Below are 54,417 nucleotides of genomic sequence, written 5' to 3'. Positions count from 1 at the left end.
GGCCGCACATCCGGGTTCTCCCTTTCGGATCTTGAAAGGGCTAGCCCCGTTCCCCGTTCGGCTCCAGGAAGGCCGCTGCCGTGAACATCTCGACGCCGACCTTGATCGCATGCTCGTCGGCGTCGAAGTCGCCCTGGTGGAGGTCGCGCACGGTGCGCTCGCCGGGGCGCCGTACACCGAGCCGGGCCATGGCGCCCGGCACATGCTCCAGATACCAGGAGTAGTCCTCGCCGCCGAGGCTCTGCTCGGTGCTCTCGACGGCGTCCCGGCCGCGCCGCGCGACCATCGCCCGGCGCAGCAGCTCGGTGGACTCCCGGTCGTTCACCACCGGCGGCACTCCGCGCACATAGGTGATCTCGGACTTGGCCCGGTGCAGGGTGGCGATCTCGTCGATGGCGGCGTGCACGATGTCGGGGGCCGTCCGCCAGGCGTCCAGGTCGAGGCAGCGCACCGTGCCGGACAGCTCGGCGTGCTGCGGGATCACGTTCGGCGCGTGGCCCGACTCGATCCGGCCCCAGGTCAGGACGAGGCCGACGCGGGCGTCGACACGGCGGCCGATCAGCGCGGGCACGTCGACGGCGACGCGCGCGACGGCGGTCACCAGGTCGGTGGTCAGATGCGGCCGGGCGGTGTGCCCGCCGGGCCCGTCCAGGGCGATCTCCAGCCGGTCGCACGCGCTCGTGATCGGCCCGTGCCGCAGCCCGATCTTCCCGGCGTCGACGCGGGGGTCGCAGTGCACGGCGAGGATCCGGCCGACCCCCTTGAGCACTCCGTCCTCGATGGCGTCCAGGGCGCCGCCGGGCAGCACCTCCTCGGCGGGCTGGAAGAGCAGCCGCACCGGCCGGGGCAGCAGGCCCTTGGCGTGCAGGTCGGCGAGGACCAGCCCGGTGCCGAGTACGACGGTCGTGTGCACGTCGTGCCCGCACGCGTGCGCCCGATCGGGCACGGTCGACCGGTACGAGCAGTCGGTCTTGGTGTCCGGGATGGGCAGGGCGTCGATGTCCGCGCGCAGCGCGAGCAGCGGTACGGTCGGCCGCTCACCCTCGGCCAGCCCGATGTCACACACGAGTCCGGTTCCCTTGGCGAGCACCCGGGGCCGAAGCCCCGCCTGCTCCAGCCGCTCCTTGATCGCAGCGGTCGTACGGAACTCCTGATTGCCCAGCTCAGGGTGCATGTGCAAGTCGCGACGGAAGGCTACGAGTTCGGCGTGCAGGGCTTCGCTCAGCACGCCGGGGAGCACATCCCCCGCGAGGCCGGCCTCGGACTCTAGGGACATCAATTGCTTCACCCTCTGAAGGGTAGGACGCCCGGCTGGTCAACTACCCCTCGATCAACAAAAGTTCAGCCCGTTAGGGGAAGAAAATCTGACCGGCGGACGCATGGCGGCGGACTCTGGTGGGTAAAATCATTGTTTCTCCATCCACGGATACCATGCCTCGCCACAGTCTCGCTCGACTTGTCCAGGTACCGGACCCCGCCGCGGCCCCTGAACCGGCCCCGCCCCGCGCCCCCGGCCGGTAGGGTCCGCAGCCGTGACCGACGCGACCGAGAACTTCCCCACCGACCGGACCGAGCCCTTCCTGCGGACGACCCGCACCTCCTACGACGCGATCGCCAAGGAGTACGCGGCCCGGTTCCCGGCCGGCGGCCGGCATCCGCTCGACGACGCCCTGATCTCCGCCTTCGCCGATCTGGTCACCGCACACGGCACGGCCCCGGTGGCCGACCTGGGCAGCGGCCCCGGCCATGTCACCGCGCTCCTGCACGAGCTGGGCGTCCCGTCCTTCGGTGTCGACCTCTCCCCCGCCATGGTGGCCCTGGCCCGCGAGACGTACCCCCAACTCCGTTTCCATGTCGGCTCGATGACGTCCCTGGACCTGCCCGACGCCACCCTGGGCGGCATCCTCGCCCTGTACTCGACGATCCACGTGCCCGACGCCCACCTGCCGACGGCCTGCGCGGAGTTCCACCGCACCCTGCTGCCCGGCGGCCACGCCCTCCTCGCCTTCCAGACCGCCGAGGAGCCCGGCCACCTCCACCTGCCCGAACGCTTCGGCCACGAGATCGACCTCGACTACTACTGGCGCACTCCGGAGCAGGTCATCGAACGGCTGGCGGAGGCAGGCCTGGAACTGATCGCGGGGGTGCGCCGCGAACCGACCGGGGAGGAGACCCGGGCGCGGGCGTTCGTACTGGTCCGTAAGGCGTAGCCGACGCCGACGGCCGACGCCGACGGCCGAGGCCGGGAGGCACGAGATCACATCCGGTGGCAGATGACCATCCAGCCGACACCGAAGGAGCCCAGCAGCCCGGCCCAGACCAGCTCCGAGGGGTCGCCGAGCAGGATGCCGTGCACGACCATGGTGAACGGGATGGTCAGCCACAGCCACCCGAAGTTCCCGAACGCGATCAGGCCGGCCGGACGCCCGCTCACCACCGCCCACAAGGCAAGCCCCAGGAACAGCCAGGCCCCGCTCAGCCGCCAGGCCATCGAGTCCGAGGAGGGCGGGGAGTAGCTCTCGGTGTGGCCGTCCACCGTCATACGCACCACCGCGCCATGCCAGATCCGCAGGTCAGCGAGGTCGCCGCGGTGCGCCCCGGCGTATGTGCCCCCTTCGACGCCGAGCCACTGCGTGTGGTCCGGACGCCGTACGCGAAGCTCGTAGTCGGTGGTGCAGGACTGGAGGCCGTTGCTGTCCGTGGTGCAGGACTCGCTGGTGCGCCGGTCGACGATCGCGCCGGTCGTCGACTCCAGGCAGTCGTGGTGCGCGGCCCCCTGACAGACGGCCGCATGCCGGAAGGCCGAGACATCGCCGTACTGCCCCGCCGCCCACCGCACACAGAGGCCGATCCCACTTACCGCCACCAGAAGCACCAGCACCCGTAACCACAACCACAACGGCTCACGCCAGAAAGTCATCGCCGCGTCCCCCGAGCTTCCTCACCGGATTTGGTCGCTCTGAGTAATATGACGCTCACGGGCCCCGCCCGGTTGCAGGCCGGCTCATGCGGCCCCCAGCTCACACCACACGTACTTCCCCCGATCCCCGAACCGGGCCGTCGGCTGCCACCCCCAGTACTCCGCACAGGCCTTCACCAGCCCCAGCCCCCGCCCGTCCTCCATTTCCGTGACCTGCTCCAGCGGGCGGGGAGGGTCCGGCGGAGCCGGGTCGCTGTCCCACGCCCCGATCCAGACCATGCCCTCCGGGGTACGGCGGACCTCAGCGCGGCGGGTCCCTTCGTGTGGCGTACGGCGTTCGAGACCAGCTCTGTGGCCAGGAGTTCGGCGGTGTCGACCAGGCCCATCAACCCGTGCAGGGTGAGGATCAGGCGCAGGGTGCGGCGGCACACCGTGACGGCTCTGAGGTCGTTGGGGATGTAGAGGGTGTAGTCCCAGGTTTCGATTTCGGGCATGCGTCATCAACTCCGTTGCGATGGGGGGACTTGGGAGCACGGTGGCATTGCCGCAGCCGTCATGACAGGGCGGAGCGGTGCGCTTCCGCTGCGTGTGCGTTGCATCACTGACAGTAGGGGGAATTATTTAGATCCCGCAAGTCGATCGCGTAACCTGACCCTCGAACGAGTCGCACCGCCAGGCGTGTTGAGAGGACCAGTCGATGGCAAAGAGAACCGAGCCAACGGCACGTCAGATGCGCTTGGCGGTCGAACTGCGCACGCTCCGCGACACGGCAGGCCTCGCCTCACGGGAAGCGGCAGCGCTGCTTGGGGTGACCGCTCCCCAGATCAGCCAGATCGAGTCCGGCCTGGCCGGTGTGAGCGAGAAACGCCTGCGTCGCTTGGCCGCGAACTACTCATGCGCTGATGAAGGGCTGATCGACGCGCTGGTCGCCATGGCGACCGATCGCACACGGGGCTGGTGGGAGCAGTACCGGGAACTGCTACCCGCCCCGTTCCTCGATCTCTCCGAGCTGGAGCACCATGCCACGTTCCTTCGTGACGCACAGTTCCTGTACATCCCCGGCCTGCTCCAAACGGAGGACTACGCCCGCGCCGTATTCGCGTACCGGATCCCGGAACTACACGACGAGGAGCTTGACTTGCGCGTACGGCACCGGATGCAGCGCAAGGTGGTCCGCGACGCCACCCCATACGAGGCCGTCATCCACGAAGCGGCGCTGCGCATCATGGTCTGCGATCGCGCCGCCTCTAGAGTCCAGCTGGCGGACATCCTTGAAGTCTCCGAGGCGGACAATGTCACGGTGCGTGTCATCCCCTTCACCGTAGAGGGGTTCGCAGGCGCTGCGAGCGCCATGATGTACGCGGGCGGAGCGGTGCCAAAGCTGGACACCGTCGTACGCGACGCGCCCAACGGCGCGGTCTACATCGGTTCCGAAGGCCAACTCAGTGCCCTGCGCGCCCTCTTCAGTAGGCTGGAAGCCACGGCACTGAGCCCCGAAAGATCCCGAGACTTGATCCACCGCGTGGCGAAGGAACTGTGATGCCCACCCCTGACAGCTGGCAGAAGTCGTCCTACTCAAGCTTCGGCGACGGAGACTCCTGCGTGGAAATCGCCCCCCGTCCCACCCACATAGCCATCCGCGACTCCAAGGACCCCGCCCTCGGCACCCTTACCTTCCCCGCCGAAGCCTTCACCCCCTTCGTCCAGGCCATCCGAACCGGCGCCTGTTAGGCCTCCCGCCTCGCCCGGAACCACCCCGCTCAGTCGAGGGACGCCAACGCCCTCGTAACGAGCGCACGTGCCGTGGCTCCCCGTTCGGCGCTTCGTGAGAGCCGCTCAAAAGCCCGGCCGTACAGCTCTACCTGGCTCGGCTGCGTGAGCGCGGAAGCGGCATCCAGCGAGTCCGCGTGCACCCTGACGTCGTCGAAGATCGTGAAGGTCGGCATCGGCCACATGGTGCGCTGCGCCGAGAAGGGGACGATACCGACGGCAACGTTATGGAGATCCATGACCCCGAGCAGATGGCCAAGCTGGCCGGCCATGGTCTCGGGGCTGCACAGCCGGTACCGCAACACCGACTCCTCCAGTACGAACGAGAACCGCCGGGTGCCATTGCTCAGCACCGCGTTGCGTCTCATGCGGGCGGCTACGGCGTCACTCACGTCGTCCGGGGTTCCCCGGAAGTCCGCGATGGACGACAAGAGGGCGGTTGCGTATCCGGGAGTCTGGAGGAACCCGGGGATGACGTCGGAGACGTAGACGCGGAACATCTTGGTTCGTTGGTACAGGTCGACTACGGACTCCTGCAGCAGACGGAGACCGCTTCGCTGGAGTCTCCTCCACTGCACATGGGCATCGGCGGACTGCCTGTTCGCCGCGATCAAGTCGGGGGCCTGGTCCTGAGCGGCGCAGGCCCGGCACCACGCTTTGATGTCCGCTTCAGAGGGAGGGGTCTTGGCGTTCTCGATCCGGGACGACTTCGACTCTGACCAACCGCATCTGAAAGCCAGCTCCCGCCCGGTGATCCCGGCATCCTTCCGAATCTCGCGCAGACGGCCGGCGAGGTCTTCGCGCGCCTTCTGGACGCTTGGAGAAGGGTGCGGGGGCATGGAGCCGGCTTTCGTCAGATCTTGTACAGGTGGTGCGGTATCGCTCGCTCCCAGACTGCCTCGAAGGCAGTCGAGCACAGCTTCACCGTCTCCGGGTCTGCCGTGATCTCATCCTCGACCACCACTCCGTCACCTGAGAAGTGGTGCACCCGGAGCAGTGCGCCGTCGAAGAGCCAGAAGTCATTTCCGGGAAGGGCAATGTTTGTGGCTTGTCGTCGTGGCAGCCACCGAACCTCCTCACCCGCTGTGACGTTGGCGTGCGTGACGTAGTGCTCCCAGCGGATGTACTCCGACACGGGCTCGGAGACCACCCGCGCCCGGCGGACCGATACGCCGCGGGCCGCAGCGTCCGTGATCAACTGGTAGAAGGGATGCCACCAGACCTCACGATCCCCCCAGTTGATCCGCTCGCCCCGCTTCCACGCCTCGAACCGGTCCGTCGAGGCGTAGGAGTCGCGTAGTTCCAGGTGGACGGCAGACCGCTCACACCGGCCAAGCAGCTCAGCGAAGCCGGGCACGCTCGACGGCATCACATGCCTCCCTGATCATCGGGATCATCCGGGCCGGGATCCTGACGATAGCTTCGCTGTCAGGCACCGGGCCGTTGGCGGGGCTGTTCACCTCGCACTCCGCCTGAGTCTGGATGCTTGGTTTCCACCCCTGCAACAGGATCTCCTGAGCTTCCGCGTCCGCCCACACGGTGGGGCAGTGGTCAAGGTCGGTGTCGGGGTCGATCCCGACGAACTCTACGGCCATGGCTCGCTCCTTGTTCTAGGCGCTTGCTCTGACTTGCATCATCTTCTTGAGCTGCCAAGACACCGTCAATATCGCTATCAGCCAGAGCAATTGGCGTGCAAGTCCATGCAAGTTCATAGAGTCGCGGACGAAGCAACTCCTAACGTCGTCGCATGCAGCCGAGGCAAGGCTGAGTCCGGCAACGTGCCAGCCGCTGAAGTACGCCTCATTCCCCAGGAACTCCCGCCCTTCGCGGGCGGCGGCGGCCAGTCGTGACCGCGATCAGTTGAACAGGAGGGTGCAGTGATGCAGAACCGAATCGACCTGTACGCGCTGGACATCGACGGGGCCTCGTTCGTGAAGGCGTGCGGCGGCCCATGCACGGAAGGATGCGTGACTCTGGCCCGGATCGGCGAAGGCGCCTGGGCCCTCGGCGACAGCAAGCGGCCGGAGATGCAGCCGCTGCGGTTCACCACGGAGGAACTGGACGCCGCCGGTATCGACCCGGCGCGGTTCGACCTGTCCGTCTGACCATCCCGGCTCCTCCCGACCGGTCCCGGACTCCCGAGCGGAGCCGGGACCGGCTCCCTCTCGACCGCCAACAGTGAACGAGACGACTGGTGCACCATCACGGCTACCTGTGGACCGGCCCGAAGGAGCGCTTCGACCAGGAAGCCCTGCGGCGGCCCCCTCATCCTGAGCCGCCACCGGCAGGAAGCAAACCGGAATTGATCCAGCGCTACCGCGAAGTGGCCGCAGAGTTCCCCACGTCGGACCTGCCGCCCCTGGAGGCCGCGTACTGGCTCATCAAGCCACGTTCGCTGGTCCGCGGCACTTGGCACGAGTCGAAGGAAGCGGGAGCCTGGCTCGGAGAACAACTGGCCGAGTACGCGTACCGATTCACGTCGGAGACAGACCGCGACACCGCCCGCCTGGCCCGACTTGTGACCGCCGCCGCCGCACGACTGCGCTCAGGCGCCGATGTGTCGTACGGCTTCTACCTCGAACATCCCTCATATCTATCCGTAGCGGTGGTGGCATGCTCTCCAAACCGTTCGCACGCTGAACTGGGCTGCCCAGCCGAGGTCAGTTCGTGTCGATGAGGCAACCGCTCGCCTACATTCACACGCGCCACCTACGTACCAGCTTGCAGACTCGATGCGAAATCGGCAGGCTATTCGACCTCAATCAGGTCGATGCGATATTCACGGCGCACGTCCTCTGCAAGACGCTTCCCGCCAGCCTTCACCATGCCACGAGCCCACCAGAATTTTTCTGGGATCCCAGGGAAAGTAATCTTCAGCGTCGTGCGGATAACCCTGCTCGCAATCATCAACAAACCTTGACCAGCGCCCCAGGAGTTCCTCCGGGGCACGGCGACGGCGGCTACGCAGCGCCCGTCCGCCGCTTCACCGACCAGTAACCAACACGCCGATCACGACCGGACCGGGCACCTTGCGAGGAGCCCGGTCCGGCTCGGGCCACCGGCACCAACACAACGGCTTGCCCAGTTGGACCGAAGGGGATGTGACGCCCCCGTCCGATACGCCACATTGGGTGGCATGGAGAAGAACGAGCGTCAGCGATTTCTCGGCGAGGTCCACGCCGAACGGGACCGGCTGCTGCCGCTCCGCGCGGAGGCGACGCGGACCACGATCGAAATGGTGAGGACGAGCGGGACGCAGGTCGGCGAACCCGACCTCGTGCCCTATCTGAACCTGGCCTACCTGCTGGCGGTCAAGCGGACGCGCAGTGAGGACGAACTGCTCGCCTTCGCCCTGTCGTTGGCGAACTGGGCGGTCGCGGCGGTCGCCGACCTCGCCAAGTACACCGACCGGACGGTGGAGCAGGTCATCGACGTGTACGAGACCGCGATCATGGCCGCGGCGGATGCCGGTGAAGAACCGGTCTGATGCTCTGAGCAGGTCGGCTACGCCGGGCTCACCGCGGCCAGCCGGTGCACGTCCCGTGCCGTGCCCGTCACCCCGGACAGGAAGCCCTGCGCGCGTGGCGAGGCGTTGTCCGTGAGCCAGGACGGGTCGATGTCGCACACCGCCACCCGTACCCCCGTGCCGACCAGCGCCAGCGGCAGGGTGTGCACGACCGTCGACGGGAAGCTCAGGACCGTACGGCCGATCGGGCCGCGGCGGGCGATCAGTTCCAGGGGCAGGTCCGGGCGGACGATCTCCAGGCCCGTTTCCGCCGCCAGCCGGTGGAGCTTTTCCGCGCTCTCCCTGCGGTGTGCGAAATAGCGTGTCGCGCCGTGCGCCCCGGCGAGGGTGCGGACCGCCTCCAGATAGCGGTCGCCGTCCACAACTCCCGTTTCCACCAAGGATGTTCCCACCATGTCCGCGCTCTTGGTGATGCGCGGCGGGCCGAACCGGGCGCGGGTCCAGGAGAAGTCGTTGGCCGTGACCGTCACCCCGTCCGGGGTCTCCGTCACCGGCATGGAGGAGAAGACCTCGACCCGGCGGCGGGCGCTCGGCGTGAGGCGGCGGCGGGCCGAGGAGGAGACCGGGGCGAAGAGCAGGTCCCGCGGCCCCGGGCGGCCGCCCTTGCGGTGCCAGCGGACCAGCCGTTCACCCCGGGCGAGTTGGGTGACGAACTCCATCGTCGCCGTGCCGTCGTCCACGACCACCAGGTCGCGGGCGCGGGTGATGGTCAGCAGAAGCTGCACGTAGCGGGAGAACGGGTCCCCCATGACGACGCGGTCGGCCCGGCGGAGCGGTCCCGCCAGGCCGCCGATCGTCGAGAAGGGTGCGGTCGTACCGCCCCGCGCCTCCTCCCAGCGCACCCGGTACCCCTCGTCCCGGGCCAGGTCCACCATGCGGCGCAGCTGGCCCCGGGTCATGGGGTCGGTCGGGGACAGGACGACGACCGTGAGGTCCGCGCCGGCCGGTGGCGGATCGCCGGCCACCGTCCGCCGCACCTGCGCCGGCACGGACGGAAGCGGGTCCGGGGCCGGGCCGCGCAGGCCGTGCAGATGCGCCCACTCCAGTACGTTCAGCAGCTGGACCGGGCTCTCCACGAAGGCGAGCGTGCGGGGAGGGTGGCCGGCCTGGCCGGCGCGGGGGCTCATCGGTGTACGACCGTCCCGTCGTAAGGGGATCAAGAGGCCAGTGCTCAGACCGTGACCGGCTCGCCCGCCGCCGCCGCGATCTCCGCCTCGGCGACCGCGCCTGCGACGCGGCGCAGCTTCTTCATCGGGCCCAGCTCGGAGTCGTAGACCTTCTTGACGCCGTCGCCGAGGGAGGCCTCGATCGTGCGGATGTCGCGGACGAGGCGGGTCAGGCCCTGCGGCTCGACGGAGGCGGCCTGGTCGGAGCCCCACATCGCGCGGTCCAGGGTGATGTGGCGCTCGACGAAGGCGGCGCCGAGCGCGACCGCGGCCAGCGTGGTCTGCAGGCCGGTCTCGTGGCCGGAGTAGCCGATCGGGACGTTCGGGTACTCCTTCTCCAGCGTGTTGATCACGCGGAGGTTCAGCTCCTCGGCCTTCGCGGGGTAGGTCGACGTGGCGTGGCACATGAGGATGTTGTCGCTGCCCAGCACCTCGACCGCGTGGCGGATCTGCTTCGGGGTCGACATGCCGGTGGACAGGATGACCGCGCGGCCGGTGGCACGCAGGGCGCGCAGCAGCTCGTCGTCGGTCAGGGAGGCGGAGGCCACCTTGTGGGCGGGCAGGTCGAACTTCTCCAGGAAGGCGACGGCCTCGGTGTCCCACGGGGAGGCGAACCAGGCGATCCCCTTCTCCTTGCAGTACTCGTCGATCTGGCGGTACTCGTCCTCACCGAACTCCACACGGTGGCGGTAGTCGATGTAGGTCATCCGGCCCCAGGGGGTGTCGCGCTCGATGTCCCACTGGTCGCGCGGGGTGCAGATCTCCGGGGTGCGCTTTTGGAACTTGACGGCGTCGCAGCCGGCCTCGGCGGCCACGTCGATCAGCTTGAAGGCGTTCTCCAGCTCACCGTTGTGGTTGATGCCGATCTCGCCGCAGATGTAGACGGGGCGGCCGGGGCCGACCTCGCGCGAACCGAAGGAACGGATGCGGGAGTTGCTGCTCATGGGGGAGATTTCCTTACTTGGGGAGGGAATCGAGAGAGGGGCCGAGGATCCAGCTGGCGATCTCTCGGATCGCGCCGTCACCGCCGGGGACAGTGGTGACCGCGCGTGCGGCGCCGCGTACGACGTCGTGGGCGCTCGCGACCGCCACGGGCCAGCCGGCGAGGGCGAAGCACGGCAGGTCGTTGACGTCGTTGCCGACGTAGAGCACGCGCTCCGGCGCGATGCCCTGCTCCTCGCACCACTGCTTGAGCGCGAGGTCCTTGCGGTCGATGCCGTGCAGCACGGGAAGCCTCAGCTTCCGGGCGCGGGCGGCGACCACAGGGTTCTGTTCCGAGGACAGGATCAGCATCTTCAGGCCGCTCCTGCGCAGGGCCGCGATGCCGAGTCCGTCGCCGCGGTGCACGGAGACGAACTCCCGTCCGTCGGAGTCGATCAGCACCCGGTCGTCGGTCTGGGTGCCGTCGAAGTCGAGTACGACCGCGTCGATGTCGTCGGCGGTCGGCAGCGAACCGATGGGGGTCCCCCCGCTCGAGCGAAGCCGAGAGTGGGGGAGGTCCGCGTCGAACAGCGGGGCCAGCGCCCTCGCCCGCGCCAGGTCGTGCGGGTCGTCGATCTCCAGGACCCGGGCGGGGTCGGTGCGGACGAGTTCCGTACGGCCGAAGAAGCGGTGCTGGTGCTTGCGGAAGCCGACCGCGTCCATCGCGTAGGCGGCGCCGGTCTCCAGGAAGTCCTGGGGGCGGTCCTGGCGGCGGGGGCGGAAGGACTTGTCGTGGTTGACCCCCGCCCCGCCCTCGGTCTCGGCTTCGGCCTCGCGCCAGATGAAGCCGTGGAACGGGGCCACGGTCACCGCCGTGTCCGCGCCGTTCTCGGCGACCGCGCCGGCCACCCCGTCGATGTCCTCGCGGACGATGAACGGGCTGGTGCACTGCACGAGCAGGACCACGTCGACGGCGGCGCCGTGCAGCGCCTCATGGGCGTCCATGGCGTGCAGGACCGCGGCCTCGGAGGTCGCCGTGTCCCCGGCGATGGCGGCCGGGCGCAGCACGACCTCGGCGCCGGCCTCGCGCGCGGCGGCGGCGATGGCCTGGTCGTCGGTGGAGACGACGACGTCGGTCACCAGCCGGGTCGCCCGGCACTCGCGCACCGCGCGGGCCACCAGCGGGACGCCGCCGACGGGCGCGAGGTTCTTCGCGGGCACGCCCTTGGAGCCGCCGCGCGCGGGGATCACCGCGAGCACCCGGCGCACCATCGCGCCGTGGCCCGCTTCCGGGTTGGACATGGGGTCTCCTTGGAAGGTCACAGCTCCCCCATCCGCCTGATCACCGGGGCGACCCGCTGCACGCCGTGGCGGTAGGCGCCACGCGCGGCGCGGCGCACGATCTGGCGGACCGGTCCGGGCTCCTTGTCGGCGGCGGGCGCACCGGGCAGCGGGACGCCGTCGGGGCCGAGGTGGTGCCGGGCGAGGATGCCGGGCAGATAGCCGGGCGCGGTCTCGGGGGTGTAGTAGGGGTTCAGGGGCGGCAGGCCGCCCGGGCGGTCCAGCAGCTTGGCGATGCGTTCGCGCGCGATGTCGAAGGCCGTGTCATACGTCCCGTCGGCGGCGACGCCCTGCCGGGACACCCACTCCTCGTCCGCCGCCGGCCGGTGCCCGGCGTCGAGCTGGTCCCAGGAGGCGAGGCAGCCGGAGCCGAGGAAGTGGTGGTTGCCGAGCACCTCGCGCACGCCCAGGTCGGTCAGGACGACCGTGGGGACACGGCGGTGCAGGGCCTCCAGGGCGGCCGTGGAGCTGACCGTGACCAGCAGGTCGGTGCGGTCCAGCACCTCGCCCATGTGGCCGTACACCAGCCGGAAGTTGGCGGGCAGCTCCTTGCCCTGCGCCAGCTTCTGGTACGGCAGCTCCTCGATGTGGGTGGTGTGTTCGCCCGGCTTGGAGCGCAGCTTCAGCAGCACCTCGCGCTCGGGGTGCCTGCGGGCGTGCTGGATGAGCCGGTTCAGCAGGTACGTACGGTCCTTGCGGCTGTCCGGGACGGACGGCTGGGCCGCGAACACCACGGTGTACGGGTCGTGTTCACCGGTGTACGGCGCCCCGCCGAGGAAGGGCAGCGCGACCTCGGTGACCGAGGAGGCGTCGGCGCCCACGCCCTCGTACACGGCCCGGAACCGGCCCGCGTCGTGCCGGGAGTTGGCGAGGACGAGGTCCGCGCCGTGCCGCAGCAGCAGCCCGTCGGCGAGCTTCTCGTAGACGACACCGACGTAACCGGTGACGACGACGGGACGCCTGCCGGCGCCGGCCCAGGCGGCGCGCAGCCCGTGCAGCATGGCCTGGACGCCGCCACCGACGAGCGCGAGGATGAGGACGTCGTACCGGTCTTCGGTGGTTTTGCCCATGGAACGCAGGAACTCGACGCCGGTGACCTCACGCAGGGAGTCGGCCCGGACGCCGACCTCCTTCAGCTGGCGGGCTGTCGGCGTGGCGCGTCCGCGCAGGAGGTAGCCGTCGAGCCGGATCTCGGCATCCATAGGAGCGAGGCGCTGCGCGGTGAGGGCGCCCCACTTCCACCGGGTGTCGGAGTCGGCGAGGACGGCGACCCGCAGGGACTTCGTAGCACTGGCTGGCACGCCGAAGACGCTAGAAAGCCATTCCGAGGTTCCGCCCAACCCGAATGCAACAAACGGTTAACAGCACATCGCCGAATGGCGAATCGGGCCGCGAGGGCGCGGTAAAAGAGCCCGGTTCACAGCTTCGCCACGTGCCGTTCACCCAGCATCAAGCAGACGGTCAAGACGAATGACGGGCTTCGGCCTAACGTCCCTGACGTGGTCAAGCTCTCCGTCATCGTGCCGTTCTACAACGTGCAGCAATATGCGCCCGACACGCTCAGGAGCCTTGCGGCGAACGCGCGTGAGGACTTCGAATTCATTCTCGTCGACGACTGCTCCCGCGACGGGACACCAGAGATCCTCGCGCGCGCGGAACGCGAGCTGCCCGGGGCCGTGTTCGTCCGGCACGAGCGGAACGGCGGGCTGGCGACCGCGCGCAACACCGGTATCGACCGGGCGCGCGGCGAGTACCTCACCTTCCTGGACGGCGACGACTGGCTCGCCCCCGGCTACTTCCCGCAAGCGGTGTCGGCCTTGGAGGAACTGGGCTGCGACTTCATCCGCACCGACCATGTGCAGTGCACCGCGCGCTCGCGCCAGGTGTTCCGGGTGCCGGTCGGGCGGCGCGGTGTGGTGCTGGACCCGCGGGAGGCGATCCTGCCCGCCGACCGCTCGACGTCCGTGGACTACGCCTACGCGTGGGCGGGCGTCTACCACCGGCGGCTGGTGGACAAGGGCCTGCTGCACTTCACCGACGGGCTGCGCACGGCGGAGGACCGGCCGTGGATCTGGAAACTGCACCGGGAGGCGGATTCCTTCGCCGCGGTGACCTTGTTGGGCGTTTTCTACCGTCGCGGCGTCGCCTCTTCGCTCACTCAGATCGGTGATGTCCGGCAACTCGATTTCATTCGCGCGTTCGATCAGGTCATCGCGGAAACCGCCCAGGACCGGGACGCGGACGAGCTGTTGCCGAAGGCGGTCCGCACTTATTGCGCCATCATTTCCCATCATCTGGGATCCATCGAAAGGTTCGAGCCCGCGGTGGCGAAGAAACTGAAATCCATGAGTGCCGCGGCCCTGCGGCGCATGCCGCAGGACGTGCTGGACGAGGCGCTGGACTCCATGGACCTCCAGCGCGCCGGCAAGCTGCGCCGGCTGCGCCGCCGTCCCGCCACCGCGGGGGCCGCCGCGTGACCACCCAGATCTTCCAGGCGTCGACCCTGTACGGCACGGCCACGCTCGCCGCCGCCCTGGACTCCGGCTGCTTCGGCCCGGCCGACCGGCGGATCCTGCTGGTCTGCAACAACGCGGCGGCGCCCGAGACCACTCCCGCGCTGGACGAGGCGCCCGGCTTCGAGAAGCTGCGTGACCGCTTCGACGAGGTGATCTCGTACAACGCGACCATCTTCCCGTTCCATCCGGGCGGCTGGGCGCCCCGCGTGGACGACATGCCGCTGTGGGAACGCTTTCTGCGGCACGAGTGGCAACTGGGCGACGACGACGTGGAGTTGGTCGTCGAGTCGATCCAGGTCAACCCCTCCCTGGCGCTCGGGCAGATCTTCACCGGCGCCCCGGTGACGGTCTACGCGGACGGCCTGATGAGCTACGGCCCCACCCGCAACAAGATCGACCCGCTGGTCGGCACCCGGGTGGACCGGGTGCTGCACCTGGACCTGGTGCCGGGCCTGAAGCCGCTGCTGCTCACCGAGTTCGACGTGCCGGGCGAGATCGTGCCCACGGCCGCCTTCACCAAGGTGCTCGCCGCACTCGCGCCCTCCGGCGCCGAGCTGCCGGAGGTCGAGGAGCCCGCGCTGCTGCTCGGCCAGTATCTGTCGGCGCTGGACATCCTCACCGCCGAGCAGGAGGAGAAGCTCCATGTGCGGATGCTGAGGGGCGCGGCCGCGCTCGGCCACACCAAGGTGGTGTTCAAGCCGCACCCGTCGGCCCCGGCCGGCTTCACCCGCTCCCTGGAGCAGGAGGCCGAGAGGCTGAAGGTCGAGCTGACCGTGGTGGACACGCCGGTCCTCGCCGAGGTGCTGTACCAGCGGATGCGTCCCGCGCTGGTCGTCGGCTGCTTCTCCACCGCCCTGCTCACGGCGAAGGCGCTGTACGGCCTGCCCGTCGCCCGAATCGGCACCGAACTGCTGCTGGAGCAGCTGACGCCGTACGAGAACAGCAACCGGGTCCCGGTGACCATCGTCGACGCGCTGCTGCCCGCCCTCGGCGACGGTGCCGCGGTGGCCGGGCAGCGTGCCGGGATGGATGTCGAGGTGCTCGGTGCGCTGATCCGCGCGGTGGGCTTCGCGATGCAGCCGAAGATCTACCCGATGCTGCGCGCGCAGACCGAGACCTGGCTCGCCAGGAACCTGAACGCGCAGACCATGCGCTACTTCAAGCGCCGGCGCCTGTCCTCGCTGGCCCTGCCCGGCGGGGTGCCCGCCCAGCTGGCGTTCATCCCGCGCAACGCGACGGTCCGCCGGGTGGCCCGCAAGGCACGCAGCCTGCGCGACTCCGTACGCCGCTGAGGCGGGAGCCCGTACGGCGCCGAGGCGGGCGGGCCCGGCATCGGGCCTGCTCGTCCTCGTTCACCTGGATGTCACCTCAACTATGCAGACATTTCAGGTAGTTTCATATAAAATATCTAGAGGATAGGCCGATTGTTCGGGTAAACGTCGAACATCATGGCTGCCTCATCCCCCGCCCTCGCCACCGTTCCGGCTCCGCCCGCTCCCGGAACGGCCCCCGCCCCCAGGCCCCAGAACCGTCTGCTCGCCCTGGACGGCCTACGGCTCGTCGCCGCGCTGATGGTCTGCCTCTACCACTACGCAGGCCGCGGCGGCACCGTCTCCGCGTCCTGGCACGGAAACCCGGACCACATCTTCCCGACCCTGTCCCGGGCGGCCGTCTACGGCAACTTCGGCGTGCAGTTCTTCTTCGTCATCAGCGGTTTCGTGATCTGCATGAGCAGTTGGGGCCGCACCCTCGGCGACTTCTTCCGCTCCCGGGTCGCGCGCCTCTACCCCGCCTACTGGGTGGCCCTGGTCCTGGTCACGGGGGCGTCCCTCGCCCTGCCCGCCGTGGTCCACGCGGTCCGGCTGGACGAGTTCCTGGTCAATCTGACGATGCTGCAGCAGCCGATGGGCACGACCCGCGTCCTCGGTGTGTGCTGGACGCTCTGGGTCGAGGTCCGCTTCTACGTCCTGTTCGCGCTGCTCGTCGTCCTGCGCGGGGTGACCTACCGCCGGACGGTGCTGTTCGCCTGCGTCTGGACGCTGGCGGCCGTCCTGTGCCACTCGTCCCGCGACGACCTGCTGAACCAGGTCGTCATGCCCGAGTGCGCCCCCTTCTTCATCGGCGGTCTGGCGCTGTACCTGATCCACCGCTTCGGCAGCGACCTGCTCGCGTGGGGCATCGTCGCGATGTCCTGGCTGCTGGCGCAGCGGGAGGCCACCCTCGGCCTGTGGGGCCCGCACCCGCACCGCAACCCGTACGTCGTCATCCTGATCGTCACGCTCGCCTTCGCGGCCGTCGCCGCCGTGGCGCTGGGCTGGGCCCAGTGGGCCTCCTGGCGGCACCTGGTCACGGCCGGCGCGCTGACGTACCCCTTCTATCTGGTCCACGAGCACCTGGGCTGGTTCGTCATCCGGGTGCTGCACCGGGGTCTCGGCCTGCCCGCGTGGCCGACGCTCGTCGTGACCGTGCTCGGCATGCTGGTGCTGGCGTGGCTGATCCACCGGTATGCGGAGAAACCGTTCGGACCGCGCCTGAAGAGGGCGCTGAAGGTGCGGAAGTTGGACAGCCGTTCATCCGGTCTTGGGTTTTGAGGCGGAGGCTCGGGCAGGTTCAGGAAACTCACAGACAGCCATATCGAGGGAGTGCCTCCCGCATGGTCACCACCCAGGAAACGAAGCGCCCGCCCCGCCGCCTCGACGATGTCCCCGGCTGGTTCCCGGTGCTCGACCAACTGCTCTTCGACTGGTTCCTGAACCGGCAGGAATCCGCCGGGATGCGAGGTGATCTGCTGGAGGTCGGCGTCTACATGGGCAAGAGCGCGATCTTCATAGGGCGGCACCAGCAGCCCGCCGAGCGGTACACCGTGTGCGACCTGTTCGAGGGCGAGGCGCCCGACGACGCCAACCGGGCCGAGTCGACGAAGTCCTACAGCGCGCTGACCCGCCGCGTCTTCGAGGACAACTACCGCTCCTTCCACGACGAGTTGCCCCGGGTGCTCCAGGGACCCAGCTCCGTGGTGCCCGCCGAGGTCGAGCCCCGCTCCTGCCGGTTCGTGCACATCGACGCCTCGCATCTGTACGAGCATGTGCACGGCGACATCGGGGCGGCCCGCGATCTGCTGCTCCCGGACGGCATCGTCGTCCTGGACGACTTCCGCTCCGAGCACACCCCCGGAGTCTCCATAGCCACCTGGGAGGCCGTGCTCAACCGCAGCCTGCGCCCCATCTGCCTGAGCACCCAGAAGCTGTACGGCACCTGGGGCGATCCGGAGCCGGTCCAGGAGGAGCTGCTGGCGATGGCCCGGGACCGGTCCGACTGCCACCTGAGCGTCCAGGAGGCCGCCGGGCACCGGATCGTCCGGCTGAAGTCGAAGGGCATGCAGGCGCCGGAGTTCCCGCCCTCCAGGCACGCGGAGGCTCCCCCGGAGCCCACGCCGACCCCGCAGGAGGCCCCGGCCCCCGCCCCGGCCCCGGCTCCCGCCCCGTCCACGACCCGGCCCGCGCCACGCCGCACCACGAGCCGAGCCCGCCGGGTCGCCGTCGACCTGCTGCCGCCGGTCGTCACCCGGGCGATCCGCAACGCCCGCACGGGCAGGAGCTGACCGCCGGCTCAGCCGATCCCGTACCGCGCCCCGATGCCCGCGACGAGGATCGCCAGCCCCTCCTCGAACTGCTCGTCGTAGCCGTCGAAGAGCAATGACCCGGCCTCGGCCGCCAGCGGGTACTCGGCCAGGCGCCGGGCGCGTTCCGTGATGTCGTACCCCTCCCGGCGCTCGCCCGGGAGGGGCTGCACGCCCTGTTCCTCGGTGACGAAGCCCAGGGTGTACGCGTTCGCCGTGCGGCCCGCGTGGACCGCCTGGGCGAGGGTGAATCCGGCCTGCGTGAGCAGCCGCAGGTTGGCCTCCAGCGCGGGGGCGTGCTCCGTGCCCGTGAAACGTGAACCGCTGAAGACCCTCGCCCCGTCGCGGTAGCCGAGCAGCGCGGCCCGCAGGGCGCGGCTCGACCCCGTCAGCCGCTCCTGCCAGGTCTCGGCGGGATCAAGGGCGCTGCCCGCGACCATCCGCCGGTACATCTCCGTCGCCATCTCGTCCAGCAGCGCCTGCTTGTCCTTGAAGTGCCAGTACAGCGCGGGCGCCTTGACGTCCAGCTCCTTGGCGATGGCACGCAGGGTCAGACCCTCCAGACCGACCTCGTTCAGCAGCCGCAGCGCGGTGGCGGCGACGCGGCGGCGATCCAGGGGGGCGCGTTTCTCGGGGCTCACACTTGACAGCTTAACAGCGTTAAGGGCACCCTCATGGATGACGGAACTTAACAACGTTAAGGAGAATCGTGATGGATGTCCTGATCGTGGGTGCCGGCCCCACCGGACTGGCCCTCGGCATCGACCTCGCCCGCCGTGGCGTGGACGCGCTGGTCGCGGAGCGGGCCGAGGGCCTCTTCCCCGGCTCGCGCGGCAAGGGGCTTCAGCCCCGCACCCAGGAGGTCTTCGACGACCTGGGCGTACTGGAGGCGATCCGGGCGGCGAGCGGCCCCTACCCGAACCGGATGATCTGGAAGGACGGCCGGCGGCTCGGCGCACAGTCGATGTTCGACACGGTCGAGGCCGACGAGGGCGCGCCGTACACCGATCCGCTGATGATCCCGCAGTGGCGCACTCAGGAGATCCTTTGCGCGCGGCTCGCAGAGCTGGGCGGGAAGGTGGCCTTCGGGCACGAGGTGACGGGGCTGGAGCAGGACGCGGAGGGCGTGACCGTGCGGTTCGCCGACGGCGGCAGCGCCCGCGCGGCGTATGTCGTCGCGGCCGACGGCGGACGCTCGGTGGTCCGGCGCGCGGTGGGCGTGGGCATGACCGGGGAATCGGTCGACCCGGCGCCGTTCCTGGTGGCGGACGTCCAGGTGACCGGCCTCGACCGGGACCACTGGCACGCCTTCCCCAAGGACGACGGCACCGCTGTCGGACTGTGCCCGCTGCCCTGCACGGACCATTTCCAGCTGCAGGCGCGCCTCGCGGAGGGCACGCGGCCCGACCCTTACCTGTCCCTGGACGGCATCCGCGAGCTGGTCGCCGCGTACACGCACCTGGCTCCCGAGGCCGTCACGGAACTGCGCTGGGCCTCCGACTTCCGCCCGCGCGCCGCCCTGGCGGACCGCTTCCGGGCCGGCCGGGTCCTCCTCGCCGGCGACGCGGCCCACGTCCACTCCCCGGCCGGCGGCCAGGGTCTGAACACCAGCGTCCAGGACGCCTACAACCTGGGCTGGAAGCTGGGCGCGGTGCTGCGCGCCGGGGCGCCGGACTCCGTCCTCGACACCTACGAGGAGGAGCGCCGGGCGAACGCGGCGGCCATGCTGGACCTCTCGACGGGCGTGCACCGCGGGGAGGTACGCCGGGGACAGGCGACGGTCCAACTGGGGCTCGGCTACCGGGAGTCGTCCCTGAGCGCGGAGACTCGGAAGAACCCGTCGCAGGTCCGGGCAGGTGACCGCGCCCCGGACGGCACGGTGCACGGCATCCGCCTCTTCGACGCGTTCCGGGGCCCGCACTGGACACTGCTGGGCGCGGAGACCACGGTCCCCGGCGTACGGACGCTCCCGGCGGCCCCGGAGTCGTACGGCCCGGGCGTCTTCCTGATCCGCCCGGACGGGTACGTGGGCTGGGCGGGCGACTCGGCGGACGGGGTCGGGGCCTATCTGTCCGGGGTCGGCGCCTGACCCTGCCCTCGCGCCGCCCTACGCGCTGGCCAGCGTCAGCTTCACCGCGAACCCCAGGAACAGCGCCCCGGCCGCCGAAGTGGCCGTCGCGGACAGCCGCTTGCGCCGCCGGAACGCCGCGGCGAGGCGCGTACCACTGAATATCAGCGCGCTGAGGTAGAGGAAGCTGGCCGCCTGGGCGAACGCGCCGAGGACGACGAAGGACAGGCCCGGGTAGGCGTAGTGCGGGTCGACGAACTGCACGAAGAAGGCGACGAAGAACAGGATCGCCTTGGGGTTGAAGAGGCTGACCACGAACGCCCGCCGAAAGGGCCGCTCGTCGGCCGCGGTGGAGGGCGCGGAGTCCTCCACGGCCTTCTCCCGCCGCGTCCGCCACATCTGCCAGGCGGCCCGCAGCATGCCTATCGCCAGCCAGGTCAGATACCCGGCACCGGCGTACTTCACGATCCCGAACAGCACGGCGTTGGCCTTGAGCAGCGAGGCCACCCCGGCGGCGGACAGCGTCATCAGCACGGAGTCCCCGCAGAACACGCCGACCGCGGCGCTGTAACCGGCCCGCACTCCGCGCCGGGCGGCCACGGAGAGCACGTACAGCGAGTTGGGCCCGGGGAGCAGGACGATCAGGATCAGGCCCGCGAGATAGGTGGGGAGGTCGATGACGCCGAACATGGAAAGGAGTGTCGCACGGGGGTACGACACTCCGGTTCGGGGTGGCGGTCAGTCGTCGCCGTCGAGGAGGGCGTCCACGGAGAGGTCGAGGGTGATGCCGACGGATTCGGGGAGGGGAACGGTCTCGCCTCGCTTATAGCGGACGGGGGCGGGGTACTTGCCGTCGACCGGGTCTGTGTAGAGAAGGACCTCGTCGTGTCGGCGGTCGGCGATGAGGTACACGGGGATACCGGCTCGCGCATAGACGTCAACCTTGGTGGCCGTGTCGTTGGTCCAGTTGGAGGAGGTCACCTCCAAGACCAGCCGGAAGACATGGGGCGCGTAACAGTTCTTCTCGACAAGTGCGTCCTGGAAGTCGGCATCCACGATCGACAAGTCCGGTACGGCATAGTCGTCCGGCCCTGTCGGCAGCCACAGGCCGATGCCCCCTACGGTTCTGAGCCCCGCCTGCCGGTCCCCCGCTTGGTAGCAGGCCACGATCAACCAAGAAAGTGTCACTTGATGCGGCCCGTCCGGCGGCGGTGTCACGACGATGCTCCCGTTGAGGATCTCGACCCGGTGCCCGGGCAGCTCCTCCCAGAGCCGGTCGGCAGCATCGGCAAGCGACGACTCGTGCAGTATCACAGCCACGGCACCCTCCTTTCGGGAACACCCTTCACGAGCGTAACCGGCTGCGGGCGACTTCCGCCCATGATCACCCATACGGAGTAACCGCCCAGCTCAGAACCGCTCCGACGGCTCGTAAGCCCCCCAAACCCCCCGCAACGCGTTGCACACCTCCCCCACCGTCGCCCGCCCCCGCAACGCCTCCTTCATCGGATACAAGACGTTGCCCTCTCCCTCAGCCGCTTTCCGCAACGCGTCCAGCGCCGCGCCCACCGCCCCCTGATCCCGCTCGGCCCGCAGCCCCGCCAGCCGCTCCGCCTGGCGGGCCTCGATCGCCGGGTCGACGCGGAGCGGCTCGTAGGGCTCCTCCTCGGCCAGCTGGAAGCGGTTGACGCCGACGACCACCCGTTCCCCGGAGTCGGTCTCCTGGGCGATGCGGTACGCGTTGCGCTCGATCTCGGCCTTCTGGAAGCCCTGCTCGATGGCCGCCACCGCTCCGCCCAGGTCCTCGACCCTGCGCATCAGGTCGACGGCCGCCTCCTCCACGTCGTCCGTCATCCGCTCCACCGCGTAGGAGCCCGCGAAGGGGTCGACCGTCGCCGTCACGTCCGTCTCGTGCGCCAGTACCTGCTGGGTTCGCAGGGCGAGCCGCGCGCTCTTGTCCGTCGGCAGCGCGATCGCCTCGTCGAAGGAGTTGGTGTGCAGGGACTGCGTGCCGCCGAGCACCGCGGCCAGGGCCTGGACGGCGACGCGCACCAGGTTCACCTCCGGCTGCTGCGCCGTCAGCTGGACGCCGGCCGTCTGGGTGTGGAATCGGAGCATCAGGGACCTGGGGTCGCGCGCCCCGAACTCCTCCCGCATCACCCGCGCCCAGATCCGGCGCGCCGCGCGGAACTTGGCGACCTCCTCCAGCAGCGTCGTACGGGCCACGAAGAAGAAGGACAGGCGGGGCGCGAGGTCGTCCACGGACATGCCCGCCGCCACCGCCGTACGGACGTACTCGATACCGTCCGCCAGGGTGAACGCGATCTCCTGTACGGGTGACGCGCCCGCCTCCGCCATGTGGTACCCGGAGATGGAGATCGTGTTCCACTTGGGGATCTCGGCGGCGCAGTACCTGAAGATGTCCGCCGTCAGGCGCAGGGAGGGCTGCGGCGGGAAGATGTACGTCCCCCGCGCGATGTACTCCTTCAGCAGGTCGTTCTGGATCGTGCCGGTCAGCCGGTCGGCGCGCACGCCCTGCTCCTCCGCCACCAGCTGGTAGAGCAGCAGCAGGAGAGCGGCGGGCGCGTTGATCGTCATCGATGTCGAGACCTGGCCGAGCGGGATGCCGTCGAACAGCACCCGCATGTCCTCGATCGAGTCGATCGCCACGCCCACCTTGCCGACCTCGCCGTGGGCGAGGGGCGCGTCGGAGTCGTGGCCCATCTGGGTGGGCAGGTCGAAGGCGACCGAGAGGCCGGTGGTGCCGTGGGCGATCAGCTGCCGGTAGCGGGCGTTGGACTCGGCGGCCGTACCGAAGCCGGCGTACTGGCGCATGGTCCAGGGGCGGCCGGTGTACATGCTGGGGTACACGCCGCGGGTGAAGGGGTACGCGCCCGGTTCGCCCAGTTGGACGGCCGGGTTCCAGCCGTCCAGCGCCTGTGGTCCGTAGACCGGCTCGATCGGCAGCCCCGACTCCGACTCACGCGCCATGGATGCCTCCGCAGTACGTCCTGTCACCCCTCACCATGCCCCGTCGTTCGACGACGGTCACGCTGGGAAACATCCCGTCATGAGGATCTCGGGAAGACCCGCCGCCGTACTCGCCTCGGCCGCCGCCCTCGCATCCCTCTGCGGCTGCACCGTGCAGCCCACGGACGCCAACGGCAAAGCCAGGGCGCCGCTGCACGTCCAGACTCCGGGAAGCCTGCCGCCGGATACCACCCGGACGGACCTGCCGCAGGTTCCCACCCGGACGGACCTGCCGCAGCTTCCCACCCGAACGGCCCAACCGCAGGCGTCGCCGTTCGCGCTCGCTCCCCTCGTCCTGTGGTCCCGCGGCGACAGCGGATCCGCCGTACGGGAGCTGCAGGCGCGGCTGCGCCAGCTGGACTGGCTGTCCGAAGGGCCCACGGGCTCGTACGGCCGGCTGACCGAACGGGCCGTCCAGGGCTTCCAGGGCAAGCGCGGGCTGCCGCAGACCGGGCGGACGGACACCGTCACCTGGCACCGGCTGGTGTCGATGACCCACACGCCCGGCACCTGGGAGCTGTACCTGATGGGCGGTCAGCCGGCCGGCGCGCCCGACCCGCGCTGTATGACCGGCCGTGTCCTGTGCATCGACAAGACGACGCGGACGCTGCGCTGGATGGTCGGCGGACGGACGGTGTCGACGACGGCGGTGCGGTTCGGGACGCAGTACACACCGACCAGGGAGGGTGTCTTCCACGTCTACTGGAAGGCGCGGAACTGGGTGTCGACGCTCTACCACTCGCCGATGCCGTACGCGATGTTCTTCAGTCGCGGCCAGGCCGTGCACTACTCGTACGACTTCGCGGCACGCGGATACGCGGGAGGTTCGCACGGATGCGTGAACGTCCGGGACGAGGCCGCGATCCAGCAGCTGTTCGCGCAGGTGCGGGTGGGCGACAAGGTCGTCGTCTACTGGTGAGACGGGATTGAGACGGGATATGGGGCGCGGGCGGGACCGGGGGAACGTGTCCCGCCCGCGCCAGGTGCACGAGCCGTGGGTACGGGGGGAACCCCGGCTCAGTGCGACGGCCGATGACCAGTCGGCTCACTCATTACTGCGCTGCCGGCTCCGAAAACGTCACACCCCGCACGGAGAATTTTTCGCGGCCTACGAAACCGCAGGTCAGAGGGGTGCCAGGGGGCAGGCTTCCGCTGCTGCGGACTCAGAGCGCGGTGTACGTCGGGCTCGGCGCGGGGCCAAGCGGGGCGCTTTTCGCCCGGGAGGGGTGCGCCGGAGCGAAGGCCGAGGGAACGGGCGCGGCAACGCCGCTGTGCCGGCCCTTGCCGCCGCCACCGCCCTGTCCGTCGTCCCCGCCCTGTCCGTTGCCGCCGCCCTGTCCGTTGCCGTCGCCGCCCCGGCCGGGGTTGCCGTCCTCGTCGCCGCCCTGGCCCTTGTCGCCGCCCTTGCCCTTGCCCTTGTCCTTGCCGTCGGACTGTCCGTCGTCGCCCTGGCCGCCGTTCGTCTGGCCGCCGACCGAGTCGACGGTGGCCAGGACGATCTTGCAGAACTGGCTCACCCGGGCGCTGCCGCCCGCCAGGTTCTCCAGCGCGCGCCGGCGCCCGGCGTCCAGCGCCTTGCCGTCCCGGATGTCCCGGCAGGCGCCGGTCGCGTCCTTCCAGCGGCCGCCGGCGGTGCCGGAGGGGTCGCCGGCGCCGGGCGAGGCGCCCGGGACCTTGCGGTCGTCCGGTCCGGTGGCCTCGCCGGAGGCACCGCCGCGGTGCGTGCCCGCGCCGGTGCCCGGGGTGCCGGGGCTCGCGGACGCGCCCGTGGTGCCCTGCGGCGAGTCCGAGGCGAGCGGTTCGTCGGAGGGCCGGCCGGCGGAGACGGAGGCGGCGGGGCCGGGGTGCTCGGGCCCGAACGGCGTGGGCAGCATCCCGGTCCCGGCGGCCATGGCGACCCCGCCGAGCGTGCCCGCGGCCATCGCGGCGGCGAGCGCCAGGCGCACCGGGCGGGCCCAGCGGGGCCGCCTGAGCGGGATTCCGGTACGGGCCGGGGCGCCGATGCGGACCAGGCCCGCGTCGGCACCGGGCCTGGTCACCGCGGGGGCGCCGTCGGCGTGGACGGCGGCGGTCCGTTCGGCGTCGGCGGCCTCGCGGACCTTGCGGAACGCGGCGAGGGCGGCCTCTTCGCCGGGGAGTTCACCGGAGGCGGGGGCCGTCTCCGCGGACAGCGCGCCGAGCGCCCGGGAGAGACGTTCGGCCTGGTCATGGGCGGAGGCGTCGACGGCTTCCAGTGACTCACCGCGCAGCAGGCGTTCCGCTGTCTCACGGTTCAGCCACTTGTACTGCTCGTCGGCCATCACATGTCCTTCTGCGTCCGCGCACGCGTATCCGTCACAGTTGCGGACGACACCGCGCGACCACGCGGTTCTCTCTGGGGTGGGAGCGCGTCCAGCACCCCCGCCGATTCCGGATCGTCGCCGAGCAGCTCCGCGAGCCGCTTCAGACCGCGGTGCGCCGCGGTGCGTACGGCACCGGCGCGTTTGCCGAGCGTCTCGGCGGCGGTCTTGGCGTCGAGGCCGACCACGACGCGCAGGACGACCGCCTCGGCCTGGTCCTGCGGGAGCCGCGCGATGAGGGAGAGGGTGCTGTCGGTGGCCAAGGCCTCGATGGCCTCGCCGGCCGTGTCGGACTCGGCGGCCCGGCCGGTCAGTTCCGTCTCGTCGCCGCCTATGGCGGGGCGGCGGCCGCGCATCCGTATGTGGTCCAGGGCGCGGTTGCGGGCGATCCGCGCGGCCCAGCCGCGGAAGCGGTCGGCGTCCCCGCTGAACCGGTCGAGGTCCCGGGCGATCTGCAGCCAGGCCTCGGACGCGACGTCCTCGGCATCCGGATCACCGACCAGCGTGCGTACGTATCCGAGCAGCCGCGGCTGCACGGCGCGGTACACGGTACGGAACGCGGTCTCGTCTCCGTCCTGTGCCGCACGCACCGCGGCGGTCAGCTCCGCGTCGTCCCCCAGCACCGTACTCCCTTTACGCCCTGTTTCCTGGTCGGCGCGAAAGGCACGTTACGGCGTGAAACCGCTCCCCGTCCATGTCCATAGAAGATGCAACTAACTCGTGACCGGGTGCGGATGTGCGCAGGGTGAGCGCCGAGCGGGGTCGGGGTGTGACAGAAAACGCACTCACGGCGCTGAAGGAAGTACGGGCCGCGCGCGGCCCGTCAGCGCGACGGCCGGGGCCTCTCCTGTGGGGGGTGGCGGCCCCGGCCGTCTCCGCGGCTTCGTGGGGGCAGGCGGTGCGTCGTGTGGTCAGCGGCCGGGGACGGCCAGGTCGCCCTCGACGTACTGCGCGCGTCCGAAGCCGAACGACCAGTCCTGCGGGCCGTTCTCGAAGATGCTGACGAAGACGTCCTCGCCGGCGATGCCGAGGGGTTCCAGCTGCTTGGCGATGGTCGCGAAGACCTGCTGCTTGACCTCGGTGGTGCGCCCCGACTGGGTGAAGATCTGGATCATCACGAGCCGGTCGGTCCGCTCGAAGCCGAGGCCGGCGTCCAGGGCGATGATGTGGTCGGCGTCGTGCTCGGTGATGACCTGGAACCGGTCCCGTTCGGGGACGGCCAGCACGTCCACGATCGCCCGGTGGGCCGCGTCGGCGATGGCCCTGATGTCTTCCGGACGGCGTCCGCGGATGAGATCGATTCGTACGAAGGGCATGATGCTCGTTCCTTGATCGTTGGGGACTGGTGTGCCGGCGGGATGCCGGCGGTTCAGCGGGGCAGGTGCACCCACGTCCCGTGGGGGGCGCACGCTGGAGGGCAAAGAGACCGGCATCGGAAGGCGAGCTGGATCTCCGGCGGCCCTTGGGAGGAGTGGGCCGGCCGTCGAACCCGGTGAGTCCAGGCTCAGGAGCCCGCCCTGCTGTCTCATGCATGGCGCGCGGCCAGCGCACGCAACCCCGCGTTGACCAGCATCCTGACGGCAACGGTCGCTGCGGCGATGGTCAGCGACGTCCACGACGGCACTGCGGCGAGCCGAATCAGTCCCGCCGCCAGCAGGAAGTCGGTCAGCAGAGCGACCGTGGGCTGGACGCGGCGCAGGCGGAGGCCTGCGCAGGCGGCGGAGAGCAACCCGAGCAGCGTCACCAGCAAGGCCGTCTGATGCAGCACCGCCGTCATGACGGGACCGCCGGACTCGCGGCGGGCCCTGCGCCCGGCACCCACTCGACCTCCTTGCGCTCCTTCTCGATCTCCTTGCCCAGGAAGTAATTCAGGACGGTACGGATGGTGGCGATCGCGGCCAGCTGCCCGATCTCCGCGAACGTCGGCGCGATGGCCGTCCGCAGGATGTCCCCGGCCAACTGGAACTCAAGCCCCAGTGTGAGGAACCGCCCCAGGGACAGCCGAATCCGGTTGAACTCCCGCCGCGGCTCCCGCACACCGTCCCTGGAAACTCGTTCCCACGGTGCCGCACCTCTCAAGAGCTGAACGAACGCCCAGAGCGCGCCGACGAAAATGACCAGCGCACCGGCGAACTCCACCAGGTGCACCATCGCGTCGACGACGTCTTTCAGCGTCGACTCCGGGAGCAGATACTCCTCGGCGGGGGAATTGCCACCATCCCGAATCACATCCACCGCACATCACTCCTCCGGCTCAAACCACGTGTCGCGCAAAAGACACATCGCTCGCTCCACCGACACTGCCGACATGACACGCGTACCCGACGAAGGCATGGTCCTGGTCCCGGGCAACTCCCTCCTCACCGCCACCCCCGAGGAGGGCCGAGCCCTGGCCCTGACCCTGGCCCGGCACACCATCCACAACATCCAGCCCGACCTGGACGTCCTCAAAGGCGGCCGCCCCAACTACTCCACGACACCGGAAAGCCTGATGCACGCGGGGCAGGTGGTGGCGCTGGAGTTCCAGACGATCGCCGCGGCGAACAACTACTGGCGTTCCTGAAATCCCAGGGAGATTTCCGGCCTCGGAAGCTCGCGACAGGTCAGCGCCAGTAGTTGTTCGCGGCTGCGATGGGATCAGACCGTGTTGGTACAAGTGCCATGTGATTACTCCGTCGTGCGAGAAACGGGGCGCCCGTGTGTTTTGAGGTCTGAGCGAGCGCCGTGCCACGAGTCTCGATCAGGTGCACTGCTCAAGTCGTGAGCAGTTCTGCTCAACGGGTACCTATTTCGCGGCCCACCAGGCGGCGATCTGGGCGCGGGAGGAGAAACCGAGCTTGGTCAGGATGCGGTTGACGTGGTTGTCGACGGTGCGGGGGGACAGCACCAGTTCTGCGGCGATCCTGCGGTTGGTCATGCCACGGGCGACCAGCGCGGCGACCTGTTCCTCCCGACGGGTCAGCCCGCTTGCGGCAGCCGGTGAGAGGGCCGGCGTGGCGCCGGTGCCTGTGCCTGTGCCGAGGGCGTAGGTGATGGCCTGGTCGGCACCGTCGAGCGCGGCGCCTGCCGCGAGGGCCTGTTCGTAGCCCGCCGGCCCCAGGGCCTTCCGGACCTGGGCGGTGCACTGGGCGTGGTACTCCTGGTGCCGGTCACCTGCGGCGATCGTGATGCCGGTGTCCTCTCGTAGCGCCCGGGCCGCGCCCAGCAACCGACCGGCCCGCTTGTGGTCGTCCGCCGATGCGGTGATCCAGGCGAGCTGCTCGACCATGTTCGCCACGCCGATGCTGTCGCGGAAGCCCCGCAGTGTTTCAAGCGCGCACAGCGTCCGTTCCCTGGCCTCGGCCTGCTCGCCCAGCTCCCACGCACGTCGGCCCAGCACCATCAGCAGGCGGGCGCGGGACCACCGCTCCCCGTGCCCTTCGGCGGCGGCAAGCGCCTGCGCGCTGGTCCTGGGCGCGCGCGGGTCCCCGCCCAGGGTCTGGGCAATGCCCCATGCGCATCGCCAGCTGACCTCGCCGTACCGGTCGCCGAGCGCGGTGTGCGCGGCCACCGCCTGCTCGATTAGGGTGACAGCCTCCTCCGTCCGCCCCTCGCACAGCGCCAGTGCGCCGCGGTGCCCGCATGCGTCCGCGCCGGCTGCCGCGTCCCCGAGCCGTGCGGCCAGCTCGTCGGCCTCGTCCACAAACCGGTGTGCCGCCGCAAGATCGGCTTGGGTGTACGCGACGTGGGTGGCGACCAGCAGCGCGCGCAACCGGGCCGCCGTGGGCTCCGGCGCCGCGGTCAGCGCCCGTTCCAGATACCGCCGCCCCTCGCTGAGACACCCACCCGCGATCCAGTGGAAGACCAGCGCGGCGGGCAGCGCCAGCGCGGCCTGCCGGTCCTCAGCGAGTTCGGGCCGGGGACTGTCGTCCGGACCCGCCTTCGCCGCCGTCTCCTGCTGGTATTCCAGGGCCGCCATCAGATTGCTGTGGTCGGCATGCAGCCGGGCCAGGCTCTCCGCCTGACCCTGGCCGAGCCAGTCCTGGCGACAGCGCTCGGCCAGGGCGAGGAAGAAGGCGCGGTGCCGTCGCCGCAGCCGCTGATCCTCGCCGCCGGCCGCCAGGTGCTCCCACCCGTACTGACGGATGGTCTCCAGCAACCGGTAGCGGGGCCGCTCCTCGGTGCCCGCGTGCTCGACCAGGGACTGGGCGACCAGCCGGTCCAGCACGTCCAGCACCTCGTCCGGCGCCAGGCCCTCGCCCGCCGCCAAGCCCTCGCCCGCACAGACGTCCTCGGCCGCCTCCAGGGTGAAGCTGCCGGCGAAGACCGACAGCCGGCTCCACAGCAGCCGCTCCGCCGGGCCGCACAGCTCCCAGCTCCAGTCGATCGCCGCACGCAGAGTGCGCTGGTGCGGCCTGGCGGCGCGACTGCCCGCCGTCAGCAGCGCGAACCGGTCCTCCAACCGCTCGACGACCGGCTCGACCGCCAACGTGCGCAACCGGGAGGCGGCCAGCTCGATCGCCAGCGGCAACCCGTCCAGGCCCGTACACAACCGGTGGATCGCCGCCCGGTTCACCTCCGTGAGCCGGAAACCCGGTCGCACGGCGGCCGCCCGCTGCACCAGCAGCTCGGCCGCCTCCTCCTGGGCCAGCGGCGCGACGGCGATGACGTGCTCACCGGTCAGCCGCAACGTCTCCCGGCTGGTGGCCAGGATCCGCACCTCGGCAGCGGCCGACAGCAGGCACTGCGCCAGCTGCGCACACGCCTCCACCAGGTGCTCGCAGTTGTCCAGCACCACCAGCAGCCGCCGCCCCGACACATGCGCCGCCAGCAGCTCCAGCACCGGACGGGTGCCCTGGTCCACCACCCCCAGCGTCACCGCCGCGGCCTCCGCCACCAGCGCCGGATCGCGCACCGGGGCCAGATCCACCAGCCACACCCCACCCGGGAACGCCCGGGCCGACGCCGCTGCCGCCTCCAGCGCGAGCCGCGTCTTGCCCACCCCGCCGGCCCCGGTCAACGTCACCAGGCGCGCGCTGCCGAGAAGACGGCGCACCTCGGCCATCTCGCGCTGCCGCCCCACAAAGCTGGTGAAGGCAGCAGGCAGGCCACCCGTCGGGCGCGTCACGCTGGTCACGTTCGAACCATCTCATGTCTCTTCCGTGACAAGCCCGCACATGGGTATCCATTGAGCAGAACTGCTCACGACATGAGCAGGGCACCTGGCCGAGGCTCCTGGTACGGCACCTCACCAGCGAAGGAACTCTCATGTCGCACCACCTCGACTCTCCCGCCGCCCGCCAGGACGTCCGGCTCGACATCACCGACTTCTACGTCTTCCGCGGCGAGCGCGGCACCGTGTTCGTGCTGAACCTCAACAACTCCATCTCCGGCCCCGACGCCCCGCAGGGCTTCCACCACGAAGGCCGTTACGAGTTCCGGATCGACACCGACGCCGACGCCCGCCAGGACATCGCCTACCGCTTCACCTTCGGCGAACCCGGCCCGGACGGACGGCAGCACTGGACCCTGCACAGGCTGACCGGTGACCAGTCGCGCGACGACAACGCCACCGGCACCGAAGTCGCCACCGGCGTCACCGGCGTCACCGGCGAAGAGGTCGCCGGGAGCGCGGGAGAGAGAATCTGGGCCGGCCGCGCCGGCGACCCGTTCTGGATCGACCATGACGTTCTGGCCGCCGTCGGCGAGGCGTTCGGCCACGGTGAGCGCGTGAACCTGTCCGGCTGGGACCGCAGCAAGGCCGCCAACCTGTTCGCCGGACAGACGGTGCACTCCATCGTCCTTGAGGTCCCCGACGAGGAACTGCTGCGGCACACCGGCGGCGGTCACGCCCTGGGCACCTGGGCGGTGAGCATCCTGGCCACCGATGCCGGAGGCTGGCGGCAGATCCAGCGCGCCGGCCACCCGATGTTCCACCCGCTCTTCAGCCAGCACGACCCGGACCTCGGCGACCGCTACAACACCAAGCGGCCCGACCAGGACCAGGAGCTGTACACCGACCTGATAGCCGGCCGGATCGCCGATGTGGTGGCCGCCTACGACACGGCCGACAACGCGCGCGCCTACGGGGAGACAGTGACCGCCTTCCTCTTCCCCGACGTACTGCCCTACCGCATCGGCAGCCCGGCCGTGTACGGCTTCGCCGGATGCAACGGCCGCACACTGACCGACAACGTGGTCGACGTGATGTTCAGCCTCGCCACCAACACCCCGTTCGACATCGGCCTGACCAAGGACTGTGTCACCGCCCGCCCGACCGACGCCTTCCCCTACGTCGCACCGGTCGCCTGACCTCCGGCACCTATGTACCCACCGGCACTCCGCCGAGACCGGCTGAAGGCCTTGTCTCAGTAGTGCACGCGGCGGTTCTCGTGGGACTGGCGGTACCGCATGGTCCACTGGTTGCGGCGGACGTAGGTCCGCTGAAGCCACCGGTCGGCACCGTCGTAGCGAGCGGTGAACTCGGAACGGGCGTGGAGCCCCTTGCGATTGTTGATCAGCAGTGCCTCACCGGGGCGGAGACACACCTCGTGGCCGACCTCACGGCAGGCGGCCTGCAACCGGTCGAGGGCGGCTTCGGCCGCACCGGTCATGGCGCGAACGCCATTGGCGGACGACGAGACCTCGGGGCTCTGCTCAGGACCGGCGCGGGCGGTACATCCAGCATCAGCTGGATCTCACCACGCTGACCCGCCTGGGCAGCGACTTCCTGGAGAGTCTGCTTCGCTAGGCGCGTTTCAGCCTTCGCGCCCCCCGCCGGACTACTTCGCCTTCCCCGTGCCGGACTTCGGGCTCCCCGCGGCCGGCTTCGTGTTCTTCGGGGTCGGCTTCGCATGCTCCGGGGCCGGCTTCGCGTCCGAGCTGCCGCCCCTCGAACCCGACCTGGCGCCCGCCTTGCCCGACTTGGAGCCCTTCTCCGGCGTTCGGCCGTTGCCGGTGGTGTCGTTCGCCACCTGGACCGCGCAGTAGGCCGCGACCTTGTCCGCGCCGCCCGCCTGTGCGACGAGCCGCCGCCAGGCCGCCGCGTCCAGCGCGCCGCCCCGGCCGCCGGCCCGCTCGTAGGTACGGCAGTGCGCCACGGTGTCCCGTGCGGTGGCCGGGTGGTGCGGCCGGCCGGACGGGCTTCCCGAACCCGGGCCTGCGGCCGGGGCGGACGCGCCGGGAGCGGCCGGCCGGTGCGGGCCGCTCGTCGCCGTGCCGTGCGGCCCCGGCGTGCCGGGCCGGGAGTCCCGGCCGGACTCGGCCGAGCCGATCGCCGCGACGGCGACACCGCCGAGCGCGAGGCTCGCGACCGCCACCGAGAGCGTGGTCCTCAGCGAGCGCCGGGGGCGGCTCGGCGCGGCGGGGCGCCAGTCGTCCCGGCGCCGGGTGCGCGCGGGCGCCGCCGGTGCCTCGCGGGCGGCCCGGAAGGCGGCCACCGCCCGGCGCTCGGCCTCGGCGTCGACGGAGCAGGCGCGCAGGGCGGCGCTGAGCCGCGCCTCCAGTCCCGTGCCCGCGAGAGCCCCGCCGGCGCGGTCCGGTGCGGGGAGGGTGCCGCCAGGGTGCCCGCGCCGACGACCGAAGGGACCGTCGCCGCTGTGCCGTTCACCCATGCCTGTTCCCGTCCCTGTTCCCGTCCGGCGTGCCGGAGCCGGACGACCTCCCGGACCTCGCACGGGGTCCGCGGCCGATGCCGCTCCCGTGTCCGTACGGGAGGCGGCCGGCGCCGTTCATGTCGACTCACCCAGCGTCCAGGGGCCGTCATCCGTCACACCTGTGCCGCCCTCGTCCGCCGCGCCCGCCGCGCCCAGGTGCCGGGCGAGGCGTTTCAGCCCGCGGTGCGCGGCCGTGCGGACGGCGCCGGGCCGCTTGCCGAGGACACGTGCGGCGGCCGGCCCGTCGAGGCCGACGACCACCCGCAGCAGCACCGCCTCGGCCTGGTCGCGCGGCAGGGAGCGCACCAGCTCCAGCGCCCGTTCGGTGGACAGCGTCTCCAGAGCCTGGTCGTGGGTGCTGAGCCGGCCGGGCAGCTCCAGCGCGTCCTGTTCGAGCGGCGCGGCCCGGGGCCGTACCCGCCGGCGGCGCAGATGGTCCAGGGCGCGGTGCCGGGCGATGGTCGCGGTCCAGCCGCGGAAGCCGGCGCCGTCGCCCTTGAACCGGCCGAGGTCGCGGGCGATCTCCAGCCAGGCGTCGCCGGCCACGTCCTCGGCGTCGTCGCCGACCAGGCCCCGCAGATAGCCGAGCAGACCGGGCTGCACGATCCGGTAGGCCACCGCGAAGGCGGTCTCGTCGCCGTCCTGGGCGCGCGCGACGGCCGCGCCCAGCTCCCGGTCCCGCGGTTGCGGGCGCCGGGGTTCGCCTCCCTGGCCCAAGAACCGTCCTCGTTCGTACCCAGCCCGGGCTCGTGCCCGCGCTCGCGTCGATTCCCCGTCGTGCGACACGGCCGCCCATGCTCCATGTCCCACGGTGATCAGCGCCGCGACGCACAGATCTGTCACAGCCGACGGGGCCCGCCGCGTGTGCGGGCCCCGGCCGGTCAGCGGGAGCCGGTCGCGTCCCGGCACAACAGGCGCAGCGAGCCCTGGCCGCCGTAGGCACGGCGGGCCTCCTCGATGGGGTCCCAGAGCCGGCCGTCGGGGGTGCGCACCCAGTGGTCGCCGCCGGTCGCCCACCACTCGGCGCCGGTCTGGCGGACGATCACCTCACCGGCGTAGGCGCCGAAGCCGCGCAGCACGCGATCGACGGCGGCGTACGGCGGGCCCTCGCACCGGATCTCCTCGATCATCCGGTCGACGCGCCACAGGCTCTGCGCCGAGTAGTCGAGCCGGAGGCGGGCGCCCTCGCGCATCGTCGCCACGGTGTCCGCGGCCCATCGCACGGGCTTCGCCGCGGCCTGCGGCCGGGTCTCCTGCTGTGGTGTCAGGTACTGGGCTGTCACATAGGGAAGAGCGACGGGGGCGCGCCAACCGTCACCGTGTACGGGGCCCTTTCGCCAACCGCCGCAGGACTACCCCACGTCCACCGCACGACGGTCACAGGACTCGCCCAGGCAGGGGGTTTGAACCCCGGTGCGCGGATCCGGGTCCGGCTCGGCCGTGCCGGTCAGGACCCGGCGCGCTCCCGGCGCGACACCACCGCGCGCAGCACCCGGCGTCCCTCGATCGACAGGTCCAGCGCGCGGCGCAGGCCGTGCGGCCCGTGCTCGGCCAGGAGGTCCAGGACCGCCGCCTGCCGGCGCAGCTCCGCGGCGACCAGCGGCGGCAGATCGGCCGTGTCCCCCGCCCGCCCGGCATCGAGGCCGGCACCGTCGGCCGTACCGTCGGCCGCGGGATCGAGCAGCCGGTGGACCCGCAGCGCGGCGACCGAGCAGGCGTCGGCCCACGGCCGTACCGCGCCGGCGGTGCGCTCGGCCGGGGCGGCCTCCAGCATGCGGCGGACCAGCCGGGCCGCCTCCTCGTCGTCGGCGCCCTCGGCACCGAGCGTCCCGCGGGCCTTCTCCAGGCTCGCGCCCCAGTCGGAGCCGTCGGCGAGGCTCGCCCACAGGGGCCGCAGCAGCTCGTCGTCGGCGCCGAGCAGGGGCAGGCACCGGTCCAGGCAAGCCAGCCCACTGGCCGCCAGTCCGCGTTCGTCGGCCTGTGCGATGCGTTCCACCAGGCTCATGAGTGTCTCCCTCGCCAGGGCGCCGACCGATACGGAGCCCGCACTTCCCCTTACTGCGTGCGCAGCCCTCCGGGTGTCACAGGGGTGGCGGTCGGTTCAGCCGAGCTTGGCCGACAGTTGCTGGAACTGCTGCCAGGTGAGGGACGGTCTGCCCGGGTCCCACAGCTTCTGCGCGGTGGCCCGCAGCGGCATCCGGATCCCGGCCGCGACCTGGTCCTCGGTCTGCGCGTTCGGGAAGTCGGACCACACGGCGAACGTGCCGCCGAGGATCTGCCCGTCGTACGTCGCCGGTACGGCGGTCGTGCCGCGCAGTACGCGCGGGTTCCACTGCTCGTAGATCCGCTGACCGGTCGGGTACACGAAGGTCTGCGGCTGGCCGAGGACGTAGTACAGGAACTCGTCGTTGTAGTTGATGACCTTGCGGCCCGCGCTCAGGTACTCCACGGGCTGCCGGACGCCGATCTCCTTGCCGGTCCAGTAGGCGACCTGCAGGTCCCTGGCCGCCTGCACGGAGGTCCCGCGGTAGAAGCCGTCGTTCCAGGCCCGCATGGTCCTGCCGTGGGCGCGGACGGTGCCGGCGCGGTCGTCGAGCCAGCCGGTGGCGAGGTCGGCGACGGTGCCGCCGGAGCCGTACTTCTGCCGGGCGGCGGCCGCCAGCTGCGGATAGGAGGCCTGCGGGTCCTTCACGGTCAGCGCCTGGTACTCGTCGCCGCCGAGGTGCCACTGACTGCCGGTGAACAGCCCCGCGTACTCGTTCAGCAGGTCGTCGACGAGCTTGGCCGAGGCGGGCTTGGAGATGTCGATGGCGCCCTTGGTGGCGACCCCGCTCGCGTCGCGGAGCTGCAGCTCGGGGTGGGCGGCGAGGACGGCACCCAGATGCCCCGGCGAGTCGATCTCGGGTACGACGGTGATGTGCCGGCTGTCCGCCAGGTCCACGATCCTCTTGACCTGCGCCTTGGTCAGATGGTCCGCGGAGACGATCTCGGGATGGCTGCTGGACTCGATCCGGAAGGCCTGGTCGTCGGAGAAGTGCAGCCCCAGCTCGTTGAACTTCAGGTCCCCCAACTCCCGTATCCGGTCCTCTATCCAGGACTCGGAGTACGGCTTGCGCGCGATGTCCAGCATGAACCCGCGCACCGGTTTGGCCGGTTCATCCCGTATGACCCCCTCTGGCGCCGAACCGCCGCCGTGGACCTCCTGCTTCAGCGTGCGGGTGCCGTAGAACACCCCCGCCTCGCCGGGTCCGCTGATGTCGACCCGCCCGTCGCGCACGGTCATCGTGTACGACTCCTGGTTCCCGCCCCCGCCGCCGAGCGCGAGCCGGACGTCCCCCGCCCGTACGTCGTCCTTCTCCCCCGCGTAGCCGAGCCCCAGCTCCCCGGCCACCAGCCGTCCCTCGTCGGCCAGCTCCGCGTCGCTGATGACCACCCGGTCCGTCCTCCGCGGCTGCCAGCCGGGGCCGCGCGCCGGGGTGTGGGAGCGCACCGCGGGTATCGTGCGCGGCGCCTGGGACATCGGATAGGACCGGCTCGGCGGCGGACTCACGGAGGGGGTGGCCGCCCCGCCGGTCTCGGCCACTCTTCCGGACGACGACTGCCGCGCACCCCCTTCCCGCGTCCCGCCGCCCCCGCTCGACGAGGCCCACACGCCGACGCCCGTGCCGAGCGCGACGGTCCCGACGAACGCGGCTGCCACCACCGCCCGCTTACGTATCACCTGCTGCGCCGAAGCGCGGCGCTTGTGCTGGGTCACCCTGCCAACGTACGACCGATCCGCGCATCGTTCGTCACCCAGCCGTTCCGAAACTCTGCCGTTCGAGTGAAATTCAGGCGTCCCACGGACACACAGTGACCACTCTCGATAACCTGACGACACACCTTTCACAGCATCCCCTGCCACGCCACATGTGACGCGAGGACCCACGCTGCCCGCCCACCGTCTCCCGCACCTCCCGAGGCCTCTCGACGCCTTCAACGCCGCCCCCGCCGACGAGGCCCACACCCTCCTGCTGCACTGCCTGCACAGCCTGCGCTGGTCCTGCCGTATCGCGGACCACCGCCCCTACCCCGACCTGGACTCCCTGCTGGCCGCGGCGGACGAGGCGGCGTACGACCTGTCACCGAGCGACCTGTCGGAGGCCCTGGCGGGAGAATCCCTCCCCGACCTGCCCGAGGGCACCTACTCGGCGGCCCACATGGCCCTGAGCGCGGCCCACGCGGCGTACGAGGCCCGATTCGGACACGCGTTCGTCATCTATCTGGGTGACACCCACCCGGACGAGTCCCTCGACCGCATCCTCGAAGCCATCCGATCACGATTGACAAACGATCCCGAGGAGGAACGGGTCATAGCGGCGGAGGAGCTGCGGCGCCTTGCAAGAGGGAGGTTGACAGCTTCCCTAAGGGGCGCGAGGAACTGCGCGACCAGCCCCAAAGCACCCGCAGTCGGCAAATAACAGGACACCGCCACCCCGGTAGCCGCCCGCCCGATACCCCATCCGGTGCCAGTTTGATCACACAGGCAGGCCCCCCGTAAGGCACAGCGCAGCGCATCGCTACGATGCTGGGGGCCGGTGGACCGTACCCGGCCGGGCCCGACCGACAGTGAAGCCGGCGCGGCCCTAGTCCCCGCTCCCGGAGGGTTCTTCCGTGCCGGCTGGAACGCTGTACCGCGGCCGGGAAGGAATGTGGTCCTGGGTGGCTCACCGAGTCACCGGCGTCCTCATCTTCTTCTTCCTGTTCGTTCACGTGCTGGACACCGCTCTCGTGCGTGTCTCCCCCGAGGACTACGACAAGGTCGTAGCCACGTACAAGACGCCGATCGTCGCGCTGCTGGAGTACGGCCTCGTCGCCGCCATCCTCTTCCACGCGCTCAACGGCCTGCGCGTCATCGCCGTCGACTTCTGGTCGAAGGGCCCGCGCTACCAGAAGCAGATGTTCTGGACCGTGATGGGTGTCTGGATCGTCCTGATGGCCGGCGCGATCTACCCCGTGCTCGGCCACGCCGCTCGTGTTCTGTTCGGGAGCTGAGGCCGATGTCCACGACTGAAACCACCGCGTCCGGCGTCGGCCCCGTCGAGGGCACCCCCTTCTACGACGTCGACAACCCGGCCCCGCTGATCGAGGCGCCGCGTAAGCGCACCAAGAAGACCCCGAAGTCGACCCGGGGCAACTTCGAGCTGGCGGCCTGGCTGTTCATGCGCCTGTCCGGCATCGTGCTGGTCGTCCTGGTCCTCGGCCACCTGCTGATCCAGCTCGTGCTGGACGGCGGTGTCTCCAAGATCGGCTTCGCCTTCGTGGCCGGCCGCTGGGCGTCCCCGTTCTGGCAGGTCTGGGACCTGCTGATGCTGTGGCTCGCGATGCTGCACGGTGCCAACGGCCTGCGCACGGTCATCAACGACTACGCCGAGCGGCCGAACACCCGGCTGTGGCTGAAGGCCCTGCTCTACACGGCCACGGTGTTCACCATCCTGCTGGGCACGCTGGTGATCTTCACCTTCGACCCGAACATCCGCTAGGCACGGGGCTGCGAGAATCATGAAGATCCACAAGTACGACACCGTCATCGTCGGCGCCGGCGGCGCCGGCATGCGCGCGGCCATCGAGTCGACGAAGCGCAGCCGCACCGCCGTGCTGACCAAGCTCTACCCCACCCGCTCCCACACGGGCGCCGCGCAGGGCGGTATGGCCGCCGCGCTCGCCAACGTGGAGGAGGACAACTGGGAGTGGCACACCTTCGACACGGTCAAGGGCGGTGACTACCTGGTCGACCAGGACGCCGCGGAGATCCTGGCGAAGGAGGCCATCGACGCCGTCCTCGACCTGGAGAAGATGGGCCTGCCGTTCAACCGGACGCCGGACGGCACCATCGACCAGCGCCGCTTCGGCGGTCACTCGCGCAACCACGGCGAGGCCCCGGTCCGCCGGTCCTGCTACGCCGCGGACCGCACCGGCCACATGATCCTCCAGACGCTGTACCAGAACTGCGTCAAGGAGGGCGTGGAGTTCTTCAACGAGTTCTACGTCCTGGACCAGCTGATCACCGAGGTCGACGGCGTCAAGAAGTCGGCCGGTGTCGTGGCGTACGAGCTGGCCACCGGTGAGATCCACGTCTTCCAGGCGAAGTCGGTCATCTACGCCTCCGGCGGCACCGGCAAGTTCTTCAAGGTGACGTCCAACGCGCACACCCTGACGGGTGACGGCCAGGCGGCCTGCTACCGGCGCGGCCTGCCGCTGGAGGACATGGAGTTCTTCCAGTTCCACCCGACCGGCATCTGGCGCATGGGCATCCTGCTCACCGAGGGCGCCCGCGGTGAGGGCGGCATCCTGCGCAACAAGGACGGCGAGCGCTTCATGGAGAAGTACGCTCCCGTCATGAAGGACCTGGCGTCCCGTGACGTCGTGTCCCGCTCCATCTACACCGAGATCCGCGAGGGCCGCGGCTGCGGGCCCGAGGGCGACCACGTCTACCTCGACCTGACCCACCTGCCGCCGGAGCAGCTGGACGCCAAGCTGCCGGACATCACCGAGTTCGCGCGGACCTACCTCGGCATCGAGCCGTACACGGACCCGATCCCGATCCAGCCGACCGCGCACTACGCGATGGGCGGCATCCCGACGAACGTCGAGGGTGAGGTCCTGTCGGACAACACCACCGTCGTCCCGGGTCTGTACGCGGCCGGCGAGGTCGCCTGTGTGTCGGTGCACGGCGCCAACCGCCTGGGCACCAACTCGCTGCTGGACATCAACGTCTTCGGCCGCCGCGCCGGCATCGCCGCCGCGGAGTACGCCCACACGGCGGACTTCGTCGAGCTGCCGGAGAACCCGGAGGCGCTCGTCGTCGAGCAGATCGAGCGGCTGCGCGAGTCCACCGGCAACGAGCGGGTGGCCACGCTCCGCAAGGAGCTGCAGGAGACCATGGACGCCAATGTCATGGTGTTCCGCACCGAGCAGACGATCAAGACGGCCGTCGAGAAGATCGCCGAGCTGCGCGAGCGCTACAAGAACGTGGCGATCCAGGACAAGGGCAAGCGGTTCAACACGGACCTGCTGGAGGCGATCGAGCTGGGCAACCTGCTCGACCTGGCCGAGGTCATGGCCGTCTCCGCCCTGGCCCGCAAGGAGTCCCGCGGTGGTCACTACCGCGAGGACTACCCGAACCGCGACGACGTCAACTTCATGCGCCACACCATGGCGTACCGCGAGGTGGGCGACGACGGCGGCGAGTCCATCCGTCTCGACTACAAGCCGGTCGTCCAGACCCGCTACCAGCCGATGGAGCGTAAGTACTGATGGCTACCCCTGTTCTGGACAAGGTGGAGGCAGAGGCCGCGGCCTCGTCGCACCTGATCACGGTCACCTTCCGGATCCGCCGGTTCAACCCGGAGGTCTCCGCGGAGGCGGTCTGGGACGACTTCCAGCTGGAGATCGACCCGAAGGAGCGTGTCCTCGACGGCCTCCACAAGATCAAGTGGGACGTCGACGGCACCCTCACCTTCCGCCGCTCGTGCGCGCACGGCATCTGCGGCTCGGACGCGATGCGGATCAACGGCAAGAACCGCCTTGCCTGCAAGACGCTGATCAAGGACATCAACCCCGAGAAGCCGATCACGGTCGAGCCCATCAAGGGCCTCACGGTCCTGAAGGACCTGGTCGTGGACATGGAGCCGTTCTTCCAGGCGTACCGGGACGTCATGCCGTTCCTGGTCACCAAGGACACGAACGAGCCGACCCGTGAGCGGCTGCAGTCGGCCGAGGACCGCGAGCGCTTCGACGACACGACGAAGTGCATCCTCTGCGCGGCCTGCACCTCCTCCTGCCCGGTGTTCTGGAACGACGGCCAGTACTTCGGTCCGGCCGCGATCGTGAACGCCCACCGCTTCATCTTCGACAGCCGGGACGAGGCGGGCGAGCAGCGCCTGGAGATCCTCAACGACCGTGACGGCGTGTGGCGTTGCCGTACGACCTTCAACTGCACGGACGCCTGCCCGCGCGGTATCGAGGTCACCAAGGCGATCCAGGAAGTGAAGCGGGCGCTGATCACCCGGCGTTACTGATCTCCAGGGGGATCTTCACGGGATCTTCACGGATCCCCCCGATTCCCTCCCAAGGGCCCTGCTTCCGCTCGTCCGGAAGCAGGGCCCTTGGGCGTTTTTCCTGATTTCGCCACGCTGTTGACGGGTTTTCGCCGCCTACCGGTTCTAATCTGACGACATGCCAGACGAAGAGTCGTACGAACTGCTCGGTTTCGACAACGTGCTGCTCCCCGTCGGCGACCTCGGTGAGGCCGTCGACTTCTACCAACGGGCCGGATTCACCTTGGGGTTCCGGTTCGACGAGGCCGGGATCGCGCTGCTGAGGGTCGGCAAGGAGACACCCGGGATCCTCCTGCGCACCGAACCGGCGCTGGCGCGCCGGAATCCGCCGTGGCTCTCGCCGCGCATCTGGCTGGAGGTGCCGGACGCGCGGGCGGCGGCCCGGCGGCTGAGCGCCGCCGGCCTCACCCTGCTGGACGAGGTGTTCCAGGAGGCCACCGGCTGGACCGTGGAGTTCGCGGATCCATGGGGCAACGTCCTCGGCCTCACGGACTACACCAGGCGCCCGGAGCTGGGCCGCACGGGCTGAACCGGCCTGGTCAAAGAGGGCCCGTGTCACTCGTTAGGCTCTTGGCCGTGCCCGCGAACACCGACGGTCCCGAGGCGGCCGGTCCCCCCAGCAGCAAGTCCGAGCAGACCCGCGCGCTGATTCTGGAGACCGCGATGCGGTTGTTCCAGGAGCGCGGGTACGACAAGACCACCATGCGGGCCATCGCGGGCGAGGCCGGCGTCTCCGTCGGCAACGCCTACTACTACTTCGCGGGCAAGGAACACCTGATCCAGGGCTTCTACGACCGGATCGCCGCCGAGCACCAGGCGGCGGTCCGCGAGATCCTGGACCGGGAGAGCGACCTGGAGGCACGGCTCGCGGGCGTGCTGACGGTCTGGCTCGACATCGCCCGGCCCTACCACGAGTTCGCCGTGCAGTTCTTCAAGAACGCCGCCGATCCCGACAGCCCGCTCAGCCCCTTCTCGCCGGAGAGCGAGCACGCCCGCGAGCAGGCCATCGGTGTCCACCGCGAGGTGCTGGCCGGCTCGAAGTCCAAGGTCGCCCCCGAACTGCGGGACGTCCTGCCGGAGTTGATGTGGCTCTCCCAGATGGGCTTGGTCCTGTACTGGGTCTTCGACCGCACGGAGGGCCGTGAGCGCAGCTACCGGCTGGCCCGCCGCGGCGCCCGGCTGACCGCCCGCGCAGTGGCGCTCGCCCGCTTCCGCGTCCTGCGCCCCCTGGTCCTGGAGGTCCATGAACTGTTCACGGACTTCCTGCCCGGCATGACCAGGGCACTGCCGGATCCACGGACCGCACGGGCCAAGGGGCGCGAGGCGAAAGAGGACTGATCAGATCCACTGCAGACGCCACAGGCGGAAGACGCCCGTGCCGTCGTCCAGGTACTGGCCGCCGCCCACGTCCTCGGTGCTGACCACGTACTCCTTGCGCTGCCACAGCGGGATCAGCGGGACGTCCTGTGCGACGTCCGTCTGGATGTCCTTGAAGTCGTTCGAGGCCCGGCTGCGGTCGGCGTACTGCTGGCTGTCGAGGATGAGATGGTCGACCACCTTGTTGCTGTAGCCGGTGCTCATCGTGGAGCCGGATCCGACGAGCGCGGCGCCGAAGGTGTCCGGGTCGGGGTAGTCGGCCACCCAGCCGACCGCCCAGGCGTCCATCTTCCCCGCCGCCCAGCGCTTCTGGAAGTCGGTCCACTCGTACCCCTGGAGGTCGACCTGGAACAGGCCCCCCGCCTCCAGCTGCTTCTTCAGCGCCGCGGCCTCCTCCTCGCTCGCGCCCCGCTTCTTGCCGTAGCCGAAGGTGAAGCGCACCGGGAGGCTGACCCCGGCCTGGGTGAGCAGTGCGCGGGCCTTGCTGACGCTCTGCGTGGAGTAGCTGTCGAAGAACGAGGTGGTGTGGCCGGTGATACCGGTCGGGATCAGCGAGTACAGCGGGTCGACCGTGCCCTGGTAGACCGTCGCGGCCAGCTCCTCGCGGTTGACCAGCCAGGCCAGCGCGCGGCGCACCCGCACGTCGTGCAGCGGGGAACTCGCGCGGGTGTTGAGGTACAGGTTGCGGGTCTCGGCGCTCTCGGACTCGGTGACGCGCTGCTTGGGGTCGCTCGGGTTCAGCTGGGACAGCACACCCGGCGACAGGTTCCGCGTCGCGACGTCGACCTGCTTGTCCTTCCAGGCGCTGTCGAGCTTCGCGGAGTCGGTGTAGTAGCGCAGCTCGATCGGGCGGCCGATGCCGCTCAGATCGCCCTGGTAACGCTTGTTCGGGGCCAGCTCGGCCTGCTCGTCCTTGGTGTACGACGTCAGCGTGTACGGTCCCGTGCCGTCGACGTCGGTGCCGGTGCGCAGGGAGGCCGCCGGGTACTTCTCCTTGTCCACGATCGACCCGGCGCCGGTGGCGACCTTCAGCGGGAAGGTGGCGTCCGCGGAGGACAGGTGGAAGGTGACGGTCCGCGCGTCGTCGGCGGTCACCGAGGCGAGCGTGGCGAACAGCGACGCGGGCCCGAGATCGGAGTTGATCTTCTTGACGCGGTCGAAGGAGTACTTCACGTCCTCGGCCGTCATCGCGCGCCCGCTCGGGAAGGTGATCCCGGGCCGCAGCGTGCACTGGTACGTCCGCAGGCCGCTGCCCTGGAAGGCACAGCTCTTCGCCGCGTCCGGGACCGGCTCGACACCGCCCGGCTCGAACGTCAGCAGCGACTGGAAGACGTTGCTGAACAGAGCCCAGGAGCCGGCGTCGTAGGCACCGGCCGGATCGAGGTCCGTGACGGCGTCCGTCGTACCGACCGTGATGGTCTTGTTCTTGTCCTCCTGCGACGGCAGCAGCTGCCAGCCGCCGATTCCCACGACCGCGAGCACGAGCAGCGTCACGAGAATGCGCATGCGAAGAGATCGCATGGTGGTGCCCTCCCCAGGCCCCTGAGAGGCCCTACCCCTGGCCCAGCACGATTTCGCCACTCCCCTAAGTGGCGCGGCTCACCTAATCACACCTGTTTCAGCCATGGGAAGGGCTTTCTGAACAGCTGTGCAAGAACTTGGGGTACGCCCGCTATGACGTCCGGCGCAGTGCGCGCAGCCCGCGCAACCCGATGCCTCCGATGACCGTCCCCAATACGAAGGAAACGACCGCCAGCAGCAGGTGCACCCAGAAGTACGCGGTCGGGTGACCGTGCTCGAAGGCGAGCCCGCTGCTGTCCTTGATCAAGTTCTTTACGAAAGTGACCCAGATGACCCAGGACCACACCCCGAACACGAGCAGGAACCAGGAGACCGGGCGGCTGAGCTTCATGCGACCAGTATCGCCGTCCCGTATCCGGTTCCGTGTCGGGGGTGGGGCGGGAGCCGGGACTTCGCGATCCACTGCGGGTACGTTCTCGACCGTGCCCGCACCGAAGCAGACCGGCCGGCGCTCCCTGCTGGTCACCTCCGCCACCCTGCTGTCCCTGTCCGCCACGGCGCCCGCCGCCCTCGCCGCCCCGACCCCCCCGACGAGCCCCACGGCCACGCCGCCGGCTCATATGTCGACCGTGGGCGGCGTCCGGCTCGGCCAGCCCGGCACACAGGTCAATCTCGCCCCGAGTGTGCCCGTCCTGCCCAAGGACCTCACCGCCCGCTCCTGGATCGTCACCGACGCCGAGTCCGGCGATGTGCTCGCCGCGCACAACGCGCACTGGCAGCTGCCGCCGGCCAGCACGCTGAAGATGCTGTTCGCGGACACCCTGCTGCCCAGGTTCCCGAAGACCATGGAGCACAAGGTGGTGCCGTCCGATCTCGCGGGCATGGGCGCCGGCTCCAGCGTGGTCGGGATAAAGGAGGGCCGCAGCTACAACGTCCACGACCTGTGGCTCGGCGTCTTCCTGCGCTCCGGCAACGACGCCGTGCACGTGCTGTCCGCGATGAACGACGGGGTCGCCCAGACCGTCAAGGACATGCAGGACCACGCCGACGAACTCCAGGCGCGGGACACCCACGTCGTCTCGCCCGACGGCTATGACGAGCCGGGCCAGCTGTCGTCGGCGTACGACCTGACGCTGATCGCCCGCTCCGGGCTGCAGAAGAAGGACTTCCGCGACTACTGCTCGACCGTGCACGCCAGGTTCGGCGACACCGAGATCCGCAACACCAACCGGCTGCTCAGCGGCGACACCGACATCCCGGTGTACCAGGGCATCGCGGGCGTGAAGAACGGCAACACCACCAACGCGGGCGCCACGTTCACCGGGGTCGCCGAGCGGAACGGCAAGGTGCTGCTGGTCACGGTGATGAACCCGGAGAGGCACGAGCACAACGAGGTCTACAAGGAGGCCGCGAAGCTGCTCGACTGGGGCTTCCAGGCGGCCGGCAAGGTCAACGCGGTGGGTGAGCTGGTGCCGCCGAAGAACGCCCTGCCGAGCCCCGGTGCCTCCGCCGGGGAGACCTCGGGCACCCATGGGTCCGGGTCCAAGCCGGTGGCCGGCGACACCGCCGGGTCCGGCTCGCGCGGCATCGGCATCGCCGCGGCCATCACGGGCGGGCTGCTGGTGCTGCTCGCGGGCGGGGCGTTCCTGGTCAATCGCCGGTGGCCGCTGCCGGACCTGATGCGCCGCCGGCCGCGCCGGTGACGTCGGCGCGCTCGGTGTCCGTGCCCCGAGGCGCAGTCCAGGCGGAGCAGAACAGGACGAGCTTGGCGGTGAAGTTGATCCACAGCAGCAGCGCCACGGGGACGCCGAACGCGCCGTACATGCTCTTCGCGGCGACCCCCTGGATATAGCCGCTGAGCAGCAGCTTGAGCAGTTCGAAGCCGACCGCGCCGAGCAGCGCGGCCACCAGCAGACGGCGGCGCGGCGGCTCGACCCCGGGCAGCAGGGTCAGGACGTAGAGCAAGACCAGGAAGTCGGCGAGGACCGCGACGGCGAACGCGGCGATCCGCAGCAGCACACTGCCCCAGCCGTACGCGGCCAGGCCGAGGTGGCGTGCGACCACACCGACGGCGGCCGAGGCGAACGTGGACGCGGCGAGCGTGACGAGCAGGGCGCCGCCGAGCCCGAGCAGGATGCCGGCGTCCTTGGCCTTGGCCATGAGCGGATTCTGCTGCTGCTCCGGCAGCTCCCACACCGCGCGCAGGCAGTCCCGCGTCTGACCGACCCAGCCGATGCCGGTGAGCAGCAGCGCGGCGCCCGCGATGACACCGACGGTGCCGGCGTTGTGGACGAGCGAGGAGAGGTCCAGCTGGTCGGAGACGACGCCGGGGAACTGCTCGGCGATCTTGTGCTCGACCGTCTTCTGCCGGTCCGTGCTGAGCGTGGCGGCGCTGATCGCGGCGGCCACGGTCAGCAGCGGGAACAGCGCCACGAAGCTGACGAACGTCATGGCCGCGGCCAGCCGGGTCCACTTCACCCGGTCCAGCCGCTCGTAGCAGTGCCAGGCGTGCGTCTCCATCAGCCGGGTGACGAGCGGCCCGATGCCGGGGAGTCTCTTCAGCCAGTCCATGATCCGCTCCTGCCCGTCACGGCGCGCTCGTATGACATCCCACTAATCGCCCATTGTGCGGAGTGCGCGAATGTTCCGTAACTAATCACCAAGATCAGGGCGATACGGTCACCGACATGCCTGGATCCACAGCTGTGCCCTTCGGTCTCCCCCGGTCCCTGCTCGTCCTCGGCGGCACATCCGAGATCGCGCTGGCCACCGCACGCCGGCTGATCGCCCGCGGCGCGCGCACCGTGTGGCTGGCGGGCCGCGCCTCACCGGCCCTGGAACAGGCCGCCGAGCGGCTGCGCGTGCTCGGCGCGGACGTGCGCACCGCCGCCTTCGACGCCCTCGAACCCGAGTCCCACGAGACCGCACTCGGCAAGGTCTTCGCCGAGGGCGACATCGACCTGGTGCTGCTCGCCTTCGGCATCCTCGGCGACCAGGCCCACGACGAGCGCGACCCCGTACGCGCGGTCCGGGTCGCCCAGACCAACTACACCGGCGCCGTCAGTGCGGCCCTGGTCGCCGCCCGAGCCCTGCAGACCCAGGGCCACGGCTCCCTGGTGGTCCTGTCCTCCGTCGCGGGCGAGCGGGCCCGCCGCGCCGACTTCATCTACGGCTCCAGCAAGGCCGGCCTCGACGCCTTCGCCCAGGGCCTCGGCGACGCCCTCCACGGCACCGGCGTGCACGTCATGGTCGTACGCCCCGGGCACGTCCGTACGACGGCGATGGCCGGCCGGGAGCGGATCCCGCTCGCCACCACCCCGGAGGCGGTCGCCACAGCCATCGAGCTGGGTCTGCGCCGCCGCTCCGAGACGGTGTGGGTACCGGGCGCGCTACGCGTGGTGATGTCGGCGCTACGCCACACACCACGGGCGCTGTTCCGCAGGCTGCCCTTGTAGCCGGCGTCATTGCAACTCCCCAGGGGCGCGGGGCCGCATCCATACGCGGCTCCGCCGCGGGGCGCGACCAGCCGCATCCGAGCCGCAGACGCTAGACGGCGGATCCCGGCACGGCGGCCCCGCGCCCTACGGCATCACCCGCGGAGCGAACCGGCTGGGGCGGCACCACGGATCCCCCGAACGTGTACTCGCGCAGCTTGCGCCAGACCAGGTCGGTGCCCTGTTCGTAGAGCGCGAAGCCGGTGCACGGCCACTGCGCGTCGAAGTCGGCCAGCTCCGCGAAGGCGCGGTCCATCGCCGGCTCGTCGATGCCGTGCGCGACGGTGACATGCGGGTGGTACGGGAACTGCAGCTCGCGCGCCAGCGGCCCGGACGCGTCCCGTACCCGCTGCTGCAGCCAGGTGCAGTCCTCGGCGCCCTGGACGATGCGGACGTAGACCACCGGGGACAGGGGACGGAAGGTGCCGGTGCCCGACAGCCGCATCGGGAACGGCCGGCCGGCCCCGGCGACCTCGGTGAGATACGTCTCGACGGCCGGCAGCTCCGACGCCTCGACCTCGGTCGGCGGCAGCAGCGTGACATGCGTGGGAATACCGTGAGCCGCGGCGTCGCCGAAGCCCGCGCGCCGCTCCTGGAGCAGGCTGCCGTGAGGCTCCGGGACCGCGATCGACACGCCGATCGTTACGGTCCGCACGTCGTCTCCTGTCGTCGCGTCTGTTGTCGTCCCGGCCGTCTCGTCCGGGCCGTCGGCTAATGACTGTACGGCTATGGATGTCCTGTGGGCAGGCGCAGCGGAAGTGATGTGCAGCGCTCCGCCCAGTCGGACGTGTGTACGGTCGTGCGCCTCAGCGCCGGTTCATGCTTCTCAGTGCTTCGCGGGCAGGAAACCGACGCGGTCGTAGGCCTGCGCGAGCGTCTCCGCGGCGACCGCGCGCGCCTTCTCCGCGCCCTTGGCGAGGATCGAGTCGAGCGTCTCGGAGTCGTCCAGGTACTGCTGGGTGCGCTCACGGAACGGCGTCACGAACTCGACCATGATCTCGGCCAGGTCGGTCTTGAGGGCGCCGTACATCTTGCCCTCGTACTCCCGCTCCAGCTCGGCGATCGACGTGCCGGTGAGCGTGGAGTGGATGGTGAGCAGGTTCGACACGCCCGGCTTGTTCTCCGCGTCGTAGCGGATCACGGTGTCGGTGTCGGTGACGGCGCTCTTGACCTTCTTGGCGGTGGTCTTCGGCTCGTCGAGCAGGTTGATCAGGCCCTTCGGCGTGGACGCCGACTTGCTCATCTTGATCGACGGGTCCTGGAGGTCGTAGATCTTCGCCGTCTCCTTGAGGATGTACGCCGACGGGATCGTGAACGTCTGGCCGAAGCGGCCGTTGAAGCGCTCGGCCAGGTCACGGGTCAGCTCGATGTGCTGACGCTGGTCCTCGCCGACCGGCACCTCGTTCGCCTGGTACAGCAGGATGTCGGCGACCTGCAGGATCGGGTACGTGAACAGGCCGACGGAGGCCCGCTCGGCGCCCTGCTTGGCGGACTTGTCCTTGAACTGGGTCATGCGGCTCGCCTCGCCGAAGCCGGTGAGGCAGTTCATGATCCACGCGAGCTGGGCGTGCTCGGGGACGTGGCTCTGCACGAAGAGCGTGCAGCGGTCCGGGTCCAGGCCGGCGGCCAGCAGCTGGGCCGCGGCCAGCCGGGTGTTGGCCCGCAGCTCCTTCGGGTCCTGCGGGACCGTGATCGCGTGCAGGTCGACGACCATGTAGAACGCGTCGTGGGACTCCTGCAGGGCCACCCACTGGCGGACGGCGCCGAGATAGTTGCCGAGGTGGAACGAGCCGGCGGTGGGCTGGATGCCGGACAGCACGCGGGGTTGGTCAGCGGAGGCCATGTTGCCCATTCTCTCATCGGCTGAGGGTGGGATTGGCCCCTGAGGTGGGGGGTGGCTCGGGTGCGTCGGGGAGTACGGACCAGTTGTGGCTGGTCGCGCAGTTCCCCGCGCCCCTTAGATCGGCTGCCCCTGAGGGCGTTGATCAGCCGAGGTCGATCTCGGGGTACAGCGGGAAGCCCGCTACCAGGTCCGTCGCCCTCTGGGCGATCTCCTCCGCGACCTTCTCGTCCAGGACGTGGGCGGCCTTGCTCGGGGCGCCCGACTTCGTCGTGCCCGGTTCCGTCGTCGTCAGGACTCGGTCGATGAGGCCCGCCACCTCGTCCATCTCCGCCGCGCCCAGGCCACGGGTGGTCAGGGCGGGCGTGCCGATGCGGATGCCGGAGGTGTACCAGGCGCCGTTGGGGTCGGCCGGGATGGCGTTGCGGTTGGTGACGATGCCCGACTCCAGGAGGGCGGACTCGGCCTGACGGCCGGTCAGGCCGTAGGACGTGGCGACGTCGATCAGGCTGAGGTGGTTGTCCGTGCCTCCGGTCACCAGGGTGGCGCCGCGCCGCATGAGGCCTTCGGCCAGGGCGCGGGAGTTGTCGACGATGCGCTGGGCGTAGTCCTGGAAGGCGGGCTGCCGTGCCTCGGCGAGGGCGACGGCCTTGGCGGCCATGATGTGGGGCAGCGGGCCGCCGAGGACCATCGGGCAGCCGCGGTCGACCTGGTCCCTGAGGGAGTCGTCGCACAGGACCATGCCGCCGCGCGGGCCGCGCAGCGACTTGTGGGTGGTGGTGGTGACGATCTGGGCGTGCGGGACCGGGTCGAAGTCGCCGGTGAAGACCTTGCCGGCGACGAGGCCCGCGAAGTGGGCCATGTCGACCATCAGGGTCGCCCCGACCTCGTCGGCGATCTCGCGCATGATCCGGAAGTTCAGCAGCCGCGGGTAGGCCGAGTAGCCGGCGATGATGATCATCGGCTTGAACTCGCGGGCCTGGGCGCGCAGGGCCTCGTAGTCGACGAGGCCGGTGGCCGGGTCGGTGCCGTAGGAGCGCTGGTCGAACATCTTGCCGGAGATGTTCGGGCGGAAGCCGTGGGTGAGGTGGCCGCCGGCGTCCAGGGACATGCCGAGCATGCGCTGGTTGCCGAAGGCCTGGCGCAGCTCGGCCCAGTCGGCCTCGGAGAGTTCGTTGACCTGGCGGGCGCCGGCCTTCTCCAGGAAGGGGGCCTCGACCCGGTCGGCGAGGACGGCCCAGAAGGCGACGAGGTTGGCGTCGATGCCGGAGTGCGGCTGGACGTAGGCGTGGCGGGCGCCGAACAGCTCGCGGGCGTGCTCGGCGGCCAGCGCCTCCACGGTGTCGACATTGCGGCAGCCGGCGTAGAAGCGGCGGCCGATGGTGCCCTCGGCGTACTTGTCGCTGAACCAGTTGCCCATCGCCAGCAGGGTCGCCGGTGAGGCGTAGTTCTCGGAGGCGATCAGCTTGAGCATCTCGCGCTGGTCGTGGACCTCCTGGCCGATGGCGTCGGCGACACGCGGTTCCACGGCGCGGATGACGTCGAGAGCGGCACGGAAGGCGGTGGACTCGGTGGAGAGGGGTTGCTGCTCTGGCATGAGGACCTCCGGACGGTGTGCGTACAGCGTTCACGTTCGGCCCAGGCGCACGGCACTTTTTCCCGCTCGGACCGCTCCCCGATGGTCCGTCCCATCCCAGCGCGCCAGTCACGGCCCGCCGGTCAGCCTACCGGGCGCGCCGGACGCGGCCCACGCGGTGGTGGCCGCATGTCGATCGCGGCCCTCGCCCCCCGTACGAGCGAGTATGGGAAGGAGGCCACCGTCGTGTTCCCGTCGGATCCGGGAGAGGTCATGACCACTGCAGAAGACCTCATCGCCAGCGCCGAGGCGCACTGTGCGCCCACCTACCGTCCGCTGCCGGTCGTCGTGGCCACGGCGGAGGGGGCGTGGATGACGGATGTGGAGGGGCGGCGGTATCTGGACCTGCTGGCCGGTTACTCCGCGCTCAACTTCGGGCACGGCAACCGGCGGCTCGTCGAGGCGGCGAAGGCGCAGCTGGAGCGGGTGACGCTGACGTCCCGCGCCTTTCTGCACGACCGGTTCGCCGCGTTCTGCACGGAGCTGGCCGAGCTGTGCGGGATGGAGATGGTGCTGCCGGCGAACACCGGCGCGGAGGCGGTGGAGGGCGCGGTGAAGACCGCCCGGAAGTGGGGGTACCGGGTGAAGGGGGTGCCCGCGGAGATGGCGAAGATCGTGGTCGCGGGCGGCAACTTCCACGGCCGTACGACGACGATCATCAGTTTCTCCACCGATCCGGAGGCCCGGGCGGACTTCGGGCCGTACACGCCGGGGTTCCAGATCGTGCCGTACGGCGATCTGACGGCGATGCGGGAGGCGCTGACGGAGAACACCGTCGCGGTGCTGCTGGAGCCGATCCAGGGGGAGAACGGGGTGGTCGTGCCGCCGGAGGGTTATCTGCCGGGGGTGCGGGAGCTGACCCGGGAGCGGAACGTGCTGTTCGTCGCCGACGAGATCCAGTCGGGGCTGGGCCGGACCGGGCGGACCTTCGCGTGCGAGCACGAAGGGGTGGTGCCGGACATGTACGTGCTGGGCAAGGCGCTGGGCGGCGGGATCGTGCCGGTGTCGGCGGTGGTGTCCAGCGCGGAGGTGCTCGGGGTGTTCCGGCCGGGCGAGCACGGGTCGACGTTCGGCGGGAACCCGCTGGCCTGTGCGGTGGCGCTGGAGGTCATCGCGATGCTGCGGACGGGCGAGTTCCAGGCCCGGGCGACCGAGCTGGGCGAGCGGATGCACCGGCGGCTGCGGGAGCTGTCCGGCACGGGCCGGGTGACGGCGGTCCGCGGCCGCGGGCTGTGGGCGGGCGTGGACCTCGCGCCGAGGGCCGGGACGGCGCGGGCGGTGTCGGAGCGGCTGATGGACCGGGGTGTGCTGGTGAAGGACACCCATGGCGCCACGATCCGGATCGCCCCGCCGCTGGTGATCTCCGAGGAGGACCTGGACTGGGGGCTGGCGCAGTTGGGGGCGGTGCTGGAGAGTTAGGGATCATCGTGTCCCGGGGGAGATGAAATGGCGATGCACTACGGGGCGGCACCCACGGTGCCGACCGCGCCCACGTCCACCGCGCGCGGGGTCGGCGCGGTCATCTGCGGCGTGCTGGCGGCGCTCGAACTCGCTTGGATGACCAAGGACTTCGGTGACGCCGGACTGCACGACACCGTGTGGACCTGGTCCGGGGGGATACTTCCGGGACAGCACCACGGGCTGCTGGCGACCAACCACCTCGACGTGGTCCTCCTGGTCGCGTACGTCGTCGCCTGCTGCACGGCGAGGAAGCCCGCGGGTCCCGGCGCCCTGGTCATGGCCGCCCTGCTCACCCTCGCCTTCCGGACCCCCACGGTGTGGATCTTCAGCACGGACTGGGCCGACGGCGCGCCGGCCCACACCCGGCTGCTGCTCACCGGCATCACCGGGGTCCTCGGGGCGATCGCTCTCCTCGTCATCGCGTCGGCGGGCCGCCGGCCGACAGGGAACCCCGCCGCGCCGCCGCGGCTCGGCCTCGCCGTCACCGCGGGAATCCTCCTCGCGGGCTACGCGCTCGTGACCGTCGCCTGGCAGCTGTACTACATGCACGAGTACACCGCCGACCGGTACGGACCGGCGTCCTACTGGAACCTGTTCATCGGCAAGGGACCCCTCAACTCCCTGCTGGCCCCTCCGCCGTTCTGGACCGGCTGCGCGATCGCGGTGCTGTGCCTGGTCGCCGCGGTCATGGCGTTCATCAGGACCCCGCTGGCGAGGGCCCTGGGGATGGCCCTCGGCGCGACACTGATCGTCATCGGCGCGGTGACCCTCACGCTGTTGGCCACGGCGCACGTGCCGTTCACCTTCCACGACCTGCCCACGCGGATGATCCTGGAGCACGTCACCATGGTCGTGGAGATCGCCGTCGGTCTCGTGGTCCTCGCCCTGCTGGCGCCCGGCGACCGCCGCCCGGCCATGACCGGCCTGCCGGGCCTGCAGCCGCCCGCCCAGGCGTACGGCGGCTGGCGCCCTCCGGCGCCGTAGCCCGCGGAGGGCACCCCCTGCGCCGGATGGATCACCCCATAGAGTCACCCCGTGCTCTTCGGAATGATGTGCGCCCTGGGCGCGGCGGTCTGTTTCGGTACGGCGACGGTGTTGCAGGCGATGGCCGCGCGCACCGCGAGCGACGACGGGGGTGGCGGCGGGGACGCCGCGCTGCTGCTGCGGGCGCTGCGGCAGTGGCGGTACATGGCCGGGCTGGCCCTGGACGGGGTCGGATTCCTGTTGCAGATCGCGGCGCTGCGGTCGGTGCCGATCTACGCGGTCGGCGCGGCGCTGGCGGCCAGTCTCGCGGTGACGGCCGTGGTGGCGGCGCGGCTGCTGCACGTCCGGTTGAACGGGCGGGAGTGGTCCGCCGTGGGCGTGGTGTGTGCGGGCCTGGCGATGCTGGGGCTGGCCTCGGGCGCGGAGGGCGACCGGAGCGCTCCGGGCTGGCTGAAGTACGCGATGGTCGCGGCGGCGGCGGGCGTGCTGCTGCTCGGCGGGGTCGGCGGCCGCCTGCGCGGGCGCACCCGCGCGTTGCTCCTGGGACTCGGCGCCGGGTGCGGGTTCGGCGTGGTCGAGGTCGCGGTCCGCCTCATCGACTCCCTGCGCCCGGGCGACCTGCTGACCAACCCCGCGACGTATGCGCTGGTGCTCGGCGGCGGCGCCGCCTTCATGCTGCTCACCTCGGCGCTTCAGCGGGGGTCGGTCACGACCGCCACGGCCGGCCTGGTCATCGGCGAGACGATCGGGCCCGCGGCGGTGGGCGTGATCTGGCTGGGTGACCGTACGCGCGAGGGACTGACCTGGCTCGCGGCGCTCGGGTTCGCGGTGGCGGTGGCGGGGGCGCTGCTGCTGGCGCGGTTCGGGGAGGCGCCGGCGGAGGAGCCGACGGGCGCCTGACGGAGTGGGAGCTGCTGTCCGTCCGGCGGCTGCGGCCGGTGAGTGGTTGCTCGCTCCCCCGCTCTCGGCGGAGCCGCATGGCGACACAGCCCCGCGCCCCTGTGCGGGCATCCCCTGCTAGGGCCTGTCGTCAGATTCCCGTCGTCCGCCCGGAGGGCGTGCCCCGCGGCGTCTGGTGCGTGCAGCTGCAAGGCGGAGGAGGGAGTCGACGGTGGGGGTCCCCCCGCGCGAGCGCAGTCGAGCGCGGGGGAGCGT

At 70.6% G+C, this 54,417-nt stretch carries 58 protein-coding genes and 1 pseudogene; 26 read left to right on the top strand and 33 right to left on the bottom strand.

The features are described from left to right. Nucleotides 1-40: 40 nt before the first annotated feature. The gene (locus AB0L75_RS23350) at nt 41-1,276 is read right to left on the bottom strand and encodes a M20 family metallopeptidase (protein WP_365183875.1); all 1,236 of its coding nucleotides are present in this window, start codon (nt 1,274-1,276) and stop codon (nt 41-43) included. Nucleotides 1,277-1,532: 256 nt separating this feature from the next. Here AB0L75_RS23350 and AB0L75_RS23345 point away from each other — a divergent pair, with 256 nt between their 5' ends. Next, nucleotides 1,533-2,210, top strand: a complete 678-nt coding sequence (locus AB0L75_RS23345) for a class I SAM-dependent methyltransferase (RefSeq protein ID WP_365183874.1) — start codon at nt 1,533-1,535, stop codon at nt 2,208-2,210. A 47-nt stretch (nt 2,211-2,257) separates the two neighbouring features. On the opposite strand, the gene AB0L75_RS23340 is transcribed toward AB0L75_RS23345, so the two are convergent. Beyond that, entirely contained in the window at nt 2,258-2,920 is a 663-nt protein-coding gene (locus AB0L75_RS23340; RefSeq protein ID WP_365183871.1) for a hypothetical protein, read from the bottom strand. 84 nt (nt 2,921-3,004) lie between these two features. Further along, a pseudogene (locus tag AB0L75_RS23335) lies at nt 3,005-3,414 on the bottom strand (ATP-binding protein). Nucleotides 3,415-3,617: 203 nt separating this feature from the next. Between AB0L75_RS23335 and AB0L75_RS23330 the strand changes: the two are divergent. Then, nucleotides 3,618-4,460: a helix-turn-helix transcriptional regulator gene (locus AB0L75_RS23330; protein WP_365183869.1), complete on the top strand. Its 843-nt coding sequence runs from the start codon at nt 3,618-3,620 to the stop codon at nt 4,458-4,460. Next, on the top strand, nt 4,460-4,651 hold the full coding sequence (locus tag AB0L75_RS23325; RefSeq protein WP_365183868.1) for a DUF397 domain-containing protein: 192 nt from the start codon (nt 4,460-4,462) through the stop codon (nt 4,649-4,651). Before AB0L75_RS23330 ends, AB0L75_RS23325 begins: the two co-directional genes overlap by 1 nt. Before the next feature lie 29 nt (nt 4,652-4,680). On the opposite strand, the gene AB0L75_RS23320 is transcribed toward AB0L75_RS23325, so the two are convergent. From AB0L75_RS23320 to AB0L75_RS23310, 3 genes are read right to left on the bottom strand one after another with little or no spacing between them, the layout of a single operon-like run. Beyond that, nucleotides 4,681-5,529 (bottom strand): helix-turn-helix transcriptional regulator, encoded by an 849-nt coding sequence (locus AB0L75_RS23320; protein WP_365183866.1) that lies wholly within the window; start codon nt 5,527-5,529, stop codon nt 4,681-4,683. Between the two features lie 14 nt (nt 5,530-5,543). Then, nucleotides 5,544-6,059: a DUF6879 family protein gene (locus AB0L75_RS23315; protein ID WP_365183863.1), complete on the bottom strand. Its 516-nt coding sequence runs from the start codon at nt 6,057-6,059 to the stop codon at nt 5,544-5,546. Further along, complete coding sequence (locus AB0L75_RS23310; RefSeq protein WP_365183861.1) at nt 6,031-6,285, bottom strand: hypothetical protein; 255 nt, start codon at nt 6,283-6,285, stop codon at nt 6,031-6,033. Before AB0L75_RS23310 ends, AB0L75_RS23315 begins: the two co-directional genes overlap by 29 nt. Before the next feature lie 285 nt (nt 6,286-6,570). On the opposite strand from AB0L75_RS23310, the gene AB0L75_RS23305 reads away from it, so the two are divergent. Next, on the top strand, nt 6,571-6,795 hold the full coding sequence (locus AB0L75_RS23305) for a DUF397 domain-containing protein (protein WP_365183859.1): 225 nt from the start codon (nt 6,571-6,573) through the stop codon (nt 6,793-6,795). Nucleotides 6,796-6,884: 89 nt separating this feature from the next. Then, complete coding sequence (locus AB0L75_RS23300) at nt 6,885-7,367, top strand: hypothetical protein (protein ID WP_365183857.1); 483 nt, start codon at nt 6,885-6,887, stop codon at nt 7,365-7,367. A gap of 71 nt (nt 7,368-7,438) precedes the next feature. Here the strand turns inward: AB0L75_RS23300 and AB0L75_RS23295 are convergent, their stop codons facing one another. Beyond that, a complete protein-coding gene (locus AB0L75_RS23295; RefSeq protein WP_365183854.1) occupies nt 7,439-7,597 on the bottom strand; it encodes a hypothetical protein in 159 nt (52 codons plus the stop codon). A gap of 229 nt (nt 7,598-7,826) precedes the next feature. Between AB0L75_RS23295 and AB0L75_RS23290 the strand changes: the two genes are divergently transcribed. Further along, nucleotides 7,827-8,177, top strand: a complete 351-nt coding sequence (locus AB0L75_RS23290; RefSeq protein ID WP_365183852.1) for a hypothetical protein — start codon at nt 7,827-7,829, stop codon at nt 8,175-8,177. Nucleotides 8,178-8,194: 17 nt separating this feature from the next. Here AB0L75_RS23290 and AB0L75_RS23285 read toward each other — a convergent pair whose 3' ends face one another. From AB0L75_RS23285 to AB0L75_RS23270, 4 genes are read right to left on the bottom strand one after another with little or no spacing between them, the layout of a single operon-like run. Continuing rightward, nucleotides 8,195-9,343 (bottom strand): hypothetical protein, encoded by a 1,149-nt coding sequence (locus AB0L75_RS23285; RefSeq protein WP_365183849.1) that lies wholly within the window; start codon nt 9,341-9,343, stop codon nt 8,195-8,197. Between the two features lie 44 nt (nt 9,344-9,387). Continuing rightward, entirely contained in the window at nt 9,388-10,326 is a 939-nt protein-coding gene (locus AB0L75_RS23280) for an N-acetylneuraminate synthase family protein (protein ID WP_365183848.1), read from the bottom strand. A gap of 13 nt (nt 10,327-10,339) precedes the next feature. Then, on the bottom strand, nt 10,340-11,605 hold the full coding sequence (locus AB0L75_RS23275; RefSeq protein ID WP_365183847.1) for an N-acylneuraminate cytidylyltransferase: 1,266 nt from the start codon (nt 11,603-11,605) through the stop codon (nt 10,340-10,342). Nucleotides 11,606-11,622: 17 nt separating this feature from the next. Beyond that, nucleotides 11,623-12,945, bottom strand: coding sequence for a DUF6716 putative glycosyltransferase (locus AB0L75_RS23270; RefSeq protein ID WP_365183845.1), 1,323 nt, complete (start codon nt 12,943-12,945; stop codon nt 11,623-11,625). Nucleotides 12,946-13,143: 198 nt separating this feature from the next. On the opposite strand from AB0L75_RS23270, the gene AB0L75_RS23265 reads away from it, so the two are divergent. The 4 genes from AB0L75_RS23265 to AB0L75_RS23250 all read left to right on the top strand — a co-directional run bounded on the left by AB0L75_RS23265 (nt 13,144) and on the right by AB0L75_RS23250 (nt 17,761). Next, nucleotides 13,144-14,121 (top strand): glycosyltransferase family 2 protein, encoded by a 978-nt coding sequence (locus tag AB0L75_RS23265; protein ID WP_365183842.1) that lies wholly within the window; start codon nt 13,144-13,146, stop codon nt 14,119-14,121. Beyond that, on the top strand, nt 14,118-15,452 hold the full coding sequence (locus tag AB0L75_RS23260) for an alpha-2,8-polysialyltransferase family protein (RefSeq protein WP_365183839.1): 1,335 nt from the start codon (nt 14,118-14,120) through the stop codon (nt 15,450-15,452). Before AB0L75_RS23265 ends, AB0L75_RS23260 begins: the two co-directional genes overlap by 4 nt. Nucleotides 15,453-15,608: 156 nt before the next feature. After that, nucleotides 15,609-16,751, top strand: coding sequence for an acyltransferase (locus AB0L75_RS23255; RefSeq protein ID WP_365183836.1), 1,143 nt, complete (start codon nt 15,609-15,611; stop codon nt 16,749-16,751). Nucleotides 16,752-16,813: 62 nt separating this feature from the next. Then, the gene (locus tag AB0L75_RS23250) at nt 16,814-17,761 is read left to right on the top strand and encodes a class I SAM-dependent methyltransferase (RefSeq protein WP_365183833.1); all 948 of its coding nucleotides are present in this window, start codon (nt 16,814-16,816) and stop codon (nt 17,759-17,761) included. Between the two features lie 8 nt (nt 17,762-17,769). Here AB0L75_RS23250 and AB0L75_RS23245 read toward each other — a convergent pair whose 3' ends face one another. Beyond that, the gene (locus AB0L75_RS23245) at nt 17,770-18,420 is read right to left on the bottom strand and encodes a TetR/AcrR family transcriptional regulator C-terminal domain-containing protein (protein WP_365183831.1); all 651 of its coding nucleotides are present in this window, start codon (nt 18,418-18,420) and stop codon (nt 17,770-17,772) included. A 65-nt stretch (nt 18,421-18,485) separates the two neighbouring features. Between AB0L75_RS23245 and AB0L75_RS23240 the strand changes: the two genes are divergently transcribed. After that, nucleotides 18,486-19,868 carry an FAD-dependent monooxygenase gene (locus tag AB0L75_RS23240; protein WP_365184265.1) on the top strand — a complete coding sequence of 461 codons (1,383 nt, stop codon included), beginning with the start codon at nt 18,486-18,488 and terminating at the stop codon, nt 19,866-19,868. Between the two features lie 18 nt (nt 19,869-19,886). On the opposite strand, the gene leuE is transcribed toward AB0L75_RS23240, so the two are convergent. The 3 genes from leuE to AB0L75_RS23225 form a co-directional block, all read right to left on the bottom strand. Next, nucleotides 19,887-20,537, bottom strand: a complete 651-nt coding sequence (gene leuE, locus AB0L75_RS23235) for a leucine efflux protein LeuE (RefSeq protein ID WP_365183829.1) — start codon at nt 20,535-20,537, stop codon at nt 19,887-19,889. A gap of 48 nt (nt 20,538-20,585) precedes the next feature. Further along, entirely contained in the window at nt 20,586-21,167 is a 582-nt protein-coding gene (locus AB0L75_RS23230) for a Uma2 family endonuclease (RefSeq protein WP_365183827.1), read from the bottom strand. A 90-nt stretch (nt 21,168-21,257) separates the two neighbouring features. Continuing rightward, complete coding sequence (locus tag AB0L75_RS23225) at nt 21,258-22,838, bottom strand: methylmalonyl-CoA mutase family protein (protein WP_365183824.1); 1,581 nt, start codon at nt 22,836-22,838, stop codon at nt 21,258-21,260. Nucleotides 22,839-22,917: 79 nt separating this feature from the next. Between AB0L75_RS23225 and AB0L75_RS23220 the strand changes: the two genes are divergently transcribed. Further along, a complete protein-coding gene (locus AB0L75_RS23220) occupies nt 22,918-23,796 on the top strand; it encodes a L,D-transpeptidase family protein (RefSeq protein ID WP_365183821.1) in 879 nt (292 codons plus the stop codon). Nucleotides 23,797-24,040: 244 nt separating this feature from the next. On the opposite strand, the gene AB0L75_RS23215 is transcribed toward AB0L75_RS23220, so the two are convergent. The 5 genes from AB0L75_RS23215 to AB0L75_RS23195 form a co-directional block, all read right to left on the bottom strand. After that, on the bottom strand, nt 24,041-25,177 hold the full coding sequence (locus AB0L75_RS23215; protein WP_365183819.1) for a hypothetical protein: 1,137 nt from the start codon (nt 25,175-25,177) through the stop codon (nt 24,041-24,043). Then, the gene (locus tag AB0L75_RS23210) at nt 25,177-25,839 is read right to left on the bottom strand and encodes an RNA polymerase sigma factor (protein ID WP_365183817.1); all 663 of its coding nucleotides are present in this window, start codon (nt 25,837-25,839) and stop codon (nt 25,177-25,179) included. The genes AB0L75_RS23215 and AB0L75_RS23210 overlap by 1 nt, the downstream gene beginning before the upstream one ends. Before the next feature lie 288 nt (nt 25,840-26,127). After that, nucleotides 26,128-26,532: a tautomerase family protein gene (locus AB0L75_RS23205; RefSeq protein WP_365183814.1), complete on the bottom strand. Its 405-nt coding sequence runs from the start codon at nt 26,530-26,532 to the stop codon at nt 26,128-26,130. A gap of 209 nt (nt 26,533-26,741) precedes the next feature. After that, the gene (locus tag AB0L75_RS23200; RefSeq protein ID WP_365183812.1) at nt 26,742-26,993 is read right to left on the bottom strand and encodes a hypothetical protein; all 252 of its coding nucleotides are present in this window, start codon (nt 26,991-26,993) and stop codon (nt 26,742-26,744) included. Next, nucleotides 26,990-27,367, bottom strand: a complete 378-nt coding sequence (locus tag AB0L75_RS23195; protein WP_365184262.1) for a DUF1622 domain-containing protein — start codon at nt 27,365-27,367, stop codon at nt 26,990-26,992. The genes AB0L75_RS23200 and AB0L75_RS23195 overlap by 4 nt, the downstream gene beginning before the upstream one ends. A gap of 157 nt (nt 27,368-27,524) precedes the next feature. Here AB0L75_RS23195 and AB0L75_RS23190 point away from each other — a divergent pair, with 157 nt between their 5' ends. Beyond that, the gene (locus AB0L75_RS23190) at nt 27,525-27,779 is read left to right on the top strand and encodes a hexameric tyrosine-coordinated heme protein (RefSeq protein ID WP_365183809.1); all 255 of its coding nucleotides are present in this window, start codon (nt 27,525-27,527) and stop codon (nt 27,777-27,779) included. 222 nt (nt 27,780-28,001) lie between these two features. On the opposite strand, the gene AB0L75_RS23185 is transcribed toward AB0L75_RS23190, so the two are convergent. Further along, nucleotides 28,002-30,332 carry a LuxR C-terminal-related transcriptional regulator gene (locus AB0L75_RS23185; protein ID WP_365183806.1) on the bottom strand — a complete coding sequence of 777 codons (2,331 nt, stop codon included), beginning with the start codon at nt 30,330-30,332 and terminating at the stop codon, nt 28,002-28,004. A 131-nt stretch (nt 30,333-30,463) separates the two neighbouring features. Here AB0L75_RS23185 and AB0L75_RS23180 point away from each other — a divergent pair, with 131 nt between their 5' ends. Next, complete coding sequence (locus tag AB0L75_RS23180) at nt 30,464-31,507, top strand: DUF4331 family protein (RefSeq protein ID WP_365183803.1); 1,044 nt, start codon at nt 30,464-30,466, stop codon at nt 31,505-31,507. A gap of 56 nt (nt 31,508-31,563) precedes the next feature. On the opposite strand, the gene AB0L75_RS23175 is transcribed toward AB0L75_RS23180, so the two are convergent. The 6 genes from AB0L75_RS23175 to AB0L75_RS23150 form a co-directional block, all read right to left on the bottom strand. Then, entirely contained in the window at nt 31,564-31,809 is a 246-nt protein-coding gene (locus tag AB0L75_RS23175) for a TauD/TfdA family dioxygenase (RefSeq protein ID WP_365183801.1), read from the bottom strand. Nucleotides 31,810-31,977: 168 nt separating this feature from the next. Continuing rightward, nucleotides 31,978-32,808: a hypothetical protein gene (locus AB0L75_RS23170; RefSeq protein WP_365183798.1), complete on the bottom strand. Its 831-nt coding sequence runs from the start codon at nt 32,806-32,808 to the stop codon at nt 31,978-31,980. A gap of 117 nt (nt 32,809-32,925) precedes the next feature. After that, entirely contained in the window at nt 32,926-33,567 is a 642-nt protein-coding gene (locus AB0L75_RS23165; protein ID WP_365183795.1) for an RNA polymerase sigma factor, read from the bottom strand. A 164-nt stretch (nt 33,568-33,731) separates the two neighbouring features. Continuing rightward, the gene (locus tag AB0L75_RS23160; protein ID WP_365184260.1) at nt 33,732-34,118 is read right to left on the bottom strand and encodes a hypothetical protein; all 387 of its coding nucleotides are present in this window, start codon (nt 34,116-34,118) and stop codon (nt 33,732-33,734) included. Nucleotides 34,119-34,297: 179 nt separating this feature from the next. After that, nucleotides 34,298-34,855 carry a hypothetical protein gene (locus AB0L75_RS23155; protein ID WP_365183792.1) on the bottom strand — a complete coding sequence of 186 codons (558 nt, stop codon included), beginning with the start codon at nt 34,853-34,855 and terminating at the stop codon, nt 34,298-34,300. Between the two features lie 96 nt (nt 34,856-34,951). Beyond that, a complete protein-coding gene (locus AB0L75_RS23150; protein ID WP_365183789.1) occupies nt 34,952-36,607 on the bottom strand; it encodes a glycoside hydrolase family 20 protein in 1,656 nt (551 codons plus the stop codon). A gap of 154 nt (nt 36,608-36,761) precedes the next feature. Here AB0L75_RS23150 and AB0L75_RS23145 point away from each other — a divergent pair, with 154 nt between their 5' ends. The 7 genes from AB0L75_RS23145 to AB0L75_RS23115 all read left to right on the top strand — a co-directional run bounded on the left by AB0L75_RS23145 (nt 36,762) and on the right by AB0L75_RS23115 (nt 42,287). Next, nucleotides 36,762-37,310 carry a 2-oxo-4-hydroxy-4-carboxy-5-ureidoimidazoline decarboxylase gene (locus AB0L75_RS23145; RefSeq protein ID WP_365183787.1) on the top strand — a complete coding sequence of 183 codons (549 nt, stop codon included), beginning with the start codon at nt 36,762-36,764 and terminating at the stop codon, nt 37,308-37,310. Nucleotides 37,311-37,503: 193 nt separating this feature from the next. Continuing rightward, nucleotides 37,504-37,884, top strand: a complete 381-nt coding sequence (gene sdhC / locus AB0L75_RS23140; protein WP_037856824.1) for a succinate dehydrogenase, cytochrome b556 subunit — start codon at nt 37,504-37,506, stop codon at nt 37,882-37,884. Nucleotides 37,885-37,889: 5 nt separating this feature from the next. Beyond that, on the top strand, nt 37,890-38,372 hold the full coding sequence (locus AB0L75_RS23135; protein WP_365183785.1) for a succinate dehydrogenase hydrophobic membrane anchor subunit: 483 nt from the start codon (nt 37,890-37,892) through the stop codon (nt 38,370-38,372). A gap of 19 nt (nt 38,373-38,391) precedes the next feature. Continuing rightward, nucleotides 38,392-40,146 (top strand): succinate dehydrogenase flavoprotein subunit, encoded by a 1,755-nt coding sequence (gene sdhA, locus AB0L75_RS23130; RefSeq protein ID WP_365183782.1) that lies wholly within the window; start codon nt 38,392-38,394, stop codon nt 40,144-40,146. After that, entirely contained in the window at nt 40,146-40,910 is a 765-nt protein-coding gene (locus tag AB0L75_RS23125) for a succinate dehydrogenase iron-sulfur subunit (protein WP_365183780.1), read from the top strand. Before sdhA ends, AB0L75_RS23125 begins: the two co-directional genes overlap by 1 nt. A gap of 157 nt (nt 40,911-41,067) precedes the next feature. Then, the gene (locus AB0L75_RS23120; protein ID WP_365183777.1) at nt 41,068-41,478 is read left to right on the top strand and encodes a VOC family protein; all 411 of its coding nucleotides are present in this window, start codon (nt 41,068-41,070) and stop codon (nt 41,476-41,478) included. Between the two features lie 47 nt (nt 41,479-41,525). Beyond that, nucleotides 41,526-42,287, top strand: a complete 762-nt coding sequence (locus AB0L75_RS23115; protein ID WP_365183774.1) for a TetR family transcriptional regulator — start codon at nt 41,526-41,528, stop codon at nt 42,285-42,287. On the opposite strand, the gene AB0L75_RS23110 is transcribed toward AB0L75_RS23115, so the two are convergent. Beyond that, nucleotides 42,288-43,832, bottom strand: a complete 1,545-nt coding sequence (locus AB0L75_RS23110) for an ABC transporter substrate-binding protein (protein ID WP_365183771.1) — start codon at nt 43,830-43,832, stop codon at nt 42,288-42,290. It lies immediately after the preceding gene. 166 nt (nt 43,833-43,998) lie between these two features. Further along, complete coding sequence (locus AB0L75_RS23105; protein ID WP_365183769.1) at nt 43,999-44,238, bottom strand: hypothetical protein; 240 nt, start codon at nt 44,236-44,238, stop codon at nt 43,999-44,001. Between the two features lie 91 nt (nt 44,239-44,329). Between AB0L75_RS23105 and AB0L75_RS23100 the strand changes: the two genes are divergently transcribed. Then, the gene (locus AB0L75_RS23100) at nt 44,330-45,550 is read left to right on the top strand and encodes a D-alanyl-D-alanine carboxypeptidase (RefSeq protein WP_365183766.1); all 1,221 of its coding nucleotides are present in this window, start codon (nt 44,330-44,332) and stop codon (nt 45,548-45,550) included. Here AB0L75_RS23100 and AB0L75_RS23095 read toward each other — a convergent pair. Beyond that, the gene (locus AB0L75_RS23095) at nt 45,498-46,418 is read right to left on the bottom strand and encodes a YihY/virulence factor BrkB family protein (RefSeq protein ID WP_365183763.1); all 921 of its coding nucleotides are present in this window, start codon (nt 46,416-46,418) and stop codon (nt 45,498-45,500) included. The genes AB0L75_RS23100 and AB0L75_RS23095 overlap by 53 nt on opposite strands. A 116-nt stretch (nt 46,419-46,534) precedes the next feature. Here AB0L75_RS23095 and AB0L75_RS23090 point away from each other — a divergent pair, with 116 nt between their 5' ends. Next, complete coding sequence (locus AB0L75_RS23090; protein ID WP_365183760.1) at nt 46,535-47,302, top strand: decaprenylphospho-beta-D-erythro-pentofuranosid-2-ulose 2-reductase; 768 nt, start codon at nt 46,535-46,537, stop codon at nt 47,300-47,302. Between the two features lie 91 nt (nt 47,303-47,393). On the opposite strand, the gene AB0L75_RS23085 is transcribed toward AB0L75_RS23090, so the two are convergent. From AB0L75_RS23085 to AB0L75_RS23075, 3 genes are all read right to left on the bottom strand, one after another. Then, nucleotides 47,394-47,996 carry a 2'-5' RNA ligase family protein gene (locus AB0L75_RS23085; protein WP_365183758.1) on the bottom strand — a complete coding sequence of 201 codons (603 nt, stop codon included), beginning with the start codon at nt 47,994-47,996 and terminating at the stop codon, nt 47,394-47,396. A 171-nt stretch (nt 47,997-48,167) separates the two neighbouring features. Then, nucleotides 48,168-49,184, bottom strand: a complete 1,017-nt coding sequence (gene trpS / locus AB0L75_RS23080; RefSeq protein WP_365183755.1) for a tryptophan--tRNA ligase — start codon at nt 49,182-49,184, stop codon at nt 48,168-48,170. Nucleotides 49,185-49,326: 142 nt separating this feature from the next. Next, nucleotides 49,327-50,778: a glycine hydroxymethyltransferase gene (locus AB0L75_RS23075; protein WP_365183752.1), complete on the bottom strand. Its 1,452-nt coding sequence runs from the start codon at nt 50,776-50,778 to the stop codon at nt 49,327-49,329. A 252-nt stretch (nt 50,779-51,030) separates the two neighbouring features. Between AB0L75_RS23075 and rocD the strand changes: the two genes are divergently transcribed. The 3 genes from rocD (at nt 51,031) to AB0L75_RS23060 (ending at nt 54,162) form a co-directional block, all read left to right on the top strand. Then, a complete protein-coding gene (gene rocD, locus AB0L75_RS23070; protein ID WP_365183750.1) occupies nt 51,031-52,236 on the top strand; it encodes an ornithine--oxo-acid transaminase in 1,206 nt (401 codons plus the stop codon). 27 nt (nt 52,237-52,263) lie between these two features. Then, a complete protein-coding gene (locus AB0L75_RS23065) occupies nt 52,264-53,262 on the top strand; it encodes a hypothetical protein (protein WP_365183747.1) in 999 nt (332 codons plus the stop codon). A gap of 63 nt (nt 53,263-53,325) precedes the next feature. Then, nucleotides 53,326-54,162, top strand: coding sequence for a DMT family transporter (locus AB0L75_RS23060; RefSeq protein ID WP_365184257.1), 837 nt, complete (start codon nt 53,326-53,328; stop codon nt 54,160-54,162). Nucleotides 54,163-54,417 lie beyond the last annotated feature (255 nt).

This window comes from Streptomyces sp. NPDC052101 (assembly GCF_040680235.1).
In the GTDB taxonomy this organism is placed as follows: Bacteria; Actinomycetota; Actinomycetes; order Streptomycetales; family Streptomycetaceae; genus Streptomyces.
Note: the sequence above shows the minus strand (reverse complement) of the source record. Positions and strands in the feature narration are given on the sequence as shown.

What these genes read in the sequence shown, in the direction of transcription:
- AB0L75_RS23350 (WP_365183875.1), bottom strand. Translation starts at nt 1,276, where the DNA reads ATGTCCCTAGAGTCCGAGGCCGGCCTCGCGGGGGATGTGCTCCCCGGC.
- AB0L75_RS23340 (WP_365183871.1), bottom strand. Translation starts at nt 2,920, where the DNA reads ATGACTTTCTGGCGTGAGCCGTTGTGGTTGTGGTTACGGGTGCTGGTG.
- AB0L75_RS23330 (WP_365183869.1), top strand. Translation starts at nt 3,618, where the DNA reads ATGGCAAAGAGAACCGAGCCAACGGCACGTCAGATGCGCTTGGCGGTC.
- AB0L75_RS23325 (WP_365183868.1), top strand. Translation starts at nt 4,460, where the DNA reads ATGCCCACCCCTGACAGCTGGCAGAAGTCGTCCTACTCAAGCTTCGGC.
- AB0L75_RS23320 (WP_365183866.1), bottom strand. Translation starts at nt 5,529, where the DNA reads ATGCCCCCGCACCCTTCTCCAAGCGTCCAGAAGGCGCGCGAAGACCTC.
- AB0L75_RS23315 (WP_365183863.1), bottom strand. Translation starts at nt 6,059, where the DNA reads ATGCCGTCGAGCGTGCCCGGCTTCGCTGAGCTGCTTGGCCGGTGTGAG.
- AB0L75_RS23310 (WP_365183861.1), bottom strand. Translation starts at nt 6,285, where the DNA reads ATGGCCGTAGAGTTCGTCGGGATCGACCCCGACACCGACCTTGACCAC.
- AB0L75_RS23305 (WP_365183859.1), top strand. Translation starts at nt 6,571, where the DNA reads ATGCAGAACCGAATCGACCTGTACGCGCTGGACATCGACGGGGCCTCG.
- AB0L75_RS23295 (WP_365183854.1), bottom strand. Translation starts at nt 7,597, where the DNA reads ATGATTGCGAGCAGGGTTATCCGCACGACGCTGAAGATTACTTTCCCT.
- AB0L75_RS23290 (WP_365183852.1), top strand. Translation starts at nt 7,827, where the DNA reads ATGGAGAAGAACGAGCGTCAGCGATTTCTCGGCGAGGTCCACGCCGAA.
- AB0L75_RS23285 (WP_365183849.1), bottom strand. Translation starts at nt 9,343, where the DNA reads ATGAGCCCCCGCGCCGGCCAGGCCGGCCACCCTCCCCGCACGCTCGCC.
- AB0L75_RS23280 (WP_365183848.1), bottom strand. Translation starts at nt 10,326, where the DNA reads ATGAGCAGCAACTCCCGCATCCGTTCCTTCGGTTCGCGCGAGGTCGGC.
- AB0L75_RS23275 (WP_365183847.1), bottom strand. Translation starts at nt 11,605, where the DNA reads ATGTCCAACCCGGAAGCGGGCCACGGCGCGATGGTGCGCCGGGTGCTC.
- AB0L75_RS23255 (WP_365183836.1), top strand. Translation starts at nt 15,609, where the DNA reads ATGGCTGCCTCATCCCCCGCCCTCGCCACCGTTCCGGCTCCGCCCGCT.
- AB0L75_RS23250 (WP_365183833.1), top strand. Translation starts at nt 16,814, where the DNA reads ATGGTCACCACCCAGGAAACGAAGCGCCCGCCCCGCCGCCTCGACGAT.
- leuE (WP_365183829.1), bottom strand. Translation starts at nt 20,537, where the DNA reads ATGTTCGGCGTCATCGACCTCCCCACCTATCTCGCGGGCCTGATCCTG.
- AB0L75_RS23225 (WP_365183824.1), bottom strand. Translation starts at nt 22,838, where the DNA reads ATGGCGCGTGAGTCGGAGTCGGGGCTGCCGATCGAGCCGGTCTACGGA.
- AB0L75_RS23220 (WP_365183821.1), top strand. Translation starts at nt 22,918, where the DNA reads ATGAGGATCTCGGGAAGACCCGCCGCCGTACTCGCCTCGGCCGCCGCC.
- AB0L75_RS23215 (WP_365183819.1), bottom strand. Translation starts at nt 25,177, where the DNA reads ATGGCCGACGAGCAGTACAAGTGGCTGAACCGTGAGACAGCGGAACGC.
- AB0L75_RS23205 (WP_365183814.1), bottom strand. Translation starts at nt 26,532, where the DNA reads ATGCCCTTCGTACGAATCGATCTCATCCGCGGACGCCGTCCGGAAGAC.
- AB0L75_RS23200 (WP_365183812.1), bottom strand. Translation starts at nt 26,993, where the DNA reads ATGACGGCGGTGCTGCATCAGACGGCCTTGCTGGTGACGCTGCTCGGG.
- AB0L75_RS23195 (WP_365184262.1), bottom strand. Translation starts at nt 27,367, where the DNA reads ATGGTGCACCTGGTGGAGTTCGCCGGTGCGCTGGTCATTTTCGTCGGC.
- AB0L75_RS23190 (WP_365183809.1), top strand. Translation starts at nt 27,525, where the DNA reads ATGACACGCGTACCCGACGAAGGCATGGTCCTGGTCCCGGGCAACTCC.
- AB0L75_RS23180 (WP_365183803.1), top strand. Translation starts at nt 30,464, where the DNA reads ATGTCGCACCACCTCGACTCTCCCGCCGCCCGCCAGGACGTCCGGCTC.
- AB0L75_RS23175 (WP_365183801.1), bottom strand. Translation starts at nt 31,809, where the DNA reads ATGACCGGTGCGGCCGAAGCCGCCCTCGACCGGTTGCAGGCCGCCTGC.
- AB0L75_RS23170 (WP_365183798.1), bottom strand. Translation starts at nt 32,808, where the DNA reads ATGGGTGAACGGCACAGCGGCGACGGTCCCTTCGGTCGTCGGCGCGGG.
- AB0L75_RS23155 (WP_365183792.1), bottom strand. Translation starts at nt 34,855, where the DNA reads ATGAGCCTGGTGGAACGCATCGCACAGGCCGACGAACGCGGACTGGCG.
- AB0L75_RS23135 (WP_365183785.1), top strand. Translation starts at nt 37,890, where the DNA reads ATGTCCACGACTGAAACCACCGCGTCCGGCGTCGGCCCCGTCGAGGGC.
- sdhA (WP_365183782.1), top strand. Translation starts at nt 38,392, where the DNA reads ATGAAGATCCACAAGTACGACACCGTCATCGTCGGCGCCGGCGGCGCC.
- AB0L75_RS23125 (WP_365183780.1), top strand. Translation starts at nt 40,146, where the DNA reads ATGGCTACCCCTGTTCTGGACAAGGTGGAGGCAGAGGCCGCGGCCTCG.
- AB0L75_RS23120 (WP_365183777.1), top strand. Translation starts at nt 41,068, where the DNA reads ATGCCAGACGAAGAGTCGTACGAACTGCTCGGTTTCGACAACGTGCTG.
- AB0L75_RS23110 (WP_365183771.1), bottom strand. Translation starts at nt 43,832, where the DNA reads ATGCGCATTCTCGTGACGCTGCTCGTGCTCGCGGTCGTGGGAATCGGC.
- AB0L75_RS23105 (WP_365183769.1), bottom strand. Translation starts at nt 44,238, where the DNA reads ATGAAGCTCAGCCGCCCGGTCTCCTGGTTCCTGCTCGTGTTCGGGGTG.
- AB0L75_RS23095 (WP_365183763.1), bottom strand. Translation starts at nt 46,418, where the DNA reads ATGGACTGGCTGAAGAGACTCCCCGGCATCGGGCCGCTCGTCACCCGG.
- AB0L75_RS23090 (WP_365183760.1), top strand. Translation starts at nt 46,535, where the DNA reads ATGCCTGGATCCACAGCTGTGCCCTTCGGTCTCCCCCGGTCCCTGCTC.
- trpS (WP_365183755.1), bottom strand. Translation starts at nt 49,184, where the DNA reads ATGGCCTCCGCTGACCAACCCCGCGTGCTGTCCGGCATCCAGCCCACC.
- AB0L75_RS23075 (WP_365183752.1), bottom strand. Translation starts at nt 50,778, where the DNA reads ATGCCAGAGCAGCAACCCCTCTCCACCGAGTCCACCGCCTTCCGTGCC.
- rocD (WP_365183750.1), top strand. Translation starts at nt 51,031, where the DNA reads ATGACCACTGCAGAAGACCTCATCGCCAGCGCCGAGGCGCACTGTGCG.
- AB0L75_RS23065 (WP_365183747.1), top strand. Translation starts at nt 52,264, where the DNA reads ATGGCGATGCACTACGGGGCGGCACCCACGGTGCCGACCGCGCCCACG.
- AB0L75_RS23060 (WP_365184257.1), top strand. Translation starts at nt 53,326, where the DNA reads ATGATGTGCGCCCTGGGCGCGGCGGTCTGTTTCGGTACGGCGACGGTG.